Source organism: Pseudaestuariivita rosea (assembly GCF_017592335.1).
In the GTDB taxonomy this organism is placed as follows: Bacteria; Pseudomonadota; Alphaproteobacteria; order Rhodobacterales; family Rhodobacteraceae; genus Parasulfitobacter; species Parasulfitobacter rosea.
In genome coordinates, this window is sequence record NZ_JACNMP010000023.1 from 1 (window position 1) to 53,583 (window position 53,583).

45 protein-coding genes and 4 pseudogenes are annotated in these 53,583 nt (G+C 54.4%); 24 read left to right on the plus strand and 25 right to left on the minus strand.

Annotation, left to right across the window (positions count from 1 at the left end; genetic code table 11):
* Window positions 1-468 precede the first annotated feature (468 nt).
* Window positions 469-6,261, plus strand: coding sequence for a DUF3320 domain-containing protein (locus H7848_RS14225; RefSeq protein WP_208352727.1), 5,793 nt, complete (start codon window positions 469-471; stop codon window positions 6,259-6,261).
* A gap of 393 nt (window positions 6,262-6,654) precedes the next feature.
* Here the strand turns inward: H7848_RS14225 and H7848_RS14230 are convergent, their stop codons facing one another.
* Both H7848_RS14230 and H7848_RS14235 read right to left on the minus strand, forming a co-directional pair.
* Window positions 6,655-9,735, minus strand: a complete 3,081-nt coding sequence (locus H7848_RS14230) for an AAA family ATPase (protein ID WP_208352728.1) — start codon at window positions 9,733-9,735, stop codon at window positions 6,655-6,657.
* Complete coding sequence (locus H7848_RS14235) at window positions 9,732-10,868, minus strand: exonuclease SbcCD subunit D (RefSeq protein ID WP_208352729.1); 1,137 nt, start codon at window positions 10,866-10,868, stop codon at window positions 9,732-9,734. The genes H7848_RS14230 and H7848_RS14235 overlap by 4 nt, the downstream gene beginning before the upstream one ends.
* 70 nt (window positions 10,869-10,938) lie before the next feature.
* Here H7848_RS14235 and H7848_RS14240 point away from each other — a divergent pair, with 70 nt between their 5' ends.
* The 4 genes from H7848_RS14240 to H7848_RS14255 all read left to right on the plus strand — a co-directional run bounded on the left by H7848_RS14240 (window position 10,939) and on the right by H7848_RS14255 (window position 15,568).
* Window positions 10,939-11,757, plus strand: coding sequence for a BrxR family transcriptional regulator (locus H7848_RS14240; RefSeq protein WP_208352730.1), 819 nt, complete (start codon window positions 10,939-10,941; stop codon window positions 11,755-11,757).
* Window positions 11,747-12,001, plus strand: a complete 255-nt coding sequence (locus H7848_RS14245; RefSeq protein ID WP_336512110.1) for a WGR domain-containing protein — start codon at window positions 11,747-11,749, stop codon at window positions 11,999-12,001. The genes H7848_RS14240 and H7848_RS14245 overlap by 11 nt, the downstream gene beginning before the upstream one ends.
* A 430-nt stretch (window positions 12,002-12,431) precedes the next feature.
* Window positions 12,432-12,992, plus strand: coding sequence for a heme oxygenase-like domain-containing protein (locus H7848_RS14250; RefSeq protein ID WP_208352732.1), 561 nt, complete (start codon window positions 12,432-12,434; stop codon window positions 12,990-12,992).
* Window positions 12,989-15,568 carry an HWE histidine kinase domain-containing protein gene (locus H7848_RS14255; RefSeq protein ID WP_208352735.1) on the plus strand — a complete coding sequence of 860 codons (2,580 nt, stop codon included), beginning with the start codon at window positions 12,989-12,991 and terminating at the stop codon, window positions 15,566-15,568. The genes H7848_RS14250 and H7848_RS14255 overlap by 4 nt, the downstream gene beginning before the upstream one ends.
* 520 nt (window positions 15,569-16,088) lie before the next feature.
* On the opposite strand, the gene H7848_RS14260 is transcribed toward H7848_RS14255, so the two are convergent.
* Entirely contained in the window at window positions 16,089-17,069 is a 981-nt protein-coding gene (locus H7848_RS14260; RefSeq protein WP_208352737.1) for a hypothetical protein, read from the minus strand.
* Window positions 17,070-17,450: 381 nt separating this feature from the next.
* Between H7848_RS14260 and H7848_RS14265 the strand changes: the two genes are divergently transcribed.
* Entirely contained in the window at window positions 17,451-17,960 is a 510-nt protein-coding gene (locus H7848_RS14265; RefSeq protein ID WP_208352739.1) for an antirestriction protein ArdA, read from the plus strand.
* Window positions 17,961-18,023: 63 nt separating this feature from the next.
* Here H7848_RS14265 and H7848_RS14270 read toward each other — a convergent pair whose 3' ends face one another.
* Both H7848_RS14270 and H7848_RS14275 read right to left on the minus strand, forming a co-directional pair.
* On the minus strand, window positions 18,024-18,314 hold the full coding sequence (locus H7848_RS14270; RefSeq protein ID WP_174140049.1) for a type II toxin-antitoxin system RelE/ParE family toxin: 291 nt from the start codon (window positions 18,312-18,314) through the stop codon (window positions 18,024-18,026).
* Window positions 18,304-18,492 carry a hypothetical protein gene (locus H7848_RS14275; protein ID WP_208352741.1) on the minus strand — a complete coding sequence of 63 codons (189 nt, stop codon included), beginning with the start codon at window positions 18,490-18,492 and terminating at the stop codon, window positions 18,304-18,306. The genes H7848_RS14270 and H7848_RS14275 overlap by 11 nt, the downstream gene beginning before the upstream one ends.
* A 308-nt stretch (window positions 18,493-18,800) precedes the next feature.
* Between H7848_RS14275 and H7848_RS14280 the strand changes: the two genes are divergently transcribed.
* Window positions 18,801-19,031, plus strand: a complete 231-nt coding sequence (locus H7848_RS14280; RefSeq protein WP_208352743.1) for a hypothetical protein — start codon at window positions 18,801-18,803, stop codon at window positions 19,029-19,031.
* 380 nt (window positions 19,032-19,411) lie between these two features.
* Here H7848_RS14280 and H7848_RS14285 read toward each other — a convergent pair whose 3' ends face one another.
* Entirely contained in the window at window positions 19,412-19,852 is a 441-nt protein-coding gene (locus tag H7848_RS14285) for a potassium channel family protein (RefSeq protein WP_174138687.1), read from the minus strand.
* Between the two features lie 71 nt (window positions 19,853-19,923).
* Here H7848_RS14285 and H7848_RS14290 point away from each other — a divergent pair, with 71 nt between their 5' ends.
* The 3 genes from H7848_RS14290 to gltS are packed head-to-tail and all read left to right on the plus strand — an operon-like array spanning window position 19,924 to window position 25,465.
* A complete protein-coding gene (locus H7848_RS14290) occupies window positions 19,924-21,171 on the plus strand; it encodes an efflux RND transporter periplasmic adaptor subunit (RefSeq protein ID WP_174138689.1) in 1,248 nt (415 codons plus the stop codon).
* Between the two features lie 4 nt (window positions 21,172-21,175).
* Window positions 21,176-24,229, plus strand: coding sequence for an efflux RND transporter permease subunit (locus tag H7848_RS14295; RefSeq protein ID WP_208352746.1), 3,054 nt, complete (start codon window positions 21,176-21,178; stop codon window positions 24,227-24,229).
* A gap of 30 nt (window positions 24,230-24,259) precedes the next feature.
* Window positions 24,260-25,465: a sodium/glutamate symporter gene (gene gltS / locus H7848_RS14300; RefSeq protein ID WP_208352747.1), complete on the plus strand. Its 1,206-nt coding sequence runs from the start codon at window positions 24,260-24,262 to the stop codon at window positions 25,463-25,465.
* 126 nt (window positions 25,466-25,591) lie between these two features.
* Here the strand turns inward: gltS and H7848_RS14305 are convergent.
* Both H7848_RS14305 and H7848_RS14310 read right to left on the minus strand, forming a co-directional pair.
* Window positions 25,592-25,762 (minus strand): annotated as a pseudogene (locus tag H7848_RS14305) (tyrosine-type recombinase/integrase); the annotation flags it as partial.
* 673 nt (window positions 25,763-26,435) lie between these two features.
* Window positions 26,436-26,660 (minus strand): hypothetical protein, encoded by a 225-nt coding sequence (locus H7848_RS14310; RefSeq protein ID WP_208352748.1) that lies wholly within the window; start codon window positions 26,658-26,660, stop codon window positions 26,436-26,438.
* 193 nt (window positions 26,661-26,853) lie between these two features.
* On the opposite strand from H7848_RS14310, the gene H7848_RS14315 reads away from it, so the two are divergent.
* Complete coding sequence (locus H7848_RS14315; protein ID WP_237072753.1) at window positions 26,854-27,492, plus strand: recombinase family protein; 639 nt, start codon at window positions 26,854-26,856, stop codon at window positions 27,490-27,492.
* A gap of 13 nt (window positions 27,493-27,505) precedes the next feature.
* On the opposite strand, the gene H7848_RS14320 is transcribed toward H7848_RS14315, so the two are convergent.
* The 6 genes from H7848_RS14320 to H7848_RS14345 all read right to left on the minus strand — a co-directional run bounded on the left by H7848_RS14320 (window position 27,506) and on the right by H7848_RS14345 (window position 33,434).
* Window positions 27,506-27,805, minus strand: a complete 300-nt coding sequence (locus H7848_RS14320) for a hypothetical protein (protein ID WP_208352749.1) — start codon at window positions 27,803-27,805, stop codon at window positions 27,506-27,508.
* A 49-nt stretch (window positions 27,806-27,854) separates the two neighbouring features.
* The gene (locus tag H7848_RS14325) at window positions 27,855-28,349 is read right to left on the minus strand and encodes a DUF7678 domain-containing protein (protein WP_208352750.1); all 495 of its coding nucleotides are present in this window, start codon (window positions 28,347-28,349) and stop codon (window positions 27,855-27,857) included.
* Window positions 28,350-28,402: 53 nt separating this feature from the next.
* Window positions 28,403-29,977 carry a type IV secretory system conjugative DNA transfer family protein gene (locus H7848_RS14330; protein ID WP_208352753.1) on the minus strand — a complete coding sequence of 525 codons (1,575 nt, stop codon included), beginning with the start codon at window positions 29,975-29,977 and terminating at the stop codon, window positions 28,403-28,405.
* A 212-nt stretch (window positions 29,978-30,189) separates the two neighbouring features.
* The gene (locus tag H7848_RS14335) at window positions 30,190-31,464 is read right to left on the minus strand and encodes a relaxase/mobilization nuclease domain-containing protein (RefSeq protein ID WP_208352755.1); all 1,275 of its coding nucleotides are present in this window, start codon (window positions 31,462-31,464) and stop codon (window positions 30,190-30,192) included.
* Window positions 31,461-31,817, minus strand: coding sequence for a plasmid mobilization relaxosome protein MobC (gene mobC, locus H7848_RS14340; RefSeq protein ID WP_237072754.1), 357 nt, complete (start codon window positions 31,815-31,817; stop codon window positions 31,461-31,463). Before mobC ends, H7848_RS14335 begins: the two co-directional genes overlap by 4 nt.
* A 714-nt stretch (window positions 31,818-32,531) precedes the next feature.
* Complete coding sequence (locus tag H7848_RS14345; protein WP_208352757.1) at window positions 32,532-33,434, minus strand: AraC family transcriptional regulator; 903 nt, start codon at window positions 33,432-33,434, stop codon at window positions 32,532-32,534.
* A gap of 256 nt (window positions 33,435-33,690) precedes the next feature.
* Between H7848_RS14345 and H7848_RS14350 the strand changes: the two genes are divergently transcribed.
* The 4 genes and pseudogenes from H7848_RS14350 (at window position 33,691) to H7848_RS14365 (ending at window position 36,200) form a co-directional block, all read left to right on the plus strand.
* Window positions 33,691-34,131 carry a hypothetical protein gene (locus H7848_RS14350; protein WP_208352759.1) on the plus strand — a complete coding sequence of 147 codons (441 nt, stop codon included), beginning with the start codon at window positions 33,691-33,693 and terminating at the stop codon, window positions 34,129-34,131.
* A gap of 118 nt (window positions 34,132-34,249) precedes the next feature.
* A pseudogene (locus H7848_RS20340) lies at window positions 34,250-34,372 on the plus strand (integrase core domain-containing protein); the annotation flags it as partial.
* Between the two features lie 324 nt (window positions 34,373-34,696).
* Window positions 34,697-35,440 (plus strand): DUF4123 domain-containing protein, encoded by a 744-nt coding sequence (locus tag H7848_RS14360; RefSeq protein ID WP_208352765.1) that lies wholly within the window; start codon window positions 34,697-34,699, stop codon window positions 35,438-35,440.
* Window position 35,441: 1 nt separating this feature from the next.
* Window positions 35,442-36,200, plus strand: a complete 759-nt coding sequence (locus H7848_RS14365) for a hypothetical protein (RefSeq protein ID WP_208352767.1) — start codon at window positions 35,442-35,444, stop codon at window positions 36,198-36,200.
* Between the two features lie 69 nt (window positions 36,201-36,269).
* On the opposite strand, the gene H7848_RS14370 is transcribed toward H7848_RS14365, so the two are convergent.
* From H7848_RS14370 to H7848_RS14385, 4 genes are all read right to left on the minus strand, one after another.
* Window positions 36,270-36,731 carry a hypothetical protein gene (locus tag H7848_RS14370; RefSeq protein ID WP_208352769.1) on the minus strand — a complete coding sequence of 154 codons (462 nt, stop codon included), beginning with the start codon at window positions 36,729-36,731 and terminating at the stop codon, window positions 36,270-36,272.
* A 3-nt stretch (window positions 36,732-36,734) separates the two neighbouring features.
* Window positions 36,735-37,415: a hypothetical protein gene (locus tag H7848_RS14375; protein ID WP_208352770.1), complete on the minus strand. Its 681-nt coding sequence runs from the start codon at window positions 37,413-37,415 to the stop codon at window positions 36,735-36,737.
* 10 nt (window positions 37,416-37,425) lie between these two features.
* Complete coding sequence (locus tag H7848_RS14380) at window positions 37,426-38,601, minus strand: M12 family metallo-peptidase (RefSeq protein WP_208352771.1); 1,176 nt, start codon at window positions 38,599-38,601, stop codon at window positions 37,426-37,428.
* Window positions 38,602-39,555: 954 nt separating this feature from the next.
* Entirely contained in the window at window positions 39,556-40,164 is a 609-nt protein-coding gene (locus H7848_RS14385; RefSeq protein ID WP_208352773.1) for a DJ-1/PfpI family protein, read from the minus strand.
* A 107-nt stretch (window positions 40,165-40,271) separates the two neighbouring features.
* On the opposite strand from H7848_RS14385, the pseudogene H7848_RS14390 reads away from it, so the two are divergent.
* Both H7848_RS14390 and H7848_RS14395 read left to right on the plus strand, forming a co-directional pair.
* Window positions 40,272-41,615, plus strand: a pseudogene (locus H7848_RS14390) (IS1182 family transposase).
* Between the two features lie 233 nt (window positions 41,616-41,848).
* Window positions 41,849-41,983: pseudogene (locus H7848_RS14395) on the plus strand (recombinase family protein); the annotation flags it as partial.
* 46 nt (window positions 41,984-42,029) lie between these two features.
* Here H7848_RS14395 and H7848_RS14400 read toward each other — a convergent pair.
* The 5 genes from H7848_RS14400 to H7848_RS14415 form a co-directional block, all read right to left on the minus strand.
* Window positions 42,030-42,299 (minus strand): ImmA/IrrE family metallo-endopeptidase, encoded by a 270-nt coding sequence (locus H7848_RS14400; protein WP_237072759.1) that lies wholly within the window; start codon window positions 42,297-42,299, stop codon window positions 42,030-42,032.
* Window positions 42,280-42,489, minus strand: coding sequence for a hypothetical protein (locus H7848_RS19905; RefSeq protein WP_237072762.1), 210 nt, complete (start codon window positions 42,487-42,489; stop codon window positions 42,280-42,282). The genes H7848_RS14400 and H7848_RS19905 overlap by 20 nt, the downstream gene beginning before the upstream one ends.
* On the minus strand, window positions 42,482-42,820 hold the full coding sequence (locus H7848_RS14405) for a hypothetical protein (protein ID WP_208352778.1): 339 nt from the start codon (window positions 42,818-42,820) through the stop codon (window positions 42,482-42,484). The genes H7848_RS19905 and H7848_RS14405 overlap by 8 nt, the downstream gene beginning before the upstream one ends.
* A 74-nt stretch (window positions 42,821-42,894) precedes the next feature.
* The gene (locus H7848_RS14410) at window positions 42,895-43,107 is read right to left on the minus strand and encodes a hypothetical protein (protein WP_208352779.1); all 213 of its coding nucleotides are present in this window, start codon (window positions 43,105-43,107) and stop codon (window positions 42,895-42,897) included.
* 355 nt (window positions 43,108-43,462) lie between these two features.
* Window positions 43,463-43,651 carry a hypothetical protein gene (locus H7848_RS14415; RefSeq protein ID WP_208352780.1) on the minus strand — a complete coding sequence of 63 codons (189 nt, stop codon included), beginning with the start codon at window positions 43,649-43,651 and terminating at the stop codon, window positions 43,463-43,465.
* A gap of 74 nt (window positions 43,652-43,725) precedes the next feature.
* Here H7848_RS14415 and H7848_RS14420 point away from each other — a divergent pair, with 74 nt between their 5' ends.
* Window positions 43,726-43,989 (plus strand): type II toxin-antitoxin system ParD family antitoxin, encoded by a 264-nt coding sequence (locus H7848_RS14420; protein WP_237072755.1) that lies wholly within the window; start codon window positions 43,726-43,728, stop codon window positions 43,987-43,989.
* A 3-nt stretch (window positions 43,990-43,992) separates the two neighbouring features.
* Window positions 43,993-44,397, plus strand: a complete 405-nt coding sequence (locus H7848_RS14425; RefSeq protein ID WP_336512114.1) for a type II toxin-antitoxin system RelE/ParE family toxin — start codon at window positions 43,993-43,995, stop codon at window positions 44,395-44,397.
* Window positions 44,398-44,863: 466 nt separating this feature from the next.
* Here the strand turns inward: H7848_RS14425 and H7848_RS14430 are convergent, their stop codons facing one another.
* A complete protein-coding gene (locus tag H7848_RS14430) occupies window positions 44,864-45,628 on the minus strand; it encodes an outer membrane protein (RefSeq protein ID WP_208352781.1) in 765 nt (254 codons plus the stop codon).
* Window positions 45,629-46,772: 1,144 nt separating this feature from the next.
* On the minus strand, window positions 46,773-47,129 hold the full coding sequence (locus tag H7848_RS14435) for a hypothetical protein (RefSeq protein WP_208352783.1): 357 nt from the start codon (window positions 47,127-47,129) through the stop codon (window positions 46,773-46,775).
* Between the two features lie 295 nt (window positions 47,130-47,424).
* Here H7848_RS14435 and urtA point away from each other — a divergent pair, with 295 nt between their 5' ends.
* From urtA to urtE, 5 genes are all read left to right on the plus strand, one after another.
* Entirely contained in the window at window positions 47,425-48,705 is a 1,281-nt protein-coding gene (urtA, locus tag H7848_RS14440) for an urea ABC transporter substrate-binding protein (RefSeq protein ID WP_208352785.1), read from the plus strand.
* A 100-nt stretch (window positions 48,706-48,805) separates the two neighbouring features.
* Window positions 48,806-50,770, plus strand: a complete 1,965-nt coding sequence (gene urtB / locus H7848_RS14445) for an urea ABC transporter permease subunit UrtB (RefSeq protein ID WP_419555514.1) — start codon at window positions 48,806-48,808, stop codon at window positions 50,768-50,770.
* Between the two features lie 4 nt (window positions 50,771-50,774).
* On the plus strand, window positions 50,775-51,947 hold the full coding sequence (gene urtC, locus H7848_RS14450) for an urea ABC transporter permease subunit UrtC (protein WP_208352787.1): 1,173 nt from the start codon (window positions 50,775-50,777) through the stop codon (window positions 51,945-51,947).
* Complete coding sequence (gene urtD / locus H7848_RS14455; RefSeq protein ID WP_208352789.1) at window positions 51,944-52,684, plus strand: urea ABC transporter ATP-binding protein UrtD; 741 nt, start codon at window positions 51,944-51,946, stop codon at window positions 52,682-52,684. The genes urtC and urtD overlap by 4 nt, the downstream gene beginning before the upstream one ends.
* Complete coding sequence (gene urtE, locus H7848_RS14460) at window positions 52,685-53,380, plus strand: urea ABC transporter ATP-binding subunit UrtE (protein ID WP_208352790.1); 696 nt, start codon at window positions 52,685-52,687, stop codon at window positions 53,378-53,380. It begins immediately after the preceding gene.
* Window positions 53,381-53,583: the final 203 nt, after the last annotated feature.

Genomic DNA, 53,583 nt, shown 5'->3' on the forward strand with positions numbered 1-53,583 from the left:
CCGTAAATTAGCCAAGATCCTTCCCGCACCGCAGCAAACGTGCGAAGCCTGATAGAAAAGGCGCTCGCGCTCTGTTCAGAACCACACTTTCTGCATCAGCAACACGTTGTTTTTCCACAGAATCGGCGGGAAGCCGTCATTCGCTGCGCATGCGAGGTCAATACCGCAGTTTTTTGGGAGCGGACATTCAAGTTTTGCAGTACTTGAAAGACATACACTAGTTGCCGCTAAGATTCGGCTTTGCTGCGTCGAAGTCGGCGAACTCTGAATTTCCCTTGCAATCCGAGGGTCGCTTGTGAACAGCGAGTGCAGGAATTAGCTCAGCCTAATCATTCGTATTCCATTTCAGCTTTTTCAATGATTTAGCGAATAGGGGCTTCACACCCTGTTGGTTATTTGGCAAGTTTCCGCTTAGGGTTGTGGTTGCGACGCCACTCCAAAGTAAAGATCATAGGTGGCAATTTTTAAGTGCATGCAATTAGTGATGAAAATGAAAACGGGAAAGCAGCCAAAGCGCAGCTCCTAGTCGAACATACTAAACGACTGACTTATGCATCTTTGCAAAATGCCGTTCCACTGCTGCGCAAAGTCGAGCTCCAAGCCGGCGAAGAGGGTCTACCTGCAGGTAAGCTCCGTCTAGATGTTCACCCTCTTTTCGCGCAATCGCGAGAATGGCCGTTTGATCGGATTTTACCCGGTGGATCGGTCGTTCCAGCCGAGTTGGAAACAAAACAAAACAGCGCATTTTTTGACAACTTGAACGAAGCTGAGCATGGGCAGCTTCGGCTAGTTGCAGAGTTTGATGATGATCATCCCTCAATTTTGTTTGAAGCGTCGGTAGAGCTTCTGGCCCGAGATGAATGGGGCGGCATCCATGAAATGGGCCAACTATTGGCTGCTTTTGTACAGCCGAACGACACGCGTGTAGCCGCAGTCTTAAGAGCAGCTTCTGATGCAATGACGAGACAAGGTCTGCCCTCTGGTCTTGACGGGTACCAATCTCGAGACCCGGCTCGAGCGTGGGCTATCGCCGCAGCAATCTGGTCGTCGATTGAGGGAATGGACATACGGTACGCGGTACCGCCCGCTTCCTTTGAGAAGCGCGGACAAAAGGTTCGAATGCCCAGCCGATTGGCGGAAGAAGGTCTTGGAACATGTCTGGACACGAGCCTGCTTCTGGCCGCCGCATTGGAGGCTGCTGGCCTTAATCCGGTTGTGATCTTCACCGAAGGCCATGCTTTTGCGGGTGTCTGGCTGGTCAGTCGGACTTTTTCGACCGCTGAGACCTGGGATGTGACAGAGCTACGTAAGGCGATTGTCGCCCGTGAATTCCTGCCGTTCGAAACAACGCTCCTGACCGGTGGCAAGCGCGGCACATTCCGTAGCGCCGTCGTCGAAGGTGGTGCACAATTGGATGAGCCAAAAGAGCATCTCTTTGGTGTTGCGGTTGATATTGCACGCTGTCGATCATCGGGGGTCCGACCACTGGCGCGTGCAAGCGAGCCGACCGAAACCGAGGCTCCCGCCGCGGCAGACCCAATGGCTGCCTTCGAAGATCTCCTCCCGCCGGAAGGTTTTGAGCCACCTGATCCGGCCGAAGACGAGGCGCCCGCAACACCACAAGGCCGGATCGATCGATGGCAGCGCAAGCTGCTTGACCTATCTTTGCGCAACCGCTTGCTGAATTTCCGCGACACCCAAGGGTCATTGATGCTGAAGTGTCATGATGTACCGCGGTTGGAAGATGAGCTCACTGAAGGGCGCGCCTTCAGGATGGTCAGCCTACCAGACGAGAATCCGAGACTTGGCCGTGACCCAGAGCAATACCGTCGGGAAACTGGCGAGGATATTGATGCGCGTGTCATTCGGGATGCGTTTGACAGAGGCGAGCTTTGCAGCCCTCTTCCTGGAGATCAGATGCGAAAGCGTCTCATCACACTGTATCGTAAAGCAAAAAGCGACCTTTCTGAGGGGGGGACCAATACGCTGTTTCTTGCGGTTGGTTTCCTTCGTTGGAAGCAGACAGAGACTGCGAAAAAGGATCACCGCGCACCTCTGCTGCTTGTCCCTGTGACCCTACGAAGAGCATCGGCATCTTCACCTTTCACGCTCGTTCATCAGGGCGATGAAGTCCGTTTCAATCTGACCTTGTTGGAGAAACTGGCCGAACAAGGCATTGAGGCACCGGACCTCAAGGGCGAATTGCCACGAGATGATGCGGGCCTAGATGTTCCACGCATTTTTAAGCGGATGCGCGAAGTTGTTCGAGATATTCCCGGCTTCGAAGTTGTTGAAGACCTCGCTCTTTCGACTTTCTCTTTCGCGAAATATCTGATGTGGAAAGATCTCGTTGATCGCACAGATCAGCTACGTGAAAGCCGCCTAGTTTCGCATCTGATCGACACTCCTGATGACCCCTTTGTCCCACCGGATGCGCCAGGATTGCCAAGGCCCGAAGAAGTAGAATCCAAGCTACCACCGGCTGAGACCTTCACGCCGCTTCCAGCTGACGCCTCACAGTTGGCTGCAGTTGCTGGTGCGGTCGAAGGTCACGACATGGTCGTAATCGGACCGCCCGGAACAGGGAAAAGCCAGACAATTGCCAACCTGATTGCGCATTGCTTGGCCCACGGAAAGACAATTCTGTTCGTCGCAGAAAAGGCTGCCGCCCTTGATGTGGTACACCGCAGATTAACCTCTTACGGATTAGGCGATGCGGTACTTGAGCTTCACAGCTCAAAAGCTGAACGGAAGAACGTAATCCGGCAACTTGGGCAGGCTTGGGAAAGACCCTCGGACGGGCAAGCCGAGGCGGAATGGGCGCGTATTTCAACGGAACTTGGGCTCGAGCGAGACCAACTCAACGAATACGTTGAAGCCCTGCATCAAAGACATGAGAACGGGTTAACGGTCTTTGAAGCCGTTGGGTTAGCATCTCGGGAGGTCCCTATTGGTTTGTCTTGGGAGAGAATGGACACCCATGACAACGAGACGCGTGAGAGCTTACGCCGCCTCGCTCGTGAATTGGGCGAGGTAGCGCCACGCGTTCGCAATCCAGGTGCATTGCGATTGATTGAGGAACCTGAGGGCGGTTGGTCCAACGCTTGGACGAATGAGCTTTTAGCCGCAGCTTCGGCGCTTGAGGATTTACTCCCTAGAGCACTGAAGGCACGGACAGGGATGGCAAATGCAGTCGGTCAGAACCCAGCTGCTGATCCAGCAACGCTTGAGGCTTTGGCAAGAGCGGTTCTTGAAGAGGAAGAAACTGACCGCGCGGCTTTGGGTGGACGTGATCCTGCTGAGGTCCAAGCTGAGACCGAAACTCTGCGAGAAGTTCTGGCCAGATTAGACACAGCCGAAGGCCGCCTTTCTGTTCCCTATTCAGCTCGGGACTTACCACGCGTTCCAGTTGCACAAATCGACGCCGAGTGGCGGCGCGCGGCTGCAAGTTTTTGGCCGTTTTCGATGTTTCGCAAAAGTGCCGTCAGACGAACTCTGTCTGCATATGCACAGGGAAAAGCAAATCCGGAAAGCGATTTGAACCTGATTGAGGAGATGCAGGAGGTCCTCGCTGCTCTCGATACACATCCGTTGGCTGGTCTGAGCGTTTGGCGCGGGCGCGAAACAGATACGAATGCACTCAAAGCCGCGGCTATCAGGGTAGCTGCAACGGACTCTGCCGCCACTGCTGCGGCTATCAATCCGGCTGAAGGTCTTGGACGTGCTGAGGCAAAGTCATTGGTGCTTGCGCTTGATGAGATGGCACCAGCCCGTGCTCGGTTTGAGCGGTTGGCTGGTCGCACATTGGATATGGACCTCGTCGACCTGCGAGATGCTCTTCTGGAACTTCGCCGCGATACACGGCGGTTGCAGGATTGGTTGCATTGGCGCGGCCTAGTTGCGCAAGCGGAGGCTAGAGGCCTTGCGCCGCTTTGTGCAGCGTTGGAGGTCGGTGATGTTGAGGATGCTGAGGACGTGTTTGATCGCGCATATGCGGCATGGTGGACTCCCCTAGCCATAGATGCCGCGGCTCCGCTTCGCACTTTCATTGGTTGGAAGCATCAGAATCGGATCGAAGCCTTTCGAGAGCTCGACGCCCGTCATGCAGATTTAGCTGCTGAAAATGTTCGCAGGCGCATTGCCCACGGTTTGCCTCGGACGGAAAACATAGCCCGTAATTCGGCCCTTGGTCGTTTGCGAGACCTAATGAGCCAACAACGACCACGGGAGTCGATCCGCACATTGCTCGATCGACTGGGTCCGACCACGACCAAGCTGACACCTTGCGTACTCATGTCGCCACTTTCGGTTGCGCAATACCTACCAGCAGGCCAGGCCAGCTTTGATATTGTTCTCTTCGACGAGGCGTCGCAAATCACGACTTGGGACGCCATCGGTGCGATCGCTAGAGCGCGTCAATCGATCATCGTTGGCGACCCGAAACAGATGCCACCATCTCGTGGCTTTGATCGCGTGCAGGAAGATGATGAGGAGCTGGCTTTTTACGAAAGGGACCAGGCATCTATTCTAGATGAAGCAGTAGCAGCTGGCGTGCCATCCAACGTTCTTAGAGTGCACTATCGATCTCGGGACGAAGGTCTGATCGCCTTTTCGAATGCTCGCTATTACGATGGAAGCCTTGTGACATTCCCCGCGCCACGTGCTTGGGGAGAAGCGGTGCGACTACATCGTGTCGATGGGATCTATGAGCGCGGCGGCTCTCGAACCAACCCCGTGGAAGCCAAAGCCGTGGCCGAATTTTTGGCGAAGCGTCTGCGGGTTGAGCTGAAAAAACCAGAAGACGGCCGCGAAACCATCGGCGTAGTCACTTTCAATATTCAGCAACAGCAGCGCATCCTTGATCACCTCGACAAAGCGCGCACCGACAGTGAAGAGCTGGAATGGTTCTTTTCTGATGAGCGCGAAGAACCGGCTATCGTGAAAAACCTTGAAAACATTCAGGGCGACGAACGCGATGTGATGATCTTCTCCACGACCTTCGGCCGCGATGCTGCTGGCAAGCTATCGATGAATTTCGGGCCGATGAATCAAGATGGGGGTCAAAAGCGCCTCAATGTTGCTGTCACTCGCGCAAGGCGCGAGATGCATGTGTTTACTTCCATTGATGCAAACGACATCGACGTCTCCCGGACAAAAGCAGAAGGCGTCCGCGACCTAAGGGATTTCCTTGACTATGCCGCTCGCGGCCCTGATGCCCTGACTGCCGCAGATACAGGCTCCCTAGGCGGCGTGGACAGTCCATTCGAGGCCGAGGTCAAAGTCGCTCTGGAAGCGCTTGGTTGGGAGGTTCGCACTCAGGTGGGTGTATCGGGCTATCGGATCGACCTTGGCATCGTCCATCCTGATCGTGCAGGTCGCTATTTGGCCGGTGTTGAGTGCGACGGAGCGGCCTATCATTCGTCGCCTACTGCGCGCGATCGAGACCGCATGCGTCAAGCGGTCCTTGAAGGTCTGGGGTGGAGGATTGAACGCATATGGTCCACCGAGTGGTTCTCCCATAGGCGTGATGTCTTAGAGCGGCTAGACGTTGACCTCAGGACACATCTTGAAGAGGATCGGCAACAAGTCGAAGAGGGTCTTGAGGAGACTGACGAAGTCGATACTACGGTGGCGGCTCCCGAAACTGCAACACCTGCACTTTTTGAAACGGCGGCAACGGAAGAGAATGAGCCAGAAGCCGTTGTAAAGGCTCAAGGAGAACAACATCCAAAGCTAGATCGCGTCGCCTCTCAGGCGAAGCGTGCTTTTGACTTGGGGGATATTCCAAACGCGGATGACCCGCTTGAAGCAGATCCAGACGCCTTTCACGATCCATCATACGATGAGACCCTTCGCCTGATGGTCCGCGAGATTGTCGCGTCCATGGAGCCAATTCATTTGGATGCAGTTTCGCGCCAGGTCGCTGAGCGACATGGATGGAAACGTGTTGGTGCTAGGATCCGCGCGCGGGTAGAAGTGGCTACCAAGGGTTTAAGCCGGACTCGGGAAACCACCGGGGATTTTCTCTGGAGGAACCCGCCCGAACATATTGTCGAGTGGCGCGAAATTCCTGGACGTGATCCTGCCGAAATTTCCATTGCTGAGCTTGCAGGTTTGTTGAGAAAAGAACCAAATATTATCCAGACAGATGACCCTACCCTGGCACTAGCGAGACGGTTGGGCTTGTCACGACTGGCAGAAAGTCGTCGATCACAGCTGAGCACAGCCCTTGAAGAAGCGCGAGTGCGGTCGGAGGCCTGAGCCAAGGTTCAATGGTTTTGTGGGAAGATCAGCGTCACATTGGCCTCTTCGCCGAAGACGGAGGTCCATATTTTTTGGAATTTGCTCCCCATTTTTACAGAAAGTCAAAAAGATCCGGAGTTTTTTCATCACGCCGCGCGCTCAAACCTTCGCCAAGATGAAGACATGGATGTTTCACGCGTGTGAGCCCATTACGCCCCTCGAAGTGGACCCACCCACCTCTTGGCATGCCAACGCTTAGGATCGGGGCATTGCAGATTGGACAAGCCCGTTTGAATGATGCGCTCTTGCTGCGTCCTTCGTTGCCCCGGAGCACCCAACCGCCACGGACAGAGATCGTACGGCCCCTAAACAGCCGCCGAGTGTGAGCCTTTCGAAAGTACCACCGTTCGGTCATCCTAGCCCCCTTCTTTCCTCAACCCGGCTGCCGCTTGGGGTCGAGCGCACGTAGAAGCCTTGCGGAATAGCCTCCTGCACCAGCCCGACGTGTGAGATCAGGCCCACAGCCCGGCTGCCCTCTGTCAGCGCAGCAAGTACTTGGATCACTTGATCCAGCGTGCCCGCCCCATTCTCGGTGTCGAGGCTACCGAAGCCTTCGTCGATAAAGATTGTGTCCATCCGGATCTTGCCCGAAAGGCTCTCGACCACATCAGCGAGCCCAAGCGCGAGGGCCAGTGCCGCGATAAAGGTCTCGCCGCCTGACAACGTGGCTGTCGGACGCGCCTTGCCGGTGTTGATGTCGAAGACCTCGATTTCGAGCCCACGCTTGCCGCGACCGCCAGATGCCTCGAGTCCTCGCGTCAGCCGGTAGCGACCACGCGTCATAGGGTCGAGCCTCATATTTGCCGCCTCGAGAACCTGGTCGAACATTGCACCGATCGCGAAGGTCTCGAGTGTCATCTTGAAATCGTTCTTGCCGTTGGCCAGATCAGCCAGCCCCCGGAGCGGACCGGTCTCAGTTTCAAGCCGCTCGGTTTCCGCCAGGGCCGCGGCAAGTGATTTCTTGAATTCCGTCAGTGACGATACATCCGTTCTCGCCGTGGCGAATGCAGCGTTAGCCGCGTTCAAGTTCTGAATGGCTTCTGCGAACGCCAGCTGAAGCGGGGCAAGGTCCGGGCGTTCATGATCTGCGCAAGCGGCTATGGCGTTCTGCAATGTCGTGCGAGCAGCGATCAATCCATCGCGGTGATCGGTCACCTTCTTGCGGTCGACGTCGAGACTCGGGAAATGGCTCTTGCAAGCATCATATCCCGCTTTGTCCAGCCCGACCTCGGCGAGCCGAGCGTCAAAATCACCTTGGGCCTTTTTCACGCGCTGTTGCTGCGCGTCGCGCGCCCGCTTTGCTGCTTCAAGCTGCTCGTGCGCACGGGTGAGCGTTTCACTGGCGGCTCGGTCCTGCTCCGTCGCCACTTCCAGCGCCTCAGAGAGTTGCCTTTGCTCTCTCTGCAAAGCCTCCCGTCGAGCGACAACCGCCTCGGATGTGCGCAGACCTTCCGGCAGGCCTTCGATCACGGCATCCAGCTTGGCGCGCGCACCGGCAAGAACGGTTTCGGCCTTTCCCGCAGCGTTGCGCGCCGTAGTCTCGGCAGTTTCTGCCTCGGTCACTTTACGCTTGAGTTCGGCCAACTGCCCCGCCATCGCGTCTAGATCGACCACTTCTCCAAGCGCGGCGACATCGCCTTCAAGCCGTGCGATTTCAGCTTCGTGTTCCGCCATCGTGCGCTCGGGCCGTTCCTGTTCGTCCAGCGTCCGCTTTTTTTCATCCAACCATGTTCGGCAATTGCCGAGTTCGGTTTCCGCCCGAACCCGGGCCTCGGCTGCAGTTCTCGCCTCAGACTGCGCGTTGCGAAACGCTTCGGTTAAACCAGATTGCTCGGGCTTGCCATGGGCCGGCGCAGGATGATCGTGGGAACCACAGACAGGGCAGGGCGCTCCTTCGGTCAACTTTTCGGCCAGAATGATCGCCTGCGTCCGCGAAAGCCGTACCTCGGCATCAGCCAAGGTCGCCTCGGCAGCCTGTGCCGCATCAGCTGTAGTGGTCAGCTCGCGCGATGCTGCTTCGACCTTTCGTTCGGCATCGGCGACAGCTCCCTGTGCCTTTGCATGCGCCGTTGCCTTGGCCCGATCCCGGTTGACCTCGGCCAGCTCACCGTTCAGTTTGCCTCGCACCGTTTCGGTCTTTCGCGCCTGTTCAAGCGCCAGATCGGTCGCATCACGCTGAGACTGGAGCCTTTCGCGGGCCTCTATGGCCTCGGTCAGCGCCCTCTTCGCTGAGGCTTCGTCCGTCGCAGCTTCATCGAACGCTTTCTGTAGCTCCGCAGCCTGCCCGACCTGCTTCTCAATCGCCTCCAACTTTGTCAGGTCGGCCTGAACCTGCTTCCGTCGCTCCTCGTCAGACCGCACCTCGACCAACTTTTGCGCTGCTTGTTCCTTCGCCCCATTGGCGGTATTTAGCTCCGCTTCAGCGTGGGAAACGGCATCCACCGCAAGTCTTGTGTCGTGCTCCGCATTGTGCCAAGCCGTTTCAAGATCACGAGCTTGCAAGGCATTGCTGACAGCCTCTACCCGCTTCGCCAGAGCATCAACCTCATCCATTTTCGCTTCGAGGCCGTCAAGCGCCTGCCGCGCCGTGTCGACAGCGGCAAAAGCCTTTTCGATCTGTTCGCCTTCGGCCAAAGTCTTGCGCTCGGCTTCGTTTACCGCCTCAGCGATCTGCTGAACTTGCTGCTTCTCCTCAACCTTAGCTTCCGCCGCAGAAATTCCAACCTCCAGTGCCTCGGCGCTCTCGAAGCCGCGTTCCTCAAGCCGGGCCACATAGAGTGCTCGCTGGTCCCGCAAAGCTCGCTCTGCCTCTGAGGCTTCTTCCTTCAGACGGGCAGCGAGATCGCGATAGATCTTAACGTCGAAGAGATCTCGTAATATGTCGACCCGCGCATCGGTTTTTGCGGTAAGGAACGTTTCGAACTTGCCTTGAGGTAGGAGTACGATCTGCCGAAACTGATCCGCTCCGTAGCCAAGCAGAGTCTCGACCTCTTTCCCAACTACCGAGACCTTCTTTTCTACAATTACGCGACCGGGTTGGCTCGGGCCAAGCGTATCCACCGGAATCCCGGTAACGTCGAATAGGGAGGCTTCCGCTGCGTCATCTGTTGTCCCTTCGCCGCGCGCCTTCGGACGCTCTTGCGCCGGACGACGACGGATCAGGTAGGTTTTAGTGCCGAGCTCAAATACAAATTCGACTTCAGTGGGTAAATCAGGCGCAGAGTGATCCGAACGCAGCGACCGTGGCTCCTGATCGGTCTTGGTTGGTGCTCCAAAAAGCGCGAAGGACATCGCCGAAAACAGTGTCGACTTACCCGCCCCCGTCTGACCGTATATTCCGAACAACCCTGTTTCCAGCGCAGAGCGGAAATCTACCACCTCGGTTGTCGCGAACGGCCCGAAGGCCTGAAGCGATAGGCGAATTGGTCTCATGTCTGCTCCTCCCCTGAGGCTGCCGCGTGGAGCTTGTCCGCTACGATCGCGACTTCGGCGGCATTTGGTTCCCGGCCGCGCACAACCTTCATGAAGTCGCCGACCATCTCGATCGGCGTGACTGCGGCTCGTCCGTTGCCGAGCGCCTTTGTCTCCGGAGCGCGTGCCTGACGGTCGTAGGCCAGATGGCAGGCATTGGGGAAGGTCGCGCGCAACCGCTTCATCGGATCAATCAGAGGATTTTCATCCGTCAGATTGGCCTGGATGAAGTCTTCAGAAGGCGTTCCTGCCAGAAGATCCGAGAATGCTCCGGTCAGCGAGCGCACTTGCCGGATCGGACGGAACGCTACGGTACGGATCTCGACCCCTTCAACTTTGAGATCGACGACAGTCATGGATTTTTCACTTCCCGCCTCGTCAAAACCGAACGCGAGCGGTGCGCCGGAATACCGAATATGGCTTGCGCCTACTTCCTGCGGCTTGTGCAAATGCCCCAGTGCTACATAGTCCGCCCCGTCGAAGACATCAGAGGGCACAGTTTCGATCCCGCCGACCCGTGTCAGGGCGCGCTCGGTCTCACCGACAGCGCCGCCTGTAACGAAGGCATGAGCCACTACGACCCAACGCGCTCCTTCGGGCACCTGACCCCTCGCTGCGGAGATCTGGGCCGCGACGACATCTGCTGGCGTGCTGATACCCTCATCCCTGAACACTTCCCGCGCTGCGTATTCATAGGAAAAGGGCAGCGCAGAAAAGGCGATCTCGCCATGCTCGTCACTCAGCAAAAGCGGAGTCTCGACCGCGTCGGCGATTCCGCGCACCAGCACCCTCGACGCGGTGGAGAAGACAGACATTGCCTCGATCCGGTCACCGGAATCGTGGTTTCCCGCAATCATCACTACGGCGGCTTCGGTCTCGTCCGCCACGCGCTTGAGGAAGTGGTTGAACTGCCGGATTGACGAATTGGGCGGCGAAGCACGATCAAAAACGTCCCCTGCAATCACAAGAACTTCGGCCCGTTCTGCCAAAAGCGTCTCGAGAATCTGGCCTAGGATGGCTTCATGATCCTCCTCGAGGCTCAACCCCATGAACTGACGCCCCAGGTGCAGATCTGCAGTATGAAGTATTCTCATGTCGCACCGTCAATTATTATACATGTAAAAATTATATGGACAACGGTGGAGAGTCAAGATATCCTTCCCCATGCCCTTCGAAGACCTCAAACATGCCCAGCGTGCGCGCCTAGAATACCTCGACAGACTGTTTTTCTGGGACGGTGCAGCGACTCGTGCTTCCTTGATTAAGCGTTTTGGTATTTCGAATGCGCAGGCCGCTCTCGATTTTCGGACTTACCTCGCCGAAGCGCCAAAAGACGCGCTGCACTATGATGCGTCGTCGCGCCAATACCTTGCCGATCACAGCTTTGAACAGCTCACTGGTAAGTCGTCTTCGATGGAGCTGGAGCAACTCTTAGTCGGCACACCATCTCCCGCATTCGATAGATTGCCAGATTTGCAACGAACTCAGGACCTGCGCGTCTTACGGCCGCTCTATCGTACCTTCAGGGCGAAAGAGGCAACAAGGATCGTTTATCAATCGATGCGAGATCCAGAACCGATGACTCGCTGGATTGCACCTGTTCGGTTCGCTTCTGATGGCGTTAGGCTTCACGTACGAGCCTGGTGTTTTGAACGTAAGGGTTTCCGTGACTTCCATCCTGCTCGCATTGACCCTGATCAGTCGTTCGCAAAAACCAAGCCAGCTGGTGCGGTACCCCGAGATGACGATTGGTTCACCTGGGCCATCCTGAAACTCAAACCGCATTCAAGATTGACTGAGGCGCAGCAACGCGTGGTCCGCATTGAATTTGGGTTCACCTCAGACGTGCTTGAGGCCAGAACCCGGAAAGCACTTGAGTTCTACACGAAACGCCGATGGGGTCTTGAGCAAAAAGAGCCTCGTCTAGAACGGGTCTCTATCGACTATATTCCGATGAGCGAGGAGGAGATCGGTGCAAATTGATATGTGCCGCATAGGTCCCTCCCTCAATATGAACCGGTTCTATTCCGTGGGGCTGACCAAAGACCTGTTTGGCCAACACGGCGTCCACCGACAGTGGGGCCGCTTTGGTACTTGGGGGCGGCATTGCCACGATTGGTACCGGACACAAACCGAGGCTCAGACTGCCCTTTCTGATTTAGTCAAACAGAAGCTGGCGCGCAGCTACCTGATCAAACTGACCGCGTCAGAAAGCCATGGGCGCTGACGATGCGTAATTCATGAATTCGCGGCGAATGACCGCTAAGCGGGCTGCGGCCGCAGCACCTTGAAGGCCGCTCCAAGTTCCGGAATGGGCCGTTCTTATCGAGGCGATCCGACCTTGGCACAGAATGCCGCGGTTGCTCCGATGGCCGCGAAGAGCCCAGAGTTACAAATGCCGCAAACTATACCAATGTCCGCTTTGCTGAGTATTTAGATGCCCCCTGTAGCTAGGAACAACCTCAGCCAACATCGATGAGCGGAAATGCAGCCTCTTGGTATGGATATTGCGCCTGCAGATAGCGCAACGACTTTTAATGAGTAAATATAGTCGGTATCTATGTCATAGATTAATGACAAAGATGATGTGCTGTGAGAGTTTTACGCCAAACCATAACAATTGCCCAAATCGGTCTTCGCTTTTGGGGAGCAGGGCCATGATGGAAGCAGATTTTCGACACGCGCTTCGGGAGAAAACACGCACGGATCATGATCTTCTGGATCGAATGATCACGACGCTCGACATTGCGCAATTGGATGATTTCAGGGTGTTCTTGCAGATACACCATTGCTGCTTTGTTGTGATGCGGTCACGATCGTGGGATCAGGGGCTTTCCACGTCGGTACTGTCTGACATGATCGACGGCCTTGCTGCGGATCTTGATAGTGTATCCGGTCATCGACATGCGATTGACCTACCGGCGCCATCTGCGCTCGACCCCTTGTCCATAGATTATATGGTGGCGGGATCCCGGCTTGGTTCAAAAATCCTGCGCAAACGATGGGGCGCATCGACGGATCCCTGCGTCCAACGCGCAAACACATATTTTAGTCAAGCCATCGATCCGAAACTGTGGCCCGAAACATGTCGTGCGCTTTCAGCTGTGCCACCCGGCAGCGCACGGGCTGATGCCATCGTAGAAGACACAAGAATACAATTCCAACTTTTCGCGGCGGCGTTCGCCAAGATAGTCACAGTTGAGGATGCGCTCGCATGACCGAAGAACAAAACTACATCACATCAGACGAAGCGGTTGATCTTACCAATTGTGACCGGGAACCAATCCATTTGCTGGGCGGTGTGCAGGGGTATGGATGTCTGATTGCAACGTCCTCTGATTTCATGGTCAATCATGTCTCGGAAAATGTGCAGGATATCCTCCAGGTCTCGCCAGACGACGCAGTCGGTGGACGGTTGATGGACTTGCTGCCTGAGAAGACAGTTCACGATCTACGTACAAAACTGCAACTATTGAATGTAGAGACCAGTTCGTCCCGGCTGTTTGGATACGACGTTCTTGGCGACGGCAAGTTGTTCGACGTGTCGGTGCATATGTTGGATCAAACATATGTCTTCGAATTTGAACCCAAGATTGACACCGAAAGTCGCGACGAAATGAGTTTGGTTCAGCCTTTGATCGCGCGGGTAAGACGTGCCAATGACATCAAAGCCGCTTGTGATCAGGCCGCGATGGCTGTTCAGGTCATGTCCGGTTTTGACCGTGTGATGGTCTACCAATTCGACGAAGACGGTACCGGTGAGGTCATCGCGGAAAAGCGTAAGTCGAGTATGGTGCCCTTTCTTGGGCTTCGCTATCCTGCCAGTGACATCCCGAAGCAAGCACGCGCTTTGTATATGCGCAGCACGCTGCGGCTTATTGCTGATGTCGACGGGGCGGTATCGCCGATTACCCCGCCCACGAATGTGCAGGGCATCCCAATGGACCTGTCGTTGTCTGTAATGCGCGCCGTGTCGCCCATCCATCTGGAATATCTACGGAATATGGGCGTGGCAGCCTCTATGTCAGTCTCGATCATCAAAGATGGAAAGCTTTGGGGTTTGTTCGCCTGCCACCATGAAGCGCCTCACCACGTCGATTTTGAGCGGCGCACTGCAATCGAGCTGTTCGCGCAGTTCTTCTCGTATGAGCTGGTTCAGAAAATCGACATATCATCGCGCGTTCAGAGCAGCGAAACGCGGCAGATGCATGACAATCTGATGATCCAACTCTCCGGTGGGACAAATCTTATCAATGGGTTTGAGATGATCGCGGACGAATTGCGTGGCCTCATCGCAAACGATGGTGTCGCGGTTTACTCAGATGGGCGCTATGCATCTGTTGGGGACGCACCTGACGAGGTGGAATTCAAGAAACTCGCACGATTCCTGAACACGGCTCCGACAGGTCAGGTCTTTGCGACGCACAGGCTTGCGGCGCTGTACCCGGAGGCTGCGGATTTCTCTGCTGATATTGCGGGTGTCCTTGCTGTTCCGATTTCTCGTACGCCACGGGACTATATCGTGTTTTTCCGGCGCGAGGTCGCCAAATCGGTTAAATGGGCGGGTGACCCGAACAAACCTGTCGAAGTCGGCCCGAACGGGACACGCCTGACACCTCGCAAAAGTTTCGATGCGTGGTCGGAAATGGTCAGGAACACGTCAACCCGCTGGACCGACAGTGAGGTTCAAATAGGCGAGTCGTTGCGGGTGTCGCTGATCGAGATCGTGCTGAAACTGACTGATAACGCGAATGAAACCCGCCAGAAAGCCGCTGACAAGCAAGAACTTTTGATCGCCGAGCTTAACCACCGTGTCCGCAATATTCTCAATCTGATCCAAGGCTTGGTCTCTCAAAGCCGGGCTGGCGCGCAAGACGTCGCAACTTACACCAAAGTGCTGGACGGACGCGTGCAGGCGTTGGCGCGCGCGCATGATCAACTCACACGGCAGGAGTGGTCACCCAGTTCATTAAGACAGCTGATTGAGGTCGAAGTGAACGCCTTTCTGACGAATGCGAAGGATCGCGTGTCGATCACAGGGGACGCGCCCATGCTCAGGCCTGATGCGTTCTCAACGATGGCATTAGTGATCCACGAAATGGTGACAAACGCCGCTAAATACGGCGCGCTGACGGACCGTTCTGGAAGAATTTCAATTGATCTTCGTATTCAGGATGACGGGGCGTTGCAGATCGAATGGCGCGAAATTGGTGGCCCACCGGTAAAGGCGCCATCCCGTCAGGGATTTGGAACGACAATCATTGAAAAAACGATACCTTACGAACTCAAGGGTACGGTCAAAACGCGTTATCTTATGACCGGATTTGAAGCAGACATCATGATCCCATCTACTGCCATTTCTGATATCCAAGAGATTGTTGCAGACGACAGCCTGAGTATCGTGGACAACAAAGAAAGCCGATCATTAAACCTGAGCGGCGACGTCCTGGTGGTTGAGGACAATATGGTGATCGCGCTGGATGCCTCCGATATTCTTAAAGACAATGGAGCGGACAATGTTCACATGTCCAGCTCTGTCGCCGATGCGCTGGCTGTTCTTAAGGCTAACACAATCACCTTCGCGCTTCTTGATGTAAATTTGGGTGACCAGACGTCCCTTCCTGTCGCGCAGGTTTTGGCGGACCGCAACATCCCTTTTGTGCTCGCGACTGGCTATGGTGACACCGAAAGTATAACGGCCAGCTATCCACCTGCGATCATCGCTAAAAAACCTTTCACTGCCGAAAGTCTTGTCAAAGCGATGAGTTCCGCTTTCTCAAGTCCAGATGATTAGAACCAGCTTCCGCCGACTACCTTGAATCGAATTTTCCGAAAGGTTGGTGGGTAGCTTGCTCTGAACAGATCAACGCGGATCATCAAACTCGGAAAGCGGCCACTCGTGCCGTCGCAGCGAAAGAGCACTAAGTCCCGCAGACTGTGAGTTGGGTATTTCTTGAATTTGCACTTGCAGCGAATGGCAGCAAAGCGGGCTGCAAACGCAGCATCTGAGTGGGTTGGCGAATGTCTCTTATGGGCCGATATTGTTGAAAAACTCCGATTTTAGTGAAAACGGGTCAAAAACTTGCTCATAGAAGGCTTATTTGAAAATTCGTCGAGGGGGTCGGCCCAAGACCAGCGCTGGCAATGTCCGAGGCTCTCAGACGCCCTACCGGGCATTTGGCTTCAACCTTGCTGATGCAACGGATTCTGGCACAAAAATTCTACTGTCAGATTTTCGAGTTTTTCAACACAATCGGCCGTTCTTGTCGGCGAGTTGGCGCGCGGTTCGGTTCGATGCTGCGGCGCCTCAGTGGTCAGCAGCGGGCCTCAGCATCGGCTAGCAAGTCAGCCCATTCCTTTGCCCCAGGGGTGACCAGAGCATCCATGTTTCCCAGCTGGGCATTGGCGAGGTCCCGGAAAAAGCTGACCTGATCCTGTAGTTCGGCGACGGCGTTTGATGCGCCAACAGTCTTCGCCAAGCACAGTGCATCAGCAAACACGGGTATGATCACTTGCCGTTGATAGGCCGCGATCTCTTCATCCGGCGGCAGGTCATTGGGATCAATGGTTTCGCGCCCGGCCAACTGTGCTTTGATCTGTGCTGGCACCTGCCAGAGTTGCGCGAGGTGTCCCAGAAGCTGGAACAGGCGCGTGGCGGCTTTGGGGTGGGATTGGCCGGGGCGGGCCGTGCTCTCATCCGCTTTTTCGATCAAGATCATGACGGCGGAGATACAGGCGGCACGGCTGCGTAACCCCATCCAATTGTCAGCGCTGTAGGCTTCGAGAACAAGCTCAATGGCCTCATGATCGGCTTCCATCTCCTGACGTTTCAACAGATGCGATGTAGGAGCGGCTTTGACATTTTCGGGATCAAAAGCGGGCACGGCACTGGTGATCAGGCCGAGGGTTTGTGGTGACGCCGCTTCGATCCTCGGGCCAGATTGGGTGTCTTCGAAATGCCCCAGACCGAAGTGCTCAAGTTCATGGAACAACAGCCAGATCAGCGAGACCTGAGTCAAAGCTTGCGGATCGACAGCTGCTGGCTGGCCATCACATTGCAGGATGTCGGTGTTCTGTAGCGCCTGCTGCCAAAGCTGGTCCAACGCACTGACCGTGCCCGTGCTTGCCTGTAGATGTACGTTGCCTGCCTCCACATGGGCAAAGGCGCAGAACTCCGGGTGATCCATGACGCTCAGGACGACCTGTCCCGGAAACGGGGCGTCCATTACCTCTTCATAGTGGCGCAGCGCTGAGGAAAGCGCATCGCGCAATCGGGTTTCTTCAGGTGTTGCCATGCTATCGCGCGATTCCTTGTCACCGGTGACATGCGGTCAATTGTGATCAGAATGTGCCTGTCTTGGCAATCGGGGCGACGCGCCCTTTGGGATCATTAAGAGATGTTTCTGTCGGAGGGCCAGCCCTCCCCGTGCAACAGCAAAGATCGGCGTCTCAGAGGGTGTCCCCAACCTTCCTCTGCCTGCGGCGTCGTGCAGGCCGGGCGATCCCCCTCCCTCAGGTCCTTGACTTTCCTATTGCACGGGCCCCCTCCCGCCCTCAGCCGGGAGGCAGGGTTTGAAGGAGAGGCGCAGATGCCTCACCTCCAAAAACCCCGCCACCATTTTTGTCGCTGGATGGGGATGTGGAGGTCCCACTCAAAAGACGAAAGGACCCGGCCCATGCCATGCACATTTTACGCCCAACCCTATGATATCACCGCCACTGGTTTCTATTTCGAGACCGCAGAAGATTTTACGATCAAAGCCGCCGTCTTGCGCAACGAGGCTGGGCAACCGGTCGAGGAATTCGAATTGCAGTTCATTGATGGTGACGCCATCGACGCCGCATTGGCGGATGCCCTGGGTTTGTATCAGAACACCATCGCCTTGGTGATCGCGGCGCTTGAAGGCTGGGACACCGATCAGAAGACCCGCGCCATTCTCGCCATCGGGGAATGTAGCTGCGCCTTTGATCTGGGCACAGATCGCCCGGATGACTTGGATGTGGATGTCTATTATCTGGACAGCTTGCGCGATCTGGCTATTGAGTTTGTGGCCGAGGGGATCATGGGCGAGATACCGGACACACTGGAGCGGTATTTTGACTATGATGCGTTGGCCCGTGATCTGGGCGTGGATTACAGCGAAACAATCGTGGCCGGGCAGCGTCTGATCTATCGCTGTGCGTAGATCAGCGTCTCCGTTGCGGCACGAACCGGGCTGCAATAGCGCCTTTCTAGACGCGTTGTCCGCTCACGATCCGTCTGGGGGCCATTTGCGAGAGGTGTGCAGGATGCGCAGCACCACAAGATCAGTGGCACTGACAATCTCATAGATCGCACAGTAACTGAGACCAGGAATGGGCAGCTCTCGTGTGCCATCGACGCTGCCGTCACGGCCCATCAACGGGAAAGTCTCAAGATGGCGGATGGATTGCAGAATACGGGTCACGGTCTGATCCGCCGCCGCGCGATTGTCCTGTGCAATGTAATCAAGAATACTGTCCAGATCGGTCAGCGCCTGCGGCAGGAACTCAATGTTCAAGACCGAATTGTGCCATCACCGTCTGCAGCGGGATCGTCTGGTCAGAGTTCTGCCGGTATGTCTCTTGCGCCTTACGAATCTGCGCTTCACGCCACGCGACGTAATCCGGATCAGTGGACTCCACGTCGGCGGTCACATTGTCTTCTTTTACTTGTTCATTCTGCTCTGTTTCAGCCATTCCTGCCTCCTAACGCCAGTATATCATAGCTGAAATCGCCCTGTCATCTTTTGCGCGTTGGTCATCCACAGGCGGTGGTGACCAGTCATTTGCGGGCGTTCTTCAATTCTTTCGATCTGGCGCAGGTCCCGCATCCGGCCTCAATTCATGGGTTTCCCCGCCGCATCGTCCTGATCAATGGCCTGCCCGCACCAGGGTGCTGACGCACCCCCGTGTGGGCCATGATCCGCCCGATCTGAGCGGCGGAGGTTTTGCACCCATGAGGCCGGACGCTGGTGTCCTGGCCAGACAAACAAAGGAGTAAGACCATGACAAATGACACAAACACAAACCGCCCAACTCACATCATCTATCAGGTGACCGGCGAAGGCGAGACATCCTACTGGCACCGCGTTGGAGCCGCCTGGGCCAACAAGGACGGCAAAGGCCTCAGCCTCAAATTCGACGCGATACCCCTGCACGGGCGCATCATGATCCGCGAAATCGGCGATGAGGCGAAGGATGCGGGCCACAGCCAAGAGATAGAACCAGCGTTATAGAGCTTCGGTAAATCAAAGAGGCCGCAAGCGCGGCCTCTTCTGCCCGACCATCTGCGCGAGGCACAGCGCCTTGCGATCTAATCGTCCAGTGACAAACTAAGGTGAAATTCGGGATGGAAACCAACTAGAAGATTGCGGCAGTGCGGGACAGAGCTGCCTTGTGCACGTGCGGCTTTAGCTGGCGCAGCGTATGATTTTCTGTATTGCGGCAGATTTCACCGAACCGGTCGTTCTAGGCAAGGAGCTTCGACGCCACTCAAGGCACCTGACCTTGCGCCAGATTCGATGCTTCAGATGTAAACAAAAGTGCCGCTCGCGAGCTAACTGAGAGTATTGACTGTTGTCAGAGTCCCGCTTCTGGTTGATGCAGAGATATCGCGTCACTCGTCGCCAAGACTCTCTGGAAGCACTTTCGATAAGACGCCGATCAAAAAGGCCGTGCTAATCCCAAATGTCAGTAGACCGGTGATCGCACAGAACGTTGCGACGATGCGCGCGCCTTCTCCCAAGACGATATCTCCATAGCCAAGTGTGGTGTAGGTAACAGTTGCGAAGTAGAAACTGGTTGGCAAATCTGGCAGGTCTGAGATCAGAATAAAGACCACTGCCCATGTCCAGATTTGAACCGTGTGTGCAGCGACGAGCACACCGATCGTCAGCATTAGGAAGAGGATGATCCGGCGCAGTGGGCGTCTGTCATTCGGGACGATACCAGCAAAGACCTTGAAGACAGGCACGCTCAATGCGACGGCCAAGACGTGGATGATTGCGCTTGTGGCCAGCAGGCCGGAACCCAAGAGGATTTGTTGAAAGCTACTCAATCTCGTACTTTCGGGTTTTCGAATTTTTTTGAGATGCTACACTAAGTTAAGTCGTTTGGGGAGCAGTTTTCATGAAATGGTATTGCAACATTGCGATCGCGGCGGTTGTCAGCGTCGTGTCCTCCACATTGAGTAGTGCGCAAGAGCAGACGATCCGACCTGCAAAAGTGGCTGAGATCACGGCGACAGATGCCACAATTTCCAGACGATATCCTGCGCTAGTGCTTCCGTCACGCGAGATCGAACTGTCGTTCAAAGTGTCCGGACAGGTGATCGACCTTCCAATCCGCGCCGCGAGCAATGTGGAGGCGGGGGATGTCATCGCTCAGATCGACAAACGCGACTACGAAAACCAGCTTTCTGCCTTGCAAAGTCAGCGCGATCAGGCCGTTGCACAGCTTGACGCCCTAAGGGCCGGTGCGCGTGAAGAAGAGATCGTTGCGTTGGAAGCAGCCGTCGAATCCGCGCAGGCGCAGGTCGACCAGACACGGGAGGCCTTAGCCCGTGTTGAAGAGCTTTTGAGCCGGGGGGTGTCAACCCTCGCGCAAGTTGAAGGCGCGCAGGCAGAGTTTCGGGTGGCCGAAGCCAATTTGCGCGCTCAGCAAGAGCAATTGCGCATTGGCCAGGTAGGCGGACGCCCTGAGGAGATTGCCGCCTCTGAGGCAGCCATTCGCGGGATAGATGCGCAGATTAAGGTGGCGCAAGATGCACTGGCGGACACCACCCTAATTGCGCCTTTTGACGGGATCATCGCGCGCCGGGATATAGAGAACTTTTCGAACGTTCAGGCCGGTCAGAGCATCGTTCTCTTGCAAGGCCTCGGTGTCGTGCATCTGGCCTTTGACATTCCAGGCCCGGACGTCACTGAACTCACGCGAAACGGTCCCGATCAAGTTTCTAATACAGCCTTTTTTGATGCGCTTCCCGGCCAAGAATTTTCAACGGAACTCGTCGAGTTTTCTGTCCAGGCCGACAGCGCCACCCAAACCTATCGCGGGCGCGTGGCGGTTGAAGTGCCCGAAGGGGCGGTGATCCTGCCTGGAATGGTTGCCAACGTGGTCGCGTCAACTGAAGGGGCGGGCATGCAGGTGATTGCGCCACTCTCGGCCATCGCCTCCAAGCCTGATGGCGAACCGTTTGTATGGTTGGTCGATGATAAGGGCGTCGTTTTGGAGCGCGCAGTCGAGTTAGGGGAAGCCAATGGCGCAAGTATCGTCATCACAAACGGCTTGTCCGAGGGAGACGTGGTGGTTGCGGCGGGGGTCAGCGAAATACAGAGTGGCATGACAATCCGCCCGATCCGCGAAGTCGGGAATTGAGCTGATGGATCTCGCCCGTTTCGCGCTGAAAAAGCGGCTGATCTCTTACGTCGTCACTCTGCTCATTCTCTACGCAGGGTATTTCGCTTACACTGTTCTGCCCCGCTTTGAAGACCCCGAATTCGTTATTCGTCAAGCGCAGGTCATTACCCCATATCCGGGCGCATCCGCTGAAGAAGTGTCCGAAGAAGTTACCGAAGTCGTTGAAAATGCGCTGCAACAACTTCAAGGCGTGGACGAAGTGCGGTCGGTTTCGTCGCCTGGTCTCAGCACGGTGACGGTGGAATTCACGATCGCCTCGACGCCGGATTATCCGGAATTGAACCAAAAGTTCTCGCAAATGCGCTCCAAGATACTGGATGCGCAGTCTCAGTTGCCTCCAAATGCACTGCCCAGCCAAGTCTACGACGATTTCGGTGATGTGTATGCGCAATACTACGCGATTGTCGGCGAAGGTTTCACGATCTCAGACCTGTATGAATACGCCAAGGACCTTCAGCGCGAACTTGTCACCGTAGATGGTGTGTCCAAGGTGGTTCTGAACGGGGTACAAGAAGAGGTTATCTATGTTGAGTACTCTCCCGCTCGCTTGACCGAACTGGGTCTCGCGCCGTCGCAAATTCAGCAACTTCTGGAAGGACAAAACCTCGTGACCCCCGCGGGATCGATCCAGGCGGGATCGGCGCGACTACTGGTGCGCCCCGAAAGCGCGGTCGGATCTATCAAGGCCATTGAGGCGCTTTTGATTACTAATCCGCAAACGGGCACCTCCTTTCGCTTGGGCGACATCGCGACAGTGGACCGAGGATTAAAGGAACCCGCGACGTCGTTGCTCTACCGGAATGGCCGGCCCGCGATTGGACTTGGCGTGTCGAACACGCAGGGCGGCAATGTCGTGACCATGGCGCAGGCTGTGAACGAACGTATCGCCGCGCTTGAAGGCGACCGGCCCATCGGCATCCAAATCCTGCCCATTTCGGATCAAGGGGCGAGCGTCAAAGCGTCCGTCGACAACTTCGTCGTCAACGTGGCTCTGGCTCTTGCGATTGTTGTCGGCACTTTGCTGGTCTTCATGGGGCTGCGCTCTGGCGTGCTGATGGGGGGCATCTTGCTTGTCACCGTCGCGGGCACGCTTTTTGGCATGTATCTTTATGGCCTCGACATGCAGCGCATTTCTCTTGGTGCGCTGATTATCGCGCTCGGTATGCTGGTCGATAACGCCATCGTTGTTGTCGAAGGAACACTCGTGCGGGTGCAGCGCGGAGAGGATGCCTCAGAGGCCTCGCGCGCCGTCGTGAAGCAGACGATGTGGCCGCTTCTTGGCGGCACGGTCGTGGGCATTCTGGCGTTTTCACCGATCGGGTTTTCCCCGGACAATACCGGCGAATATGCAGGCAGCCTGTTCTGGACCATTGCCATCGCACTTTCGTTTTCGTGGCTCGTTGCAATCTGGCTGACGCCTTATTATTGCACTTTGCTGCTCAAGGCGGGCAAAGAAGGCACTGAGAAACAGGAAAACGCTATCCTGAGTGGCTATCGCCGTTTGCTCGCCCTTGCTATCCGCGTGCGCTGGATCACGGTGGGACTTGTGGTGGCCCTCTTTGCCTCTGCTATCGTAATGTTCAGCGCGGTGCCTGCCGGTTTCTTCCCGTCCTCGACGCGCGCGCAGTTCGTGATCGACTACTTCCTGCCGCAGGGCACGGACATCTCCCGCACCGAAAGCGATATCTTGAAGATCGCCGAGTTCGCACGCGGCCTGGATGGGGTTACCGGGACCAACACCATCGTTGGCGGCGGACATTTGCGCTTTATGCTGATCTACGAATCCGAGAACAGTAATGCAGCCTATGGTCAGGTTCTTGTCGACGTGGAAGACTTCTCGATCATCGATGATTTGCGCACGAATTTGCAGACCCACATTGACGAGACCTACCCTGAATCAAACGCCAAGGTCTGGAAGTTCGTTCTTGGCCCCGGCGGCGGATCGAAGATCGAAGCGCGGTTCTTCGGTCCGGACGCAGCGGTGCTGCGCGATCTGGCCGCGCAAGCCAAAGCCATCATGGCGCAAGCCGGTGCGGTCGCGGTCAAAGACGATTGGCGCGAGCAGATACCAGTGGTTCGACCCGTGATCGACATCGACGATGCGCGCAGGGTCGGGCTGACCCAGGGCGAGATTTCTAATGCGATTTACAGCCATCTGACTGGAACGACCTTGGGCGTCTACCGGGAGGACGACGAGTTGCGCAACGTGGTCATGCGCCCGGTCGAAACGGCGCGCAACGATATTGCTGAGATGCGCAACATTCAGGTCTTCAGCGCAGCAACCGGCAGCTACATCCCCATCAGCCAGGTCGTTGAACGCTTCGACATTGTGTTTGAGGCCGGAAACCTGCGGCGCATCGATCGGGAATTGGCTATCACCGCGCAATCCGACAATGCGCCCGGCGTTCTGTCCGGAGATCTCTTTGAGGCGGTGAAAGGCCCAATTGAAGCCATCGACCTTCCGCCAGGGTATAGCATGGAATGGAAAGGCGAATTCGGGAATAGCGCCGAGGCGAATGCGGGCCTTGCGTCAACCATGCCGATTGGCTTCGGGGCCATGTTCCTTGTCGTTCTGTTCCTCTTCAACGCGTGGCGCCAAACCATCATCATCTGGCTGGTCGTACCCTTTGCGCTGATCGGCGTGATCTACGGCCTTGCCGGCACTCAGACACCGCTGGAATTTATGGCAATTCTAGGCGTTTTGTCGCTGACCGGTATGCTGACTAAGAACGCAATCGTCCTGATCGACGAGATGGACAGTCAGATAGAGGGCGGCAAAGCGCGCATGTCCGCCGTGGTCGATGCGGCTGTCAGCCGCGTGCGACCCGTCTCTCTAGGCGTGTTGACAACAGTCCTCGGCGTCGTACCGCTGCTTTGGGACCCATTCTTCAAATCCCTCGCCGTTGTCATCATCTGCGGCCTCAGCTTTGCGACAATCCTGACATTGATCATCGTCCCGACGCTCTACGCGATCTTCTTCAACGTGAAGCAAGGCGAAGTCGATGCGTCTGCCTGACCTTACCTTCACGAAGCGTGCAGGTAGTACATGACAGTGATCGTCGTCCCTGCATTCATCTCGGTGACGCTTGGTTTTGTGGTCTTCTTTCTGGGCGCGTTTCTAACACGCAAAGTGTCTTTTTTAGGCGACTACAACATCCCTGAGCCGGTGTCCGGAGGCCTCGTGGTTGCCCTTCTGACCTGGTCGTTCTTCGCGTTGACAGGCACACAGATCGCCTTTGATCTGGAAGTGCGCGACTACCTTCTTGTAGTGTTTTTTGCGACTATTGGCTTGAACGCACAAATTGCAGACCTGTTTCGCGGGGGGCGTTTGCTGGTCCTGCTTCTGGCGCTGACATTGGGCTTCATGGTCCTGCAGAACGTGGTCGGTTTGGCCGTGACTTTCTTTGGGCTGCCCTCCGCAACGTCTGTTCTGGTGGGCTCCGCTTCACTGATCGGTGGACATGGGACCGCCATTGCATGGGGTCCCCAGATTGAGGCGCTGAGCGGCTTCGATGCCGCGCCAGAAATGGGTGTAGCCGCAGCCACACTTGGGCTCATCTTGGCTGCTGTTCTGGGCGGACCGATTGCAAAGCGATTGATAGACCGCAACGGATTACAAAGCGATCAGGACGAGGCACCCATCGTCGGTCTTGAGTTCGATGACGAAGAAAACCCCGAAGACCTGATCAACCACGTCAGCCTGATGCGCGGGATGCTGGCCGTACACGTTGCGATGCTCATCGGGTATTTTCTGCACCTCGCCATTCTCGAAGTGGGTGTGAAGCTACCTCTTTTTGTACCCTGCCTGTTGGTGGGCATCGCAATGTCAAACACGATCCCATACCTGTTGCCGCGGATCACTTGGCCTGCCCGCACCAAGTCCCTCGCGGTGATATCTGATTATTGCCTTTCAGTCTTCCTGGCGATGTCTCTGATGAGTTTGCAGCTGTGGACATTGACCGATTTGGGCGGGCCAATCCTGATTGTTCTGGGTCTTCAGGCGGTGATGACGGTTGCCTTCATCATGCTCGTTTTCTTCCGCCTGATGGGCCGGAGTTATCAGGGCGCAGTCCTGAGTGCCGGGTTTGCGGGCTTCACTCTCGGCGCAACACCCACCGCGATTGCAAACATGTCCTCTGTGACCAAACGCTACGGTCCGGCTCCCCTGGCTTTCATCGTCTTGCCGCTGGTGTCCGCCTTTTTTGTAGACCTTGCGAATGCGGTAATCATCCAGTTCTTTGTCGGTCTTTAGGCTTCGCATCACCAAAATACTGCTTCTCGGTGAGCGCCAGCGTTCTCCAATGCAACAAAAATGTTGGTTTCGGAGGATTTCGCCGGTTGCGGTTCGGCGAAAGGCATTGCCGCTCGCCAAAATTGTTCAAATGTCGATGCGCTCAGCAATGCTGAGTGCGTCTTCAAACTCGACGCCAAGATACCGCACAGTGCTATCGACTTTCTTGTGGTCGAGCAGAAGTTGTACGGCGCGACCATTGCCAGTCTTTCGGTAAATCTCTGTAGCTTTGGTTCGGCGTAGAGAATGAGTGCCGTAGTCGCAAGTGACATCAAGGACTGCTCTTTTGGGCCACGCCGCAGTGCTGTGAATCGCGCTTGCGCTGCGATCCTTCGGCCATCTTCCGATCTTGGGAGTGATCGCAAGATGTGTGTGGTAGTACCACACCACTTGAGAAGGGGGCTGCTGCGCTCCCCCGTTCTATCCCCCTCAGCCAATGACGAGGCCCAGGCATTGAGCCTGTTCATCGCCATGCAAACATATCTGTGTTTGATCCCTCGTCGGGGAGATGTCATCTCTCCCCAACACCCCATAGATCAACCGTCCGCCGGTTGAATGCCGCCATCTTGTCAAAGATGGATCATGACCAAAGGGCCTATCGCCGCCCCTTGGAACTCGCTCGCTGGGTTTGGAGATTTCCCTCTCCACCTGCACCAAACCATGCACAACCGACATGCACGATTGATCCGCAATCAGGGGAACGTTCTGGCTCCCCCGATACCCCCACGACCAGCGGTTCAGTCCGCTGGACGCCTGCTTAGGGCTGTCGCCCCCGGCGCAGTCCAAGGGGTGGTTCCTCGCCATGCTCGCTTCACATGCGTTGCAGCTGCGCGTGGCTCTGGTCCCGTTGTTCCAACGCCCTTGTCCTTTGCACCCCCAACTTCTCGGCGAAGGCCAGACCGGTTGCAGGAGCAACCAGTCAGTCAGAAAGTCAAAGCGCGAAGATGCCGCGAATAATGAACGAGAAGCCGTACACGATAATGCCGGTGAGAACGACGGTCAGAATGACCCGAGTGAGCAAGTGGACAATGTAATCCCAGAAGCCGTCAACCTCGACAATACCGGCCTTGTTGGTTCGCCTCACTTCAAAAAAATAGTGGCAGGTAAACGCCAGAGCTACGCCAGCAGCGATGATGATAGCACCTGTCAGAAACATTTGTTCCTCCTGATTGAGATCGCAGGCCGTGAACAAAGGTCAAAAGGGTTCCCTTTTGTTAGGGATATCAGAAGTTCGGCAGTCGGTCACCAAAGCGCTGTTTTCCACAACTTTCTCGATGCTGCCGGGCGCACGAAAATGAGGCAGAGCGGTGTGTTCAAAAGGGAACCCTTTTGAACAGAGGAAAAACGCCATGATTTGCGATTGTTTGGGCAATGAATCGGTTCACACTGAGGATATGGGATCAGATCAGCCAAGGGGCCGTAAAATCGGATATGTTCGCGTTTCGGACGCTGATCAGTCTGAAGCGCTGCAGATCGACGCGCTCAAGGCGGCGGGATGCAGCAAGCTCTATACCGACCATGGTCTGTCTGGTGCAAAAACGCATCGCCCTGGCTTGCGGGCCATGTTGGACGACTTGACCGAAGGTGACACGCTGACGGTCTGGAAGCTGGATAGACTGGGGCGCTCAACCATTCATTTGCTGCAAATTCTGGAAGACCTGCGAGAGCGCGGCATCCACTTTCATGCAATCACCCAGGGGATCGACACATCAACTGCCGTAGGGCGGATGATTTTTGGTCAACTCGCCGTCTTCGCGGAGTATGAGCGCAGCCTGATCAGCGAACGCACCAAGGCGGGGATGGCGGCGGCCAAAGCAAGGGGCGTGCATGTCGGAAGGCCTCGATTGTCAAAAATGGCCGAAGCCGTTTTGGATGAACTCAGCCAGGTCGAAATGGTGTATTCAATCACGGACGAGGAGCTTGAGGACCCTTTAGAAAAAGGCTCGGGGAGTTTGCCACACGGTCCGACGAAGTCAATGAAGCACTAGATTTTGGGCGTCATTACAATGGGCGGTGCGGATTGATGAATAATGGCACATCCTCGCCAGCTCTGTGTCGCCGCGCTTCATCTTGTACAAGGGCCATCTCAATGTACCCCCTGAACGTTATATTGAATCCTTCATAAGAGTGGCGTTCTATATCCAGTTTCTTCGTCCATTCGCCCATATCTTTCCCGTTGCTTTCCAGCCAATCAAAGTGCTGCCAGAGCCTTCGAGACAGAGTTACCGTTTCGTCAACACCAAATGCATTCTTGACCAATCGTCCTATCTTTTGTTCGCTTTCAAGGAACTGTCCATTCATTATCGTCATACGAATATTATGTCATAAGTACTGACATAAATCCAGTAGATTATGGTTTGATCTTCTGCTTCGCTGCCTGATCGAAGGCTGGCTTTACTTCGGGCATTTCGAGGCCATTATGCTCCTTCATTACTTTCATCATCACTTGAGTTTCCAGAGGGTTTTCAGGTTTTTGTATCCATTCACCTTTGTCAAAATGAACCAAGATGTCTTCGTTCCCGATTTCACCCTTGGTGATTGTCATCCGTGTTATTCGCCCTTCGTCAATGCCTTTCTCATGCGGCTGATCTTCTAGCCAGAGAAGTACGTTGAGACCCTTGACCCGTTCTTCCAATCTGATGTCATTGCGGCTCAAATCCACCTCAACTTCACGATCAGGCAGCTCTTCATTGGTGACGGTGATGTTCACTTGGCGCGATCCTTTGATGGCGACAGTCCCTGTCGGCGTGAGACTTGACGCTCCGTACGACCGAGTGTTCTTAGGCTTATGGTTTTGACCAGTGCTGTCTTTGTTCGCTGGTTGGCGTTTGTCGTCATCTGACATTGTTGCCTCCTAAGTTGTTGGAATTGATCTGTCATCACGCGCATTGCGGCAAATCATTGTTCGGCGTAGAGATTGACACCCAGCGGTTCTAGCTTCGGGTTCTCAAACCATGGTTGCTTCGTGGCCATGATGGGATGCATGTTTTCGATGAACACGAGCTGTTTCTGAGCGTTCATGCGCATCAATTCATCCGGATAGGCGAGCTTTCTTTGGCCAGCCGAGGCTGTGTCCGTGGTGTTTTCAGAGCTGTTTGTGCTGAGACCGCCTTGCCCGGCATTCCTACCGAATGATCGGGCCAGAGCGGTTGAGACGTTCCACACCGTGGTTTCACCACACAGGCTAGAAAAGTACTCCGCCGTCTGTTTATCGGATGATCCGAAATAGTTGATCATGCCTGCATTGGCGACGAATGACTGCCAGCCTTTGTCGTAGATGCGTTCCAGTTGGTTGAAGTCCTGGACGATCCCCCAAAGTTGCATGCCAAAGCCAGCCATGAGGCCATAGGCTTGTTCAATCATCGTCAATCGCCCGAGTGCTGCAAATTCATCGAGGACGAACAGGATCGGTTTTTCAGGTTTTTCTGCGATGTTTCTGGCATTCATAGTGATGGCCTGCTGGACAAGCAGCCGCATCCACCGACCAAAGGCATTGAGACGATCCGATGGCAAGACCAGATAAACCGTCATTGATTTTGTCTTGAGATGTTCAAACTTGAAGTCTGAGCGTTCCGTGTTTTTTTGAATGCGCTTGCTATCAAGGAAATGCGTCTGAGCCTGTGTGGATGCCAGGACGTTCGAGAGCAATTCAGGGTCCTTTTGCAGGCAACGATGTCCAGTGCTTGCGATGATGTGGTGAGCGGAGTTTGCCATGTTTTGAAAGAGCTTGATTTGATCTTCGCTGCTTGACACGAGATGTTGGCGCACACGCTTAAGCGTCCGTCGACCTTCTTCCTCATCGGCGGTTGCAACATACATGATCAGCCCCTGAAGAAGCGCTTTCGCCTCTTCAATGAAGAATGCTTTGTCATTGTTACTCTCAACAACCAAAGCATCGGCCAGCAGCATGGCATTCTCGGCAATGTCGACATCTGTGATGTCCAGCCAGTCCAATGGATTGAACTTGGACGAGCTGACGCCCTCGACATTGGCAATGCCCCAAGGGTCAACAATATGGACAACGTGACCTGAGTCTTTGCGATGCTTGGCAGTGATCAGGGCGTTTTCGCCTTTGGGATCAATTACCAGCATTGACCCTTCGTACGTCAACAGATTGGGGATGATCTGTGTGGTGCCTTTGCCGGAACGTGTGGGAGCCACCGTCAACAGGTGTCGGTCACCCTTGTATGATATCTGTTGATGCTCCTTGCCGTCGAAGAAGTGGCCAAGGCGAATGCCATCATTGCCGTAGACGTTGTTTTCTTCGACATCTTTATGCGTTGCCCATCGGCTTGAACCAAACGTGGTTGGCGTGGATTTGCCAGCGGTCCAGAAGCCGATCCCGAAAAAGAAACCACCGAGGGCAAACAGGATTGCCGCACTCCATGCCAGGAACGGCCCACTGACAAGGGCAAGAATGAAGAGAAGAGCGGCGAAACTGTATCCCACATACCTGCGAAAGCCCTGTGCCATGGGGGAGATGATCCACCCCAGAGGCAAAGCCGCAAATCAACATCCCAAGCATAACCGAAAGGCGCTGCCCAACGGATGCAGCGGGGTCTGCTGGCTCTGCTTGTCCCCAAGATTGGGCATGGGTCAGCTCTGGCAAGAAAACCATGGATGCCAGCAATACCAAGCCCAAAACGGTCCATCGATCTGAATGCATATAGAAAATCCTCGTGAGGTTAGGGAGAAATGATTGGTCTTTGTCGCTGTGTGTGACGGACGCGGTCAGCATGCTTTTGACTGCCTCGCAATTGCATGGCATCGGCAATGGATTCGGCCAGCCTTTGCCGTTCGTCCTTTTGCTCAAGCCTGATGGCGTTGATCCTGGATTGAAGATGTCTGCGGTCCTTCATCTGCTCGACGATCAACCGATCTCGCTGTTTCTGATCCCGCTTGGCGCAGCGCATGGCTTCGCGCTCATTGCGTTTCATGAGCGCACGCCGAGTTCCGGTCATCCGGTCAAACAGGCCACGCAGCCCTCTGTTCAGGCGATCTGATCGCGCTTTGGTTTCTGTGGCCCAGCGTTTGTCTTGTCCGTCTTTCAGGCGTTGCCGTTCGGCGCGATGCGCTCTGGTCATGGCACGATGGTCATCGCGCAGCGGGTCGAGATCGCGATCATGACGGTCTTTGATTTGGTTGATATAACCTCGCATCTGATCCGTGACTTTGGAACGAATGATGGATTTGGCGTCATCAACAGATGGCAGGTTATCAGGCGAACCCAGCTTGGCTTTGACCTCCTTGGCTTTCAGGCCCGTCCATTTGGCGATGGCATAGACATTGCCATCGACATCCATGGCGACAAAGCCGCGCCGGTCGCCCTTGGCGAGGAAATACCCGCGCTCTTCCAAAGCATTCTTGAAGCCGATCTGGCTGTCACACCGTTCCCAGGCTTGCTGAAACGCCTGTTTGATTTCCCTGGGATCAAGGCCCTGGCGTTTGGCCTGTTGCCATTCTTCCAGAGTGAAATTCAGCGGGCTTTTATTGCCGTATGTCGCCAATCCATCCGGTAGCGCCCAGCCATGATCCAGAAACAAGTCACGCGACAGATCGCGTAGCTTGGTTTTGAAATGCGGCAGGTTGATTGCTTTGATCGCCTCCACATCAATGCGCGACCACACGACATGCGCGTGCCGACGGCCTTCTTTCTCATGGATGACAATGGCGCGGGGCTGACCGCTAAGACCCAGCTTTTCTTCAGCGCGGTTGGCGGCGTCCAGAAATTGATCTTCAGTCGCGATATGATCTTGCGGTGGATTAAGACTGAGTGAAAACATGTATTGCTGACAACGTGTGGCTTTAGAAATGGCGTGGGTTTCTAACAAAGCACCGTGTAAGTCATTGGATACGAATCCCCTCAACTCTAAGATGTAAATGTGATCGTTGTCACGCGCATTCATCAGGTGATCCGCCAAAGCCGATGCACCCGCGCGCTGAGAGCCCTTGAGGATCATGGCTTCATGCCCAAAGCCTGCATCAAAGTGACGCGCATCCACGCCACTTCGGCAATGGCGGCATTCAGGTCCGCTTCCAGCTCTTCATCAATGCTGAGCGTGCCTTGGTTCAGATGCTTGGCGATCTGGTTGAGGTTGCTGGCGGTGCGGGTTTGTCCAAGCCGAGCTAGCACTGCAGCCAGAAGCTGTTGCTCCGCAACAGGTGGTTTTTTCCTCTTCCGGTATGTGGGGGTCTCCGAGGAAAAAACCACAGACTTGATATACGACCCAAGCGGCATTGATCCGGCCTGGGCTTCCAGTTGCTGGCGTTCCTGTATCGTGAGGCGCAGTGAAAACGGGGCAAGACGGCTCATGGGCGTGGCCCTCGCAGCTCATCCGCATGGGGCTTGAGCACATCGTGCCATCGCTCCAACTCTTCAAACAGCTCGTCACATTGGTCCGGCGAGAGGAGCGGTTCGGCACTTGCAGAGGCGTGAAAATCAGGTGCAGATGAGTTCGAACATTCTCTGTTCGAGCGCGCCATTTCCCTCAATAAATCAATATCTTAGAAATCGAAACCTCGAAGCTTTGCTGCTTACGTGGTGCTTACGCGGCGATTTGTGTAGGCAAACAGGTCGTCGTGGTGTGCTGGAGTGATATCGCCAACCACGCCGGTCGGTTGTGCCGTAAATTCGAATCTCACGTGCCCCGCCACCTCCGAAACTGTCGGCTTCCGAGCGATCGAATAAGTTGGCGCGCGCTGTGACCGTCGAAAGTTCGACTACCACCACCCGGCCGGCCACGCGAGACGAAAATGCGAACTATTTGCTCGCTATCGCACTATGATCGAAGTTCAACGCTTGTCTCAAAGTTTCCGAGAGGTTTGCGCCGCATTGGATTGAGCTGCAGTGGCGCTGCGTGTGTCGGACTGCTGGCTACCAACCAGCGCTGTAACGGTAGACGGGGAGACCAGAAGCGTATCAGCTGTCCGCTGCAACCAACGGAGTCTTTTCTAGCTCCCCGTGACGCAGAAGCAGAGCGCTTCTTTTGACTTCCCATCACTTTTCCAGCCGTGACGCATTGATCGATCAGTTAGGCCCGCCGATATCAGCCTTAAACTTTGCTGGCGTAGTCCCGGCGATCCGCTTGAAAATCCTTGTAAAGTGGCTTTGATCTGAAAAGCCGGTTTTGAAGGCTATCGTTGCGAGCGAATCTTGCGATACAGTCAGCAGAGCCTTTGCAGTCTCTATTCGGATGTTCTGAACTAGTTGGTATGGGGTGAAGCCCGTTTCCGCCTTCACGGCTTTCGTGAATTCGTTCAGTGTCATGCCCATTGCCTCGGCCATACAGTTGGTATCGAAACCGCTTTCGATATTTCCTCGGATATATTCCTGCAATCGGGCGTGATTAAGTCTCTTTTTAGTCTGCGGACTTAGTTGTTGATTGGCCACGGAATGATCGAGCACATGCAATAGTCGACCCAGCAAGGCTTGAGTAAGGCCATCTAAGTAGATTTTGAGCGCGAAATCGTCGCTTACCGCCTCTCTCCACATTTCCTGCATCAGGTTGGTGCAGAGATGATCATACCAATATTTCCGAACCCCTGTGTTTAGTAGATCTAACGCGTCAAAATCGGCGTCGGCCGTGAACGATTTCACCGTATCAGATCGGATTGAACAGAGTAGCAACGTGTGGGGCTCAGCTATATCGAATTCGAGCCTTTCACCAAGCGGCGAAATTCCCAAGGCACCGATGCGACGAGCTTCGATTTCTCTCCACCGACCAAATGCCTTCCACCGAGCCGGCGTTTTGCCGCCCAGCGTCAGCCCAAGCACCAAATCGTCGGTCGCTGGGTCACTGTTCGCGTGTGCGTCCTGCTGCGCGAGAATCAATGTCGTTTCATGCGCGCCCACGCTTCGCTCAGCACGGAAGAAAGGCGCATAGGGCCCTTGGCGATAGAACTCGCTGTAATTTGGGTGATGCTCGCTCATCTCAAAACGTTCTACGTCAAATTTCGTTCAAGACCAAGCGCGGTACGACTTCCATCTACATTCGTGTGACGCATTGGGTTGTATGACAATGACTGAGTCGAACTGACTTGTTTGGAATAAAAGGGATGATCTCTTGTATAGGCGAATGCTGCAATTCATGGATTGGCTCTTCGAAGTGAATTTCTGTCGAGCGGTTCTTATAGCATTTTTAACGATATATCTGGGTTCATCCCCAGTAAAAGCACAGGAGAATTCGATGAGGTTCACTGTCCAAGGTGGTTATGCCTTCGGTGTCAGTCATGACATTACAGACTTCGATCAGTTGGCGGTGGCAAGAGCTGGTCAACTTACTGGAGCATGGCGGTTCGAGTTTGAGGACGAAGGGGGTCCAACGGGCAACGCTCATCTCGATGCGTCGACGCTCTTCAGGCTGACAAGGAACGGTCCCAGTCTGTCGGGTCTGATGCGCTTCCACATGCACGAGATCGATGGTTCGGAGCCTGGGTCTGGCTGGCTCTATCTTTCCTATGAAGGCGGAGAAATGACCTTTGAGGGGAGTAAGGCGACTTTTGTCGTCGAAGGCGAATTTTTCGGCGGTACAGGGCGATATGAGGGTGCCACGGGCTCGCTGCGCGTCACCTCCGTGAACGGCTTCGATACGGGCGGCGGCGAGTTGATCCTTCGGGACGAAAACTAGGGAAATCGAGAGATTACGGGAGATCGAGATGAAGAATTCAACAGCCGCATTCTGCCTTGGACTCGCTGTATTGGCAACGACAACCAATCCGGCGGCAGCGCAACAGGAAACGATGACCATGAACGAACACATCTTTGGCAATCTCGCTGAAGCACGGAAGATCATCGAAAACTGGAGGATCGATTACAACACACAAAGACCACACACATCGCTTGGCGGGCTGGCTCCGGCTGTCTACGCCAATCTCAACCCTACCACCCGGCCTGCCTCGCTTGAGCTCCGCAAGGGCTCCGCTCAGCAGGCCTTGACCACAACCCAATCAACAGAAAGAAACAGGAACGGATTCTACACCTAAACGGCCCGGATCAGGGGCTGGGTCACTCCGTGCTTGCCCGTGGTGTTTCTGTTTGGGCCTGTGGGGCTCCTTGCATTTCAAGTCATCCGCGCCGTCCGCAATAGAACCAACCAAGCGGCAATACCTGAGATATGACTTTGGCGACCTCCCGCGTCTGGCTCAGCTTTCGATTGCATTCCGGGGGCTGTGTTGTAGCATGGACGCGTATTCGTGTTGAAAGAATTTGCCGCCCATGAGCCTTCCATGATCTCTGACACACCCCACAAGCCTGGCACCTACCAAGATCCCTGGAATGAAGGCGAAGCGCCTGATGCGGCCGCGACGGCCGAGGGGCAGACTTCTCCTCTGATCATCGAGACGATCGAGGACGTCATCCCCCTGGATGACCAGTTCGGAATCTATCCACCCAAGACCGTCCCCGACGCGCTCTATGAGCCTTTATTCGGGCAAACAGACCCGGACACGCCCTGCCACACCTACGCCATTTTGGATGCCGCCAAGGTTACCAACCTGCCCGAACTGCTGGCTGCTTCCGAGCTGGAGCATCGCTGCCTATTTAAGGGCCAGGCCGAGGATGACCTGCGCGACGTCGCCCCCTGGATCGTCAAACTCGAAGAGGGCAACAGCTTCACCCGAAATCTCTTCACCCAAGACACCAAAAACCCCGCCCCATGGTACCTTTGGGACAAAAACCCAGGCATCTACATCAGATCAACCGCCAGCCTCAACGACCTGTGGAAACACTTCCGGAAGTTTACACGTATTCAAGATGAAACAGGCAAGTGGTTCTACTTTAGATTTTGGGAGGGTGTTACTCTGGACGGCTTATTGCTGATTCATAAGCAAGAAACTGATTTCATCTTAAGAATTCTTGCGAAACATATAATCATTTTCAAGTCGGCAATTCGCTTCTCTGACCATACCTTTATTACGTTGCAAAAAGATGGTGACTAATATGGAATTGGTCTTATCAAATAACATTAAATCTAGCTTACGATTTGCTTCAAACTATCAGTTACATAAGAAATATCTGCTTGATCTGGACAAAACGCGTTTCATTGGTCTGGGCCAAAAGAATACCCAAACCTTTGTTCGCCATGCCATGCTTGTATCTGATCAACTCAAATTCCATTATGTTGAAGAAACTCAATATATTATCTTCCTGATGTATTTCCTTGGATCGTACTTTTACATAGACCCTCGATATACCCGCATCGCTAATATTTTGAAGAAAGAACCCCAAGGCAACGATCAACGTATTTTAGATTGCCATGAGGTATTTTCCGATTTTGCAAAGACATATCTGGGCAATGATTTGTCTATTTATCGACAAGCACTGGAAAAGTTCTCAGATTTAATGTCTACACACGCAGAGCAAGAAAATCGGACGCAAACTTGCTTCGAAGCGTTTTTCAAATGTTATGATTTGTCTTCTGAAACACAGGATGAATTTCCGACTTTTGAAATGTTAGATCATGCAAAATCAGCTGCAAAAGTACTTGGGATCGAAACTGAAAACGGTATAGCAATCTGTTTAGCACTATCGTTTTGGATGGGGACTGGCTTTTATGATGATCCACTTTATCCATGGGTTCAGGACAAAGCGAACCAGATTGAAGATTCATCAAGTCAGCGTGAAATAATTCTATTGGAATACGCGCAAAAGCGTATGAAAAGACAGATCACAGCACTGAAAGGATTAAACGATGTATAAACGAACACTTGGGCTGACATAAAAAGCGGGATAGGTCTAACCAGTCTATTAACGCAAATGATAAAGTTGTTATTCGATTATAAGAACATTTTGAACCGGCATAAGTCTTGGGAGTGCCGCAATGTATCCAAATCGCGGATCATCCGATTTTGTACATGTACGCAAACGCTGGAACATTTGCGGTGTGTTGAAACGGAAGAATGACATATCAGCCGTAAACGTTTTCTCTTCGCTGCTATCGGGTATTTGGCGCGACAGAAGTGCCGTGACCTGAGTACGCCAAATCGTTTGAAATTGATCAGTGCGCGCCAATCCAAGCGTCACGAGACGCGGTGCATTATTTCTGAACTCGACCTCGCCTTCTGACAGGATTTCGGCAATTGGCGACGGCGCCTGTGCGCGATAGTCGATGCTGAATTCGCTTTCGACGTATTGATAAGCCTCGGGCTTACAAACAGCGCTCTGGGTGGGCATATCGCAGGCCGTCAGAGCTGTGGCGCATATAACGAAAAGTCCGATGAATCTCTGCATATCTCAGTCTCCGGCGCGCAGCAGGTCTTCGACAATTTCGCCAATACTTTGTGGATTTACAAAGCCGGGTGCATTCATACGAGAGTCTGTTTGATACGCCCTTAAAAGATCTTTGTACCCCGTCGGGCGTTCAAAATCAAAAGCATACAAATAAGCAACAAACACGTTCATATCAGTCACGCTGTCGAGACCACGGCGAAAGCCGTCGTAGTCGAACTCCCCAAACACAGCATTGTGCAACATCATCTGAAAAGATGGGTTGTTCTCATGTCGGATATTTCCCCATTCGAGAGTAATGTCTATGCGCGGGCCAAAATAGTCACGCATATCGATTCTCAGGCCTGTCAGTGCACCGATGACCCAAGCAGCTCGTTCCCCTGAAAGCGCCATATATTCTGGTACGCGATCAGCGATCCGCGCCTTGTCCACTGGCGTCAATGCCTTAAGGTGCTCGAAAAACACGCTTAGATGTGTACTTAGCACTCTTGAGGACACAGTCGGCGCAAGGCGTTCGGCGATATAGTGATTTGCAGCAATCAAGCATTGTGTGCTTTCTTCATTCCGTTGTTGCGTCAGGTTACGCAATTCGAGGTAAACGGCATTTTCGTCGTTGTAATTCGTTTTCGAAATGCGATCTGCCAACTCAGTCGAGCACAGCGCGACCAAATCATCTGAACTGGTCATAAACAAGCTCCTAGTTGCGTCTGCATTTTTCCCATTGCCCCAGACGCAAAAACTCCATGCCGGAGCGCTTTCGAGGATAGCACATCAGATTGTTTGGATCGAGTGCCATAACATTAAAGTCGCCGGTCGGACCTGCAAGAGCATTCCCACGAATGCGTCCTTCTGTATTTGTGGCGGCTCGATTAGGAACAGGCTGGCCCAAAGAAGCGATCAAGTGCGACGGCAACCCATGCGTTGGTCTTTGTCCTGGCAAGGTGAAGGGATGACCCAGGCCAAGCATATGACCTACCTCATGCGCGAAAGTTGTTGTTCTGTTGCTTACACTCCAGCCCACGCGCATCCCAACAGTCGGAACGACCCCTGCAAAAGATGTCGCAGCATTCCCGTTTGCTCCAACCGTAACTTCACGCGCACTGCGCGGCTTATGGAAAATATAACCGTTTCTTGACCTTGTTCGCGAGCTGGCGGGGATAACTGCATTTAAATAATTTACGAGCACAGCGTGGCTCGACAGGTGCATATCCGGTGCACGCGTTGGACGACGGTTTGAATCAACCATTGTCACAGTCGTTGCATCGATCCGCGCCTGAGCTTCGATTGCCAGCGCGCTGGCGGGCAATATCAACTGGGACCATGTCACATTGAAACTGATCAGGACTTGACGAAAGACCTTGTTTAGGAACGTTTCCATCGCTCCTTGATCAATCGGTTGTGTTGGCGAAGACGATCCGGGGTATGTCGCGAGATAGCAGTCTAAATCCAGCGTGACCCAAGGTTTGCACCAAATATGGAACCACCCAATGTCTTGACCATTGCATCGTGCGATCAATGTCGCTTCACCATCGTTAACGCCACGTATTAGGAAAGCCGCTCGTCGGCTGGAAACACTTGTTGTCACCGCTGTAGCGACGCGTGAACTGTCGACACGAAACGTACAATTCTCCAGGCAGGCTGCATTGTTTTTGTCCAAATGGATCTCGACTTCCGCCAATTCTCCGACCGGAACTGAAATCCAACTTGCACCGTCGCGTGTTTCCCTGTTGCCCGGATGTGTACCGACCGGTGCGTTGTCCCAGTACCCCTGAGCACCTGTTGGTGGATAAGACGCGGCGTTAGCTCCCGGCATCAAGTTCGTGCGATCGTCAAATGCGTAATAGGCGGGTATCACGCCAGCTGATGTGTTCAACGTCTCGTTTCTCGAGCCTTCAAATCGTGCATAAACCGGACAACAAGTTGCAAGCCCACTTCCAACAGTGTTGGGTGGTGCCGGGGGTGTTGTCGGAGAAACAGAAGGGTTATACATGAATATTGTGGTCTAATTAAATTTTTCACATAGCTTGAAAAACATCAATTAAATATGAAAATTAAATAAAACTCATGCTATGTCAACCCTCCTGGTATGGACTTCAAGTGATATTGACTAACACTAAAAGTGAAAAAAACTGTGTGCGAAAAACAGCAAAGTAGCAGACCAGCTTTTCAGCGCCGCCTGACCCTCGGCAGCATAATGCGTATTGCCGCCTGAGAGGCTGAACGTTAGGGTAAAACGGGTCGTTGGACGCCTCTCTTCCCTTGTGACTTCGATGGCGCCGAACAGGATCCGCCGCCGTCTTCAAAGACGGCGGCGATTTTCCGCTCAGATGTAATGAATTGCAAGAACGATATACATCGCTGCGATTGCGAAATAGACTAATGAAATCATAACGCTGCCTCCTTTTTGTTGTTCTTGTAGGCTTCGTACTACGCATGTATTTATGCTTCACGCCTTCAGTACAGCCTTAGTTTCAGCTTCCGATGGCTGCGACAGACTGGCGCACTTCTAGGGGGCGTCGATAGGGCCAAAAAACGGTCGTTTTGCCTAAGGTTTTCCGGCTTTTCTCTTCCTATGCGCCTCTCGCAAGAGATACCTTGCGGCGGTACTCTGTCCCGAAGCTCGCAATCTCTTAAACTTGTCTAGAAGCGTTTTAGTGTCACTCGTGTGTATCAGATACTGAATCTGCATCTTTTCATGGCTGGTCATTGCTATCTACTCTGTTGTCCAAAAGGGATATGGCCCCTTTCAAAGAAAGGGAAAAAGGGATTGAGCGCCGGAGGAGAACGGAGACAAAAACGGTTGATACTGGTGAAAAACTCGGCCAGATCAAACGAGGCCATGCGTTTTTGCGAACGGGTCCCAGTCTTTGTCCTGATGCCAGTCATACTCGCTCCACGTCGCGACCTTTTCGGCTGTCTCCTGGTCATGCATCGACGCGATTGCACCCAGAGCCATATCCATCCCGGCTGAGACACCGGACGAGGTGATGAACTTGCCATCCTCGACCCATCGGGCTTGTTTAACCCATTCTACCTCGGGATATTGATCCGCGATTTTGGTGAAGGCCGCTTTGTTCGTCGTTGCGCGCTGCCCGTCCAGCACGCCCCCACCGGCAAGAAGTAAACTGCCGGTGCATACACTCAGGACATACTCCGCCGGTTCCGCCATGGTTCTGATCCAATCCAAGACAGCTATGTTGCTCACCTCACGACGTGTGCCCATACCGCCAGGAACGAACAGGACATCGAAACGATCCGCATCTTTGAACGTCACGTCCGGATTGGCGCGCACCTGCTGGTTGCTTGCAACGGGTTCGGAGGTCTCAGCGACCAGTTGGAGGTCAAAATCATCTTTGAGCAGCCCGAACATCTCAAGCGGCCCGAATAGATCGAGCAGCTCAAAGCCTGGAAAGATCAATGCACCAATACGTCGCATAGCGGTCCCTCAAATAGCTTCTCACTTGTCCGCATACTAGCGGCAATCAGAGACTTGATCCAACTGCAAATGCTTGATTCACTTGCCATATCAGCGGAAAGGAACGGGTGATGATGAGACGGTTGGAGGCGCAGGAGAACCTGTTTTACCGGTTTCGGATCGAGGATCATGTCCCCCAGGATCATCTCTTGCGCCGGATCGACTGGTTGCTGGATTTCGATGCGATCCGCGCCGAGCTAGCTGCACTCTACAGCCATACAGGCCGCCCGTCCGTCGATCCCGAGCTGATGCTGCGCATGTTGCTGATCGGCTATCTCTACGGCATCCGCTCCGAACGCCGATTGGTCGAGGAAGTCCATCTGAATCTGGCGTACCGATGGTTCTGCAAGCTGGGCTTGGAAGGCCGGGTGCCGGGTCGTTCGACCTTTTCCAAGAACCGCCACGGTCGCTTTGCAGATGGCGATGTGCTGCGGCGACTGTTCGAAAGCGTCGTGAAAAAATGCATTGGCTTCGGCATTGTCGGCGGCACGGATGCAGCCATCGACGGCAGCACCATCGAAGCGGATGCCAACCGGGATCGCAAGGATGAGCCGGACACCGTTCAGAAAATCTGGTCTCACCAAGATCAGGTGAAGCGTCCAGTCGCTGACTATTTGGCAAAACTGGCTGACGCTGATGGGGCAGCACAATCCGGTCCCAAGAAGAAACCGCCCAAGTATATCTCGGAGACCGATCCGGAAGCGGCATGGTCGCTGAAAGACGGCCCTGGCCGCTTCAGCTACGAGACGAACTATCTTGTCGATACCGATTACGGCATCATCGTCGATGTTGAGGCCACGCCCGCCCGGCTCAGCTAGGAGATTGTCGCGGCCAAGAAAATGCTTGACCGTAGCCGGGACTATCACGACTTTTGTCCCGACAGGGTGGCAGCAGATGGATCATACGTCACCGGCCCGTTCCTGGCCTGGCTCCTGAAACGTGAAGTCACGCCACCCGCACCGGTTCTGGACCGCCAGCATCAGACCAAAGGCAAGTACGACCTCAGCCATTTCCAATATAGCCCGGAGCGCGACAGTTACACCTGCCTCGAAGGCCACGAGATGCCTCTGCGCCGGATCAAGGAACGCGACCGCGTGAAGAACTACTACGCCAGCAAGGAAACCTGCGGCGCGTGTCCGATCCGCAAGGCCTGCACCGACGCGCCGTTTCGAACTGTGACCCGCCACATGGATGAAGGGGCCCGACAGAAAGTCCGGGCGCTGTGCGATACAGCCGCCTATGACGAGAGCCGACAACGACGAAAGAAAGTCGAGATGTTGTTCGCCCATCTGAAATGCCATCTCGGCTTCAAGCGCCTCCGACTCCGAGGCCTGAAAGGAGCCAGTGAAGAATTCCTCCTCGCCGCAACCGCTCAGAACTTAAAACGTCTTGCCAAAATGGTTCCAAGCTAAAAGGCAAAGCCAGCCCCCATACCTTCTGCCAAAAACACTGCCTTTGCCTGCAATCACAGCGGATTGGAAAGCCTTGGCCTGCTCAAACACTAGATGTTGTGGGTCGAGTTTTTCACCTAAATCGGTTGTTTTTGGCCGCCCCTCCATATCTCGCCGAGAAGCAATCGCTTAGCAAGGACAAAAACCTCCGGCAAAACCTTTGCGGTTTTGGCAGGTTTTTGTCACAGTGAAGCATGATCATTGGATATGCCCGCGTCAGCACAGACGACCAGAGCCTGGATTCACAGGCGGATGCCCTTTTGGCAGCCGGTGCTGAGAAGGTTTTCGCAGACAAGATCAGCGGATCGAGGCGCACCCGCCCGGAATTGGACAGAATGCTGGAGCAGCTCCGTGACGGCGACGTTGTGACGGTTACTAAGTATGGCCGCGCGCCACAGATAAACCCGGATAGAACTCATTGTATCTTACATAACGAACAACGCCAGCTTTGGAGAAAACCACGGCGGCGGGATCTACGATGCGCGGAATGTAACGTCTCGCAGCGGCTTCTCTGCTGACTTCATGTAGCTGAGCCAGCTCCAGAATGTTTGTCAGATCAGCGTCCCCGCTTACTCGTATGAATTCCGCTACTGATCTGGCGGGCATCAGCAGTTCGGCGGCGAATTCATTGGCTTGCTGTTCCATGCGAGAGTGCTGATCGTTTGGTTTTGCTGTCTCTACCGCAAGGTCCTTTGTGCGGCAGCGGAAATCCGAGCGCGACATAGCTTTCTTCAAGCTCCGTTCTGTCAAACTCGAATTCCGTCGCGCCCGTCTCAAAGCGGTCGAAGAAGATTTTCTGGATTGTCGCTTGATAGCGATTGGGCGACTTAGCCATAGGCTAGCGGCTCCATGTCGTCGTAGGACAGCTCTGTGGCCTTCAGGGCGTCCATCAGCCGCTCAGGCGGCTCTGAGAGGCTTTCACGTGCCTTGTCCATGACCGCCCCATAGGTTTCCGGGGACATATGTTCCCGCTTAGTGATCTCCTTGCGGATGCCCCGCACGATGGAGCGGTCCAGGTGTTGCTGACACCAGTCTGCCCAAGAGGTCTGCAGGGCGGCATACTCATTGCGTTCCCCCGCGATGCCCTTCAGCTCGGTCAGCGCTTTCTGGGTGGAGATCAAAGGTTTGTTCCGGCTCGACCGGACCGGCGCAATCATCAGATCCACCACCGCGCCGCCTGCTTCATCGAGATCAAGCCGCGCGCGCCAAAGACAGACCCTTCCCCGGTCCAGCTTTCCGCCTAGGCTTTGGCCTGCTTAAAGAGCTGGCGGTTATGGGGGTTCTCGGCATCATGCAGGTCGCCTGCCTGTTCCACCCATTCGGGCGAGACCACACAGAGGGCCTGCATCGCCAGCGGCGCGCCTTTGCGCTCCCCGGCCCTGGTCTCAGCCTTATGGGCTTTGAAGGCCCCCAGATAGTCGCGTTGTTCTCGGCCTTGGACCAGGCAGCCCATGCCCTAGGACAGTGCCTTCGCGCACACGGGCCTGTCCCGTCGCATCATGGCGTTCAGCGTGCAGCGTCGCCCCGCGCAGCTGCGCGATGGACTTGATCTTGTTCACGCGGATCGCAGATTTATACATGGGGTGACGATAGCGCCCCAGGGCAGAATTGTCATTTTAAATGACAACCCACTAGGCAATTGTTTCCGGCGAAGCCGCAAACCCGCTCCGCTAATCGCCATGGGCCAGGGGCAGCACCCCCTTGGAACCCCCGCAAGAACCGCCCACAGAGTGGGCGGTCAATCCCTGCCGTCCCCTGCCTTATGGCGGGCGATGGACGGCAGGGATTGAAAAGGCATCAACTCCTTTTCATTGATCAGGCTTGGACCGGTCAAAGCGCTCCGCAAAATCCGGCGGCAGAAGATAACGCCGTTTTGGCGGGGTCTTCTCCCAGATCTCTTCATCCGTCCATTCCACCGTGCTGACCTCGTAATTGCTGACCTCAAACCGAAACAAGTAGTTCGCGGGGGCATCCTTGTGGTGGTCGCCCTTACCCATCCTTCGACGCCAGCATTGCAGATTGATTGCGTCATAAGTATGCTTATGTATGACACATAAGGAAAGGACAGGCCATGCCTTCAGTAGAACGAATGACCATCACAATGCCCTCTGACATGGCCGAGACATTGCGCCAGACCGTAGCAGGGGGCGAGTATGCCTCGACCAGCGAGGTTGTCCGCGAGGCCTTGCGCGATTGGACCCGCAGCCGCGATGCCGAGCTGCAGGACCTTGAGGCTTTACGGGATGCCATCAAGGCCGGTCTGGACAGTGGGCCAGGTCGTCCAGCTGATCAGGTCTTTACCGAGCTGCGCGCGCGTTACGCTGACAAGCCCTGACCCGTGCCAAAGCTGGTTATCCTGCCTGCGGCCCAGGCAGACCTCATCGACATTGGGGATTTTATCGCGCTGGATAATCCGCCCCGCGCGGCCTCTTTTGTTGCCGAGATCGAGGCAAAGATCAGGGAGGTTGGCGAACGCCCTGGCAGTTTCCAAAAGCGGGATGATCTGCACAAGGGGCTGCGTCATGCGCGCCACGGCCGGTATCTGATATTCTTTATCGAGACAGGCGACGAAGTTCAGATCGTGCGTGTCATGGAAGGATCGCGGGATTTGCCAAGAGTGCTGAAATTTTTAACACCAGGCCACAAGCTGCCGTCGACTGCATGGCAGAACATTGGCGGGGTGTTTCCTGCCACGCAGGCATTCCTGTGCTGCAGCTTGGGTGTGTCTAGGGTTTCTATGTAACGTTATCTATCCATAGACGCAGATCGCGGCGCGTTACCTTAAGGGCAGTCGCAAGTTGCGTAAACGACCCCAGATTGACGTCTGTATAGCTCCCGCTAATCCGCAGGCGATGACCATTCGCCAGTTCCAGTTCAATCAATCCAGTCGGCTCGGGCACAGGTTCTGATGGTGTCGGCTGTGCAATCACTTCCACCGGTAGAAACTTGGCTTCGTCTTCACCGGGATGATTATGTCTTGCCCCCGTAAAACTGTTCCAAAGTTGGCTTAGTTTTTGGAGGCAGGATTGATGGCACAAAAACGCGACAGGTCCACTGTGATCTGCTGGCTGTCGAAGTAGCTGCATATGACACGCATATGCCAGGCAGCGATCAGCCATCTTTATTCGATGGCAGTAAGGCTAAAGCAGTGAAGCTGTTTTGATGAAAAAGCCGGCCATAAAAACCTTTAGGGCCGGCTTGGCAAGTTTTTAGAACCGCAGCCTGACAACTGCTTGAAGCGTATGGGCTGAAAGATCTACGTCAAACTCATGATCAGCAGGTGTCAGATCGTCTGTTCTGGTTTTGAATTCGACGTTGCCGAAGTCATAATATGCATATTCAAGACCAAGACTTAACGCGCCACTTCCAATTTGGACGTCTTTCAACTGATGTTCAATGCCTGCCCCAATTGTAAAGCCAAATGCCGTTTCGTCGCCCTTTGCACAACCGCCGGACACTCCGCAATCAGGACGGATAGATCCTCCTGCAGTTCTTGCGTCAGCATCGCCATTTCTTGCGTTCACATCTGCAATGGCCAGTCCGCCCAAGCCATAAATCAGTGTACGTTGTTCTTGCCCAACAACTCGACCGATCCGTCCCCTTATCGATCCCATACTTTCGATAGAGGTTTCGTAGAAATCAAAATCGTTAAATCCACCGCCACCTGTTGATAGTACGTCATTCGTAAAGCGATCACTTATATCAGTATTTGAGATTTCGGCTTCGATGCCAAAAACGATCTGATTGTTCTCCCAATCATGACCAAGACGGATGCCCCCAAGCCCTCCGCTGATATCGTCCAGACCCACAGGATCATCAAGAAATCCGAGGCCATCTTCTTTTATATCGTGTTCACCATTTGCCTCTGCTGCACCAATATGAAGGCCGCCATGCCAACCGGCCCAGTCCTGAGCATTTAGGGGTGCCGCAAGAGCACATATGGACAAAAGTAAAGTGAGTTGTTTCATTTTCATCATTTCGTTCCATCTATAGCTCACAACTTGTGAGCGACCTGTTAAGACAGCGCAAAACTTCTGCAGTTCATTGATATACAGGTAGTTTTACATTTGCTTTTGTTGGTTAATGAAGTACCGGCGGACGGTCATGACCTATATGGACTAGAAGATCATATTAAATAATCAGCCCACTCTGGAGCTTGGCTGAGCATTAGATTTGCGTCTAAACATTCCATCTTTCAAAAAGACTAAAGCAGTTGTGGCAATCCGTTGAATCTTCAAATGCAAACTGGTCGTTGAAGAGTCGTTTGCGCTGAGATCAATCGCCTATGTCCGCAATGCGGGTGCCGGCTCCGGCATTGCGGACTAGGGTCGAATGACCAGAATGGGCCGTCCACATCCGAACCAGTTGGACATATCGATCAAATGCTACGCTTGCTCCGAGGTTGACAAAGAGCCCAATTTGCCGATTTTCTATGACGTGGCAAATGTCAGCTTTCGCGGCCCGATTCCCATCTCAGAATAGCGGACCAGATAAAAAGTCCGATGAGGATTAGACAAGCAACAGCGCTAACAAACAATGCCCATGAAACGACTCGATTGAAGACTTCGATATACTCGGGGTAGGCTATGTACCGTCTTGGTCTTGGCAATAAGAACGTGAGAACCATTGCGGATGAACTGGCTGCAATCAGTCCTAAATGGAGTGGCCAGAAAAGTGCTCTAGTTGTGCGGGGATAGCGCATCGCTCCAAAACGGGCTTGGAGCCAAGTCAGAACGGCGAAAAAAGCCATAATAAAACTGAAACCGAGGGAGGCGTACTCAGGGTTACCGACGTAGTAAGTGTCATGGAACTGCGACTCTGGCCCTTGGAAAATGCTAATAAAAATTTGGGTTTCGATAAAGCTCAGACCACCAAAAACAATATAAACAAGCGTGGCACCTGCGAACAGCGAGGCAGGGGCCTATTGCCGGAAGTGAGCTACCAAAGGAAGGAGTATGAGGCACGTAAAGAAGAATGCGGATTGATCCAAGTATTACTATTCCTTCTGTTTTAGAGATAATTTTCATATTATGCGCTGTTTCAAAAGTAGTCATTTAAATAGCAAATATGAATGGGAACTAAGTCCCGTGATCACTCTGCGGCTATGCCGGGCTTATCCTAGGAAAAACTACCGATACCATGGTCCAGCAACGCGCTGACCAGCGGTAGATAACCGTCATCAGACCAGCGCGTTTGCGGACCGTCGCCGTGCACTATGACCAAGATCGGGGGAGGTGCATCTATACCTTGCGGCAAAGCCAGACTGCCGGTCAGCATCGCATCTTTGGTAGTGAAACGATGGTCGGTTACCTGATGTTCGCTCAGGTCAAAATCACCCAGAACGACCCAAACCTGATAGCCCATCCAGGCAATCCCGCATAAAAACCCAACCCCAAATATCTTTCGCCAATGCATGATAAACCCCGACGCCACGCCGACGCTGGAAATCTTGACGTGGCATATCCTTATCAACATCTCAACATATCTTTGAAAAGGCCAATGGCGCTGTGTGAAAGCTAAGTGGCATCTTACATATGCATAAATTATAGGCATACGACCTAATTTTGATCGATTTAAAGGCAGACGAATGCTGCAGGTACTGCCGCACCCCTATGGCGGGTTGTCCGGAATCTGCCCTTTGGTCAGCTTTGGGCGGCCTGTGACACGGGTGCCCGATCAGGGCCAAAGACTTGTAAAGCAACAGAAAGCTGTGGGGGCCATACGTATGATTTTTTTCATTCGAAATTACCTCCCGGCATGGAGGTTATCCATGAAAAAAATTACAAACACTATCGCCGGTGCATTTGCACTGGGCTGTATGACGCTGCCTGCCACCGCGCAGGACGACACGATCAAAGTCGGTGTTTTGCATTCGTTGTCCGGTACGATGGCGATTTCAGAGACAACTCTGAAAGACACGATGCTGATGCTGATTGACCAGCAGAATGAAAAAGGTGGTGTCATGGGTAAACAGCTTGAAGCTGTTGTCGTCGACCCTGCCTCGGACTGGCCGCTTTTTGCAGAAAAAGCACGAGAATTGCTGACGGTGCATGAAGTTGACGTAATCTTTGGCAATTGGACATCTGTCAGCCGCAAATCCGTTCTGCCTGTGATCGAGGAACTCAACGGTCTGCTGTTCTATCCCGTTCAGTACGAAGGGGAAGAAAGTTCAAAGAATGTCTTTTATACCGGTGCCGCACCCAATCAGCAGGCGATCCCGGCTACGGATTATTTCCTGGAAGAACTGGGCGTTGAGAAATTTGCGCTGCTTGGCACGGACTATGTTTACCCTAGAACCACCAACAAGATTCTTGAGCAATATCTGAAGGATAACGGTATTCCGGCCGAAGATATCTTCGTCAACTATACGCCTTTCGGGCATTCGGACTGGTCCAAGATTGTCTCGGACGTTGTGGCCTTGGGTGCCGACGGTAAGAAGGTTGGCGTGATCAGCACGATCAATGGCGATGCGAATATCGGTTTTTATAAGGAACTGGCGGCGGCTGGTATCTCGGCCGATGATATCCCTGTTGTGGCGTTCTCGGTCGGTGAGGAAGAGCTTTCGGGTCTCGACACTACAAACCTGGTCGGTCACCTGGCCGCGTGGAACTACTTCCAATCCGCAGACTCGGAAGCCAACGAAGAATTCATCGCCGCATGGAAAGCCCGTATGGGCGAAGATCGCGTAACCAACGACCCGATGGAGGCGCATTATATCGGCTTCAACATGTGGGTGAATGCGGTTGAGGCTGCTGGCACAACCGACGTTGATGCCGTGCGCGAGGCGATGTATGGGCAAGAGTTCCCGAACCTGACCGGTGGCACGGCCGTTATGTTGCCCAACCACCACTTGGCCAAGCCGGTTCTGATCGGTGAAATTCAAGACGATGGTCAGTTCGACATCATCAGCCAAACCGAGGAAGTGCCGGGCGACGCCTGGACCGACTTCCTGCCAGAGTCCGCTGTTCTGAAGTCCGATTGGCAGGAACTGGGCTGCGGTATGTACAATACGCAAACCAGCACCTGCGTTCAGATTCAGTCGAACTATTAAGCTACCTGCGCAGCCCCGGACTTGATCTGGGGCCTCGTGGAACATGCAAGAGGTCCCGGATCATGTCCGGGACCCCCACACCAAACTCATCCGAGATATAATGAAAACCGCGCGCTTTTCTTTTCTTTTGGGCCTTAGCCTTTTGCTTATGGCGCTGCTTGTTCCGCAGCCCATACAGGCACAAACCATTCAGGACATTTTGCAAGAGCATGAAGAAATTATCGCCAAGGGATCGCGCCGCACTATTCAGCCCGCGATTGATGCCCTTCGTGACAGCGGCCTGCCTGAAGCGCAGCGTGTTATGGAGCTATGGCAGGACAAGGCGCTGTGGCAGCGCAAGGATGACAAGCAATTCTTTCTGACCGAACCGCTAGAAGGACGCACGTTGCAGCTGATCGATCTGATCAGTGGTCAGCCCGTTGGGACGGCGGAAAAATCTGATCTAAAGCAAATCAAGCCGAACTCAGGCGTACGCGGTCTGATCGGTGCGGCCCTTGTGCAGTTTCAGTTGATGGACCCCGATCCCCTGACACGGCGCGACAGCCTGATCGCCATTCAACGGGACCCAAAACCCACCCATCTGCCCGCATTGCGGGGTGCAATTGATGGCGAGACTGACCCGGATCTAAAGGCCTTGAAAGAACGGTTGGAGCGTTTGCTAACCATCACCTATGGGGAAACCGACGCGAAACGGATCACCGCGATTGAAAGCTTTGCCGGTGATCTGGGTGTTGATGCGCGCGCAGCCCTGAACCCGATCCTGACTACCACACGCGTGGCGGTGACCGAAGCAAGTGACGTCAATATCGCCCGACAATTGACGCCTGGGCAGAATGACTTCACCGCAGATGACGCCTATGCATTACTTATTGCGGAAAATCTGGCCTATCCCGCAATCAGCAACGATGAAAAGCGTCTGGCATTGGTGGCAAATGTCGTCGATGGGCAAGTGGCCGGTTTCGCCGTTGAGACGCTAAATACTTATGAAGCCCGTGATCAGGCCTACTCTGCCCTTGCTGCCGAAGGCCTGGTTCCCGCAGATGTAACCCGCGCCGCACAACAAAAGGCGCTGCAGCGGCACGAATTCTACGACGTCTACAACGAACCCTCGCAGTCCGTGACCGATGCCGCGCGTGGAACGCTTCAGGCCATCGAAACCCGCGTCGGACTGAACCAAACCGCCGATCTGGCGCTGGATGGGCTTAGCCTGGCGTCAATCTATTTTTTGGCCGCGATTGGTCTGGCGATCACCTTTGGCGTCATGGGCGTTATCAACATGGCGCATGGTGAATTCATCATGATGGGCGCTTATACGGGCTATGTCGTCCAACTGTTCATCCCCGACTATACCCTGTCGATCATCGCCGCCCTGCCACTGGCCTTTGCGATCACATTTGCTGCAGGCGTCGCGATGGAGCGGACGGTGATCCGCTGGCTCTACCACCGCCCACTTGAAACCTTGCTGGCCACCTTCGGCATCTCAATCGCGCTGCAACAGCTGGCGAAAAACATCTTCGGCACCCAGGCCCGCCCCCTGACCGCACCGGGCTGGCTGGATGGCGCGTGGGTCATCAACGATGTTGTCTCAATCAGCTATATCCGTATTGCAATCTTTGTTCTGGCGCTGATCTTTTTTGCGCTTTTGCTGTTCATCCTGAAGCGTACCCGACTGGGGCTTGAGGTGCGCGCGGTGACACAAAACCCGAAGATGGCCGCGTCGATGGGGATCAATACCGACAAGATCAATATGCTGACCTTTGGCCTTGGGTCTGGGATCGCGGGTATCGCGGGCGTTGCCATTGGACTGTTCGCACAGGTCACCGCGAACCTTGGGTCTGGCTACATCGTGCAAAGTTTCATGACTGTGGTCGTGGGCGGCGTTGGCAATATCTGGGGCACATTGGCGGGTGCCACGATGATCGGATCGCTGCAGAAGATTATTGAATTCTTCAATCCCTCAAACACGCTGGCCGCGCAGACTTATATGGTTATCTTCATCATTATCTTCATCCAGTTCCGCCCCCGTGGCATCATCGCCCTGCGGGGCCGTGCGGCGGGGGATTAGGACCATGCAGCGCAGCTTTATCGCCCGTAACCCGTCGGTCCTGATCTTTTTGGGCATCCTCGCGGTTTTCACCCTGGGCGCCACGATCTTAAGCGAAGGGTTCGGTATCGGCCTTATATCCACCAGCATGATCAAGACGTTGGGCAAAACGCTGTGCCTGTGCCTGATCGCCATCGCAATGGATCTGGTCTGGGGTTATTGCGGAATCCTGTCGCTTGGCCATTTCGCGTTCTTCGGGCTTGGCGGCTATATGATCGGCATGTGGCTGATGTATGCGCGCACCGAAAACATCATTCTGACCTCGCTTGCGCAGGCGCCCATTCCGCCGACGGACGACGAGATACGCAGTGCCATTGGCAATCAGATCTTCGGTGTTGTGGGCGGCAGTGACTTCCCGCTGATCTGGGCCTTTGCCGACAGCCTTACGATCCAGCTTGTGCTGGTTGTTCTGGTGCCCGGCCTGCTGGCGCTGGTTTTCGGCTGGCTGGCCTTCCGCAGCCGTGTGACGGGCGTTTACCTGTCGATCCTGACCCAGGCGATGACACTGGCGCTGTCGCTTTACCTGTTCCAGAACGACAGCGGCTTGCGCGGCAACAATGGTCTGTCGGGTCTGCAAAATATCCCGGGGGCCAAGGGCGTACCTCAGTCAATCATCTCAATCTGGTTCCTCTGGGCCTCGGCCATCGCGCTGGCCTTGGGATATATCCTGGCCGCATGGATGATGTCGGGCAAGTTCGGGTCCGTCATCCGCGGTATTCGTGATGATGAGGCGCGCGTACGCTTCCTGGGCTATTCGGTCGAAACCTATAAGCTGGTCATTTTCACCGTCACCGCCATTATCGCCGCCATCGCAGGGGCGCTTTATTATCCGCAGGCGGGCATTATCAACCCGGCTGAAATCGCCCCCATCGCCTCGATCTATCTGGCCGTTTGGGTGGCGATTGGCGGGCGCGGGCGCATTTATGGCGCGGTGATCGGGGCAGCGCTGGTGTCGCTGTTGTCGACCTGGTTCACAGGCGGACAGGCGCCTTCCATCCCGCTTGGGTTTTACACGATCCACTGGGTTGACTGGTGGCAGGTGTTGTTGGGTGTCACCTTCGTACTGGTCACGCTTTTCGCCCCCCAGGGCATCGGTGGTGCCATAGACCGCCTTGTCCGCAAAGGGACACAATTATGAGAACACTTTTGGAAGTTTCCGGGGTGTCTGTGTCCTTTGACGGGTTCAAGGCCATCAACAACCTGTCGTTTCAGATCGCCGAGGGCGAGTTGCGCGCCGTCATCGGACCAAACGGCGCGGGGAAGACGACCTTTATGGACATCGTGACCGGCAAAACCCGCCCGAATGAGGGCTATGTCATCTGGGGTGAACGCAGCGTGAATCTGCTGAAAATGTCCGAGGCGCAGATCGCGCAAGCGGGCATCGGGCGCAAGTTCCAGCGACCAACGGTGTTTGAGGATCAAAGCGTCTTCGACAATCTGATCATGTCTTTGAAGAATGACCGGGGGCCGCTTGGCGTGCTGCTCTATCGGCGCAGCGCGCGGGATAACGAGCGGGTTCAAGAACTGGCCGAAGAGATCGGTCTGACCGATCATCTGCACCGCAAGGCGGGCGAGCTATCGCACGGACAAAAGCAATGGCTGGAAATCGGAATGCTTCTGGCACAGGAACCACGGCTTTTACTTGTGGACGAACCCGCCGCCGGAATGACTTTGGCCGAACGCGAACATACAACGAATTTGTTAAAACAGGCCGCCAAAACCCGCGCGGTGGTGGTGGTGGAACACGACATGGATTTTGTGCGGCGGCTGGATTGCAAAGTGACCGTGTTACACGAAGGATCTGTTCTGGCCGAGGGCAGCCTGGATCATGTCACGCAAAATCAGGACGTCATTGACGTCTATCTGGGGCGATAAATGTTAAAGATCAACGACGTAACGCTGCACTATGGTCAAAGCCAGATCCTGAATGGTATCAGTCTGGACGCGCTGCAGGGCGAGGTGACCTGTCTGATGGGCACTAATGGTGTGGGCAAGACATCATTGCTGAAGGCTATCGCGGGCGCACATCCCCGGTCGGGCGGCGCAGTTGAGCTTGACGGGGGAAATCTGGACAAACTGCCCGCGCATGTTCTTGCCAAAAAAGGCATCGCCTATGTCCCGCAAGGACGCGAGATTTTTCCGCTGATGACCGTGAAGGAAAATCTGGAAACGGGTTTTGCCTGCCTACCCCGGTCAGATCATCATATTCCCGACCACATTTATGATCTGTTTCCTGTCCTGAAGGAAATGACGAGCCGGCGCGGAGGAGACCTGTCGGGCGGGCAGCAACAGCAACTGGCGATCGCACGCGCCCTGATCACACGGCCAAAACTGCTGCTGTTGGACGAGCCAACCGAAGGCATACAGCCCAACATCATCCAACAAATCGGCCGCGTGATCTCGCACTTACGCGATCAGGGTGACATGGCAATCCTGCTGGTCGAACAATTCTTCGATTTTGCCCATGAGCTGGCTGATCAGATCTATGTTCTGAAACGAGGAACAGTAATCACGCAAGGCCGAAGAGGCAGCATTTCGCGCGATGAACTATTGACCAGTCTTTCTGCTTAAGCCGCATTTTGGCGACAACCTCAGCTAAAATGCTATGCCAAAATACAGTAAATAAATGAGTATCTAAAGCTACAAGGTATTGTAGCATATATTTTCTTTGAAAGTCTCAGGTACAAACATAAAATAGTTCACTTATCGGGGTGGCGAACCTGCATTCGCTTCGACTGTGATTGACGGCAGTACTTTCTTTTTCACGCATGCAA

Bases quoted from the DNA above. Each gene is read 5' to 3' on its own strand.
- gltS (WP_208352747.1), top strand. From the start codon at position 24,260: ATGACAGTGATCGTCGTCCCTGCATTCATCTCGGTGACGCTTGGTTTT.
- H7848_RS14330 (WP_208352753.1), bottom strand. From the start codon at position 29,977: ATGGCACAGGGCTTTCGCAGGTATGTGGGATACAGTTTCGCCGCTCTT.
- H7848_RS14335 (WP_208352755.1), bottom strand. From the start codon at position 31,464: ATGATCCTCAAGGGCTCTCAGCGCGCGGGTGCATCGGCTTTGGCGGAT.
- H7848_RS14350 (WP_208352759.1), top strand. From the start codon at position 33,691: ATGAGGTTCACTGTCCAAGGTGGTTATGCCTTCGGTGTCAGTCATGAC.
- H7848_RS14435 (WP_208352783.1), bottom strand. From the start codon at position 47,129: ATGTTGATAAGGATATGCCACGTCAAGATTTCCAGCGTCGGCGTGGCG.
- H7848_RS14375 (WP_208352770.1), bottom strand. From the start codon at position 37,415: ATGACCAGTTCAGATGATTTGGTCGCGCTGTGCTCGACTGAGTTGGCA.
- H7848_RS14420 (WP_237072755.1), top strand. From the start codon at position 43,726: ATGCCTTCAGTAGAACGAATGACCATCACAATGCCCTCTGACATGGCC.
- H7848_RS19905 (WP_237072762.1), bottom strand. From the start codon at position 42,489: ATGGCTAAGTCGCCCAATCGCTATCAAGCGACAATCCAGAAAATCTTC.
- H7848_RS14325 (WP_208352750.1), bottom strand. From the start codon at position 28,349: ATGTCAGATGACGACAAACGCCAACCAGCGAACAAAGACAGCACTGGT.
- H7848_RS14310 (WP_208352748.1), bottom strand. From the start codon at position 26,660: ATGTTTCTGACAGGTGCTATCATCATCGCTGCTGGCGTAGCTCTGGCG.
- H7848_RS14260 (WP_208352737.1), bottom strand. From the start codon at position 17,069: ATGGCAACACCTGAAGAAACCCGATTGCGCGATGCGCTTTCCTCAGCG.
- H7848_RS14410 (WP_208352779.1), bottom strand. From the start codon at position 43,107: ATGGGCTGCCTGGTCCAAGGCCGAGAACAACGCGACTATCTGGGGGCC.
- H7848_RS14385 (WP_208352773.1), bottom strand. From the start codon at position 40,164: ATGCGACGTATTGGTGCATTGATCTTTCCAGGCTTTGAGCTGCTCGAT.
- H7848_RS14415 (WP_208352780.1), bottom strand. From the start codon at position 43,651: ATGGGTAAGGGCGACCACCACAAGGATGCCCCCGCGAACTACTTGTTT.
- H7848_RS14230 (WP_208352728.1), bottom strand. From the start codon at position 9,735: ATGAGACCAATTCGCCTATCGCTTCAGGCCTTCGGGCCGTTCGCGACA.
- H7848_RS14400 (WP_237072759.1), bottom strand. From the start codon at position 42,299: ATGGAACAGCAAGCCAATGAATTCGCCGCCGAACTGCTGATGCCCGCC.
- H7848_RS14370 (WP_208352769.1), bottom strand. From the start codon at position 36,731: ATGCAGAGATTCATCGGACTTTTCGTTATATGCGCCACAGCTCTGACG.
- H7848_RS14315 (WP_237072753.1), top strand. From the start codon at position 26,854: ATGATTTGCGATTGTTTGGGCAATGAATCGGTTCACACTGAGGATATG.
- urtA (WP_208352785.1), top strand. From the start codon at position 47,425: ATGAAAAAAATTACAAACACTATCGCCGGTGCATTTGCACTGGGCTGT.
- H7848_RS14250 (WP_208352732.1), top strand. From the start codon at position 12,432: ATGATGGAAGCAGATTTTCGACACGCGCTTCGGGAGAAAACACGCACG.
- H7848_RS14295 (WP_208352746.1), top strand. From the start codon at position 21,176: ATGGATCTCGCCCGTTTCGCGCTGAAAAAGCGGCTGATCTCTTACGTC.
- H7848_RS14275 (WP_208352741.1), bottom strand. From the start codon at position 18,492: ATGGCTGAAACAGAGCAGAATGAACAAGTAAAAGAAGACAATGTGACC.
- H7848_RS14280 (WP_208352743.1), top strand. From the start codon at position 18,801: ATGACAAATGACACAAACACAAACCGCCCAACTCACATCATCTATCAG.
- urtD (WP_208352789.1), top strand. From the start codon at position 51,944: ATGAGAACACTTTTGGAAGTTTCCGGGGTGTCTGTGTCCTTTGACGGG.
- H7848_RS14240 (WP_208352730.1), top strand. From the start codon at position 10,939: ATGCCCTTCGAAGACCTCAAACATGCCCAGCGTGCGCGCCTAGAATAC.
- mobC (WP_237072754.1), bottom strand. From the start codon at position 31,817: ATGAGCCGTCTTGCCCCGTTTTCACTGCGCCTCACGATACAGGAACGC.
- H7848_RS14365 (WP_208352767.1), top strand. From the start codon at position 35,442: ATGGAATTGGTCTTATCAAATAACATTAAATCTAGCTTACGATTTGCT.
- urtC (WP_208352787.1), top strand. From the start codon at position 50,775: ATGCAGCGCAGCTTTATCGCCCGTAACCCGTCGGTCCTGATCTTTTTG.
- H7848_RS14290 (WP_174138689.1), top strand. From the start codon at position 19,924: ATGAAATGGTATTGCAACATTGCGATCGCGGCGGTTGTCAGCGTCGTG.
- H7848_RS14320 (WP_208352749.1), bottom strand. From the start codon at position 27,805: ATGAATGGACAGTTCCTTGAAAGCGAACAAAAGATAGGACGATTGGTC.
- H7848_RS14235 (WP_208352729.1), bottom strand. From the start codon at position 10,868: ATGAGAATACTTCATACTGCAGATCTGCACCTGGGGCGTCAGTTCATG.
- urtB (WP_419555514.1), top strand. From the start codon at position 48,806: ATGAAAACCGCGCGCTTTTCTTTTCTTTTGGGCCTTAGCCTTTTGCTT.
- H7848_RS14430 (WP_208352781.1), bottom strand. From the start codon at position 45,628: ATGAAAATGAAACAACTCACTTTACTTTTGTCCATATGTGCTCTTGCG.
- urtE (WP_208352790.1), top strand. From the start codon at position 52,685: ATGTTAAAGATCAACGACGTAACGCTGCACTATGGTCAAAGCCAGATC.
- H7848_RS14265 (WP_208352739.1), top strand. From the start codon at position 17,451: ATGCCATGCACATTTTACGCCCAACCCTATGATATCACCGCCACTGGT.
- H7848_RS14345 (WP_208352757.1), bottom strand. From the start codon at position 33,434: ATGAGCGAGCATCACCCAAATTACAGCGAGTTCTATCGCCAAGGGCCC.
- H7848_RS14255 (WP_208352735.1), top strand. From the start codon at position 12,989: ATGACCGAAGAACAAAACTACATCACATCAGACGAAGCGGTTGATCTT.